We start from the raw sequence: 52,529 nt of genomic DNA, 5'->3' as shown, positions 1-52,529 counted from the left end.
CCGGATCGCGGATCACGATGACAACGGGCAAAGACCCCATCCTGAGACGATCACACGATCCGGTGCGGGGCCCCGGGTGGCCACCCGGGGCCCCGCAACCCGGCATCTCCACAATGCCACAAATCAAACAGACAATCCTGAGCCGCTGAAAGCCGCGAAGGATCTCGGGAGGTCGTCACCGCAGGCCCATCCCCGTCCCGGTCCGAGATCCTTCGCGCCCGCCGGGCGCTCAGGAAGACGTCTGGCCTTGGTGTCGTGACGCCAAGCCGGCCGGCCCGACGGGGCCGGCGCCGCGAAGCGGCGGAAGCGACGAACCGGACGAGTCCGGTTCATCGCCGATCCGTCTCAGGCCACCGCGCCCAGGTAGGCGGCGATCACGGCCGGGTCGTTGCGCACGGTCTCCGGCGTGCCCTCGGCCAGCTTGCGGCCGTGGTCCAGGACCAGGATATGGTCCGAGATGCCCATCACCAGCTTCATGTCGTGCTCGACCAGCACCACGGTCACGCCCGACTGGGCCACCCGCACGATGACCTCGTCGATCTCGCGCGTCTCGGCGGCGTTCAGGCCGGCGGCCGGCTCGTCCAGCAGCAACAGGCGCGGCTCGGCGGCCAGGGCGCGGGCGATCTCCAGCCGCTTCAGCGCGCCGTAGGGCAGGGCGTTGGCCTCGGCATCGCGGTAGGCGCTGAGGCCGACCAGATCCATCAGTTCGGTGCAGGTCTTGCGGGCCGCGCGGTCGCCCCGGGTGATGGACGGCCAGCGCACCAGACAGGCCAGCAGGTTGCGGTTCAGGTGCAGGTGCCGGCCGATCATCACGTTGTCCAGCGCGCTCATGTTCATCATGACGCGCAGGTTCTGGAAGGTCCGCGACAGCCCCATGCGGGCCAGATCGTGCGGTTTCTTACCGGCGATGGGCGTGTCGTCCAGGAAGATCGCGCCCTCGGTCGGGCGGTAGACGCCGGTGATGAGGTTGAACAGGGTGGTCTTGCCGGCCCCGTTCGGGCCGATGATCGAATGGATCGTGCCGGCCTCGATGGCGAAGTTCAGGTCCTGGATGGCCTGCACCCCGCCGAACCGGATGCCCAGGCCCTCGACGCGCAGCAGGCTCATGACCGCGCCTCCTGCCGTCGGCGGCGGCGGGCCAGGGCCCCCAGCGAGGGCACCAGACCCTTCGGCATGAAGATCATGACCACCATCATGATGAGGCCCAGGATCATGTGTTCATAGGACGCGAAGTCCGCCAGCAACTGCGGCAGCAGTGTCAGCGCCGCCGCCCCCACCACGGCCCCGAAGGTGGAGGCCATGCCGCCGAACACGACCATGGTGACGAACAGGATGGAGTGGAAGAAGCTCGCCTTGTCGGGGGTGACGAACTCGGAGAAGTGCGCCGACAGCGAGCCCGCGACCGAGGCCATCACGGCCGAGATCACGAACACCATGACCTTGTAGCGGGTGGTGTCCACGCCGCTGGTCTCGGCCGCCACCTCGGCCCCGTGCAGGCCGCGCAGGGCGCGCCCGATGGGGCTGTCGATCAGGTTCAGCGCCAGCCAGACGGCCAGGATCAGGAAGGCCGCGACGATCCAGTACCAGATCTGGCCGCCGTACAGCTCCACGCCCGCGACCTGCATGGCGGGCACGTACATGCCGTCCGGCCCGCCCGTCAGCCAGGCTTCGCGGCTGATGGCGATGTTGATGATGATGCCCACACCCAGGGTCGCCATGGCCAGATAGTGCCCGGACAGGCGCAGGATGGGCCGCGCGATGACATAGGCCATCAGGCCCACCCCGATCGCGCCCAGCGGCATGGCCAGGGCGCCGTGCAGGCCGTAGCGCGTGGTCAGGATGGCCGAGGCATAGGCCCCCAGGGCATAGAACCCGGCGTGTCCCAGGCTGATCTGCCCGGCGTAGCCGATCAGCAGGTTCAGGCCCACCACCACGATGGCGTTGATGCCCATCGAGATGGCGACGTCGTACTGGTAGTTGTTGGACAGCAGCAGCGGCAGCACCAGGATCACCAGGATCAGGGCGCCCATGCCGCCCACGCGCTCCGACATCAGGGTCTGGAGCGGGGTCGCGCGGGTGCCCAGGCGGCGGGAGTAGGTCTGCTTCTTGCGGTGCTTGCTGTAGCCCGAGGGTCGGATGTCGGCCATGTCACACTCGCTCGGTGCCGCGCTTGCCGAGCAGGCCGCTCGGCATGAAGAACAACACGCCCAGGATGACCACGAAGGCCATGGCGTCCTTGTACTCGGAGGAAATGTAGCCCGCGCCCAGGCTCTCGATGATGCCCAGCAGCAGGCCGCCCACGATGGCGCCGGGGCCGCTGCCCAACCCGCCCAGGATGGCGGCGGCGAAGCCCTTCAGGCCGAGCATGATGCCCACCTCGAAGTGTGTGGCGGTGATCGGCGCGATCAGGATGCCGGCGACCGCGCCCAGCAGCGCCGACAGGCCGAAGCTCAGCAGCAGCACGAAGTTCACGTTCACGCCCACCAGCCGCGCGGCCAGCGGATTGTGGCTGGTGGCCAGGATCGCCTTGCCCAGCAGGGTGTGGTTGAAGAACAGGTGCAGGGCCACCATCACCGCCGCCGTGACGCCCAGGATCCACAGGCTCTGCGGGATCAGGGTGGCCCCCAGGATGTCGATGGGATCGTTGCCGCTGAAGGCGGGCAGGGCGTGCAGGTCCTTGCCCAGGGTCACGCTGGTCAGGCCGCGCAGGAAGATGCCCGCGCCCACGGTGATGATGATGAGGGTCACCACGTCGGCGTTGCGCGCCCGCTCGATGGCCAGCTTCTCCAGCGCCAGCCCGATCAGCACGGTCAGGGCGACCGCGCCCAGGATGGCCAGCGGCAGGCCGACGCCCTGGCTGAGCAGCGCCCAGGTGACCATGCCGCCCAGCATGACGAACTCGCCCTGGGCGAAGTTTATGACGTGGCTGGCGTTGTAGATCAGGGCGAATCCCAGGGCGACGAGGGCGTAGATCGCGCCGCTGGTCAGGCCTGAGAACAGGAACTGGAGCAGTTCGACGAGGGCGGGCGGCATGGACGGGTCCAACTGGTTTCCGGTCTGGCGGGGAACGGCCGGGGCGGGGCCGCCCGTTTCGGCGCGACCCCGCCCCGGATCGGGTCAGTGCGGCGCGGCGCTCACTCCACCAGGACCCAGTCGCCCTCCCGGATTTCAAGCATCCGGAAGGCGGACAGGTCCAGGCCCAGGTGATCGTCGGCGCTCATGGTGACTTCGCCGGCGGTGCCCATGAAGCCCTGGATGGCTTCCAGCGCATCGCGCACGGCGGCGGGATCGGCGGTGCCGGCGGCCTCGACCGCCTGCTTGTACATCATCAGGCCGTCATAGGCGTGGCCGCCGAAGGTGGAGACGGAGCCCTCGCCGTGTTCGGCCTCGTAGGTGGTCTTGTAGCCCATCACCACGGGGCGCTGCGGATCGTCCATGGGCAGCTTTTCGGCCACCAGCAGGGCGGAGGCGGGCAGGCGGACACCCTCGGCGGCGTCGCCGGCCAGCTCGATGAACTTCTTCGAGGCCACGCCGTGCGACTGGTACAGCGGCACCTCGAAGCCGAGCTGGGCGAAGTTCTTGGTCACGATGGCCGGGCCCTGGCCGAAGCCCGGGTTGACGACGGCCTCGACGCCCTCGGTGTTCTTGATCTTGGTGAGCTGGGCGACCATGTCGGTGTCCGACGGGGCATAGGTCTCGTCGGCCACGATCTCGATGTCGTGCGCCGGGGCGACCTGGGTGCACTGCTCGCGCATGGACTTGCCGAAGCCGCCGGTGCCGGAGATCAGGGCGACGCGCGACAGGCCGCGGCTCCTGATGTCCTCGAAGATCTTGCCGCAGGCCATGCGGTCGGTGTGGGGCGTCTTGAACACCCAGGGCTTGACCGGCTCGATGATGACCACGCCGCCGGCGAACGAGACGAAGGGCACCTCGGCGCGCTCGACCAGCGGGATCACGGCCATCGTGGTGCCGGTGGTGGAACCGCCCAGGATGACGTCGACCTCGTCCTCTTCCAGCAGGCGCTTGGCGAAGGTGCGCGCCTTGTTGGCGTCGGCGCCGGTGTCGTAGTGGATCAGTTCCAGCGGACGGCCGATCAGGCCGCCGGCGCCGTTGATGCGGTGGATGTACATCTCCAGCGTCTTCAGTTCCGGGTCGCCCAGGAAGGACGCGGGGCCCGTCACCGCCAGGAACGAGCCGATGCGGATGGGGTCTTCCTGCGCGCGGGCCTGCGCGGTCACCCCCAGCGCGATGCAGGCCGCCCCGACCATCATCAGGGCCCGTGTAAACCGTTTCACCATGGAACGTCCTCCCCTGAGCGTCTCTTGCTTGGTTGTTTTCACGACGCGCGCACGTCTGCACGGCCGCGCGCGACCATAGCCCAAGGCGGGGCGGGATGAAACCGATTCGAGACGGAGACGGTGGGGGGCGGATCGTCGGGACCAGGGGGGCATGGGGACCGGCCGGACATAAAAAAAGGCTGGCTCTCCGCCAGCCGATGCACGGTCATGGTCGGTTCGCCAGCCTTCTACCTTCGATCCCGGTCTTTCATGGGGTCCATGTTCCTGTTTGGGGACAGGTCAGCCTAGGACGCCGGCCGCATCGGGGTCGGGATGGACAGCACGCGCTGCGCCACCACACGCTCGAACGCCCGCGCCTCCGACTCGACATGGTCGCCGATCCGGGGGCCATGGAACGACATGCCGTACCGGAAGTAGATGAGGAACCGCAACATGACCGCGTCCTCCTTCTTATCCTGAGGGTCAATGAACGGCGTGTCCCGCCGCTGATTTCAAGATAGCAACGAGGGCGGTCCGGTTCAATGAAAAAAGCGCACGTCGTGCGCAAAAATGCGGATCCGTCAATTCCGGCAATTGTCTGCTTTTTCGACGGATCGTATCGCCTCGCCAAGGGGTTGAGATCGTTGGAGTTTTCTCCGGCGCACCGTGTGCGCACCTACGGTCTCGGCGGCAGCGGGCGACGCCCCAGCAGCGGCGCGGGGATGAAGCCGGGGATTTTTCGGCGATAGTCCGCGTAGGAGTCCCCATACAGCCGGAGCAGGCGGCGTTCCTCCACGGCGGCCCCGATGACCAGATAGAGCGAGGCCCACACCGCCGTCGCCAGCCCGAACGGACTCTGCGCCAGCCCCCACACGATCAGCAGCCCGGTGGCATAGAACGGGTGGCGGACGAAGCGGTGCGGCCCGTCCAGCCGCAGGGTCTCGTCTTCCGGGGCGTCGGGCTCGCGCACCTGGCGGGTGCCGGCCAGGCGGGCCATGTCGTAGTACCGGGCCGACCACAGCATCAGGCCGGTGCCGACGGCGGCCGCGCCAAACATCGCCGCGCTGGCCCACAGGGGCAGGGGGAAGCGGGGCGCGTCGCCGAGCAGCAGGATGCCGGCGCCGAACACGACCGCGATGTGGACCGTGGCCACCGCGTTGTAGGCGAGGCGGTAGGTCCGCCCCAGCGCGGCCATGCGCCGCTTCATGCCGGCATTGGCGAGCACGCTGTGCCCCAGGCCGAAGCTGGCCCAGAGCAGGGCGTAGAGAATATGCGCGGTCCAGTCCACGGCGCGGGACTCCCTTGTCCGGTGGAGGGGCCGCCGGGCCCCGGGTTTGACGAGCCTCCCCCACCCCGCGGCCGCATGGCATTGCGGTTTGCGGGATCCGGTCCGGGTCAGTCCAGCGTCTTCAGCACGTCGCCCAGGGTGTCGAAGATGCGGTCGATCTGGTCGCGGTCGATGATGAGCGGCGGCGACAGGGCGATGATGTCGCCGGTGGTGCGGATCAAGAGGCCCGCCTCGTAGCACTTCAGGAAGGCGGTGAAGGCTCGCTCGGTGGGTTTGCCGGGTTTGGGCTCCAGCTCGATGCCGGCGATCAGGCCCATGTTGCGCAGGTCGATGACGTGCGGCAGGCCCTTCAGGCCGTGCACCCGCTCTTCCCAGTGCGGCGCCAGGTCGGCGCAGCGCGCGAACAGGCCGTCGTCCTGGTAGACGTCCAGGGTCGCCAGCGCGGCCGCGCAAGCCAGCGGGTGCGCCGAGTAGGTGTAGCCGTGGAACAGCTCGATGGCGTTTTCGGGCCCGCTCATGAAGGCGTCGTGGATGCCCTCGCGCACGATGGCCGCGCCCATGGGCACGGTGCCGCTGGTCAGGCCCTTGGCCGTGGTCACGATGTCCGGCAGCACGCCGAAGTGCTCGCAGGCGAAGGCCGAGCCCAGGCGGCCGAAGCCGGTGATGACCTCATCGAAGATCAGCAGGATGCCGTGACGGTCGCAGATGGCGCGCAGCCGCTCCAGATAGCCCTTCGGCGGCATCAGCACGCCGGTGGAGCCGGCCATGGGCTCGACGATGACGGCGGCGATGGTCTCGGCGCCGTGCAGGGCGACCAGCCGCTCCAGATCGTCGGCCAGCGCCGCGCCGTGCTCGGGCTGGCCGCGCGAGAAGGCGTTCCTGTCCGGCAGGTGGGTGTGGGGCAGGTGGTCCACGCCGCTCAGCAGAGTCCCGAAGAAGCGGCGGTTGTTGGTGATGCCGCCGACGGAAATGCCGCCGAAGTTGACTCCGTGATAGCCGCGCTCGCGCCCGATCAGGCGGGTGCGGCTGCCCTCTCCCTTCATGCGGTGATAGGCCAGCGCGATCTTCAGGGCCGTGTCCACGCTCTCCGACCCCGAATTGGTGAAGAAGACGTGGTTCAGGTCGCCCGGCAGCATGCCCGCCAGCCGGTTGGCGAGCGCGAACGCCGCCGGGTGGCCCATCTGAAAGGCGGGGGCGTAGTCCATCTCGCCCGCCTGATCCTGGATCGCCTTGACGATGCGCGGGTTGCCGTGCCCGGCGTTACAGCACCACAGGCCCGCCGTGCCGTCCAGCACCTGGCGGCCGTCGGCGGTGGTGTAGTGCATGCCCTGGGCCCCGACCAGCATGCGCGGCGCGTTCTTGAACTGCCTGTTGGCGGTGAACGGCATCCAGAACGACGACAGGTCGTTGACGGCGGGGGCGGACGCGGCGGGGCCTTGGGCGGTCATGAATGATGGTCTCCGGAATGAACGAACGGACGGACGGGTGCCCCCGCCTCAGGGCCGGTACATGCGGCCGCCCACCATGGGGAAGGGGGCGCCGGTGGTGCCGGGGAAGGTCACGGGCAACTGCCGCATATGGCGCGCCGCCAGGAAGGCGAAGGCCTGGGCCTCCAGCGCGTCGCCGTCCCAGCCCACGGCCTCGACCGGATCAACGGGCACCTCCAGCCAGCCGGCCAGGGTCTCCATCAGCACGGGATTGTGCCGGCCGCCGCCGGTGACCAGCCAGCGGCGCGGCGGCATGGGCATGAGCGCCGAGGCCTGCACCACCGCCGCCGCCGTCAGGGCGACCAGGGTGGTGGCCCCGTCCTCCACCGACAGACCCTCGACCGCGTCCAGCACGTGGTCGAACTCGCGCCGGTCCAGCGACTTGGGCGCCGGCCGCGCGAAATAGGGGATCTCCATCATCTTCAGCAGGCGGTCCTCGGCCAGCGCGCCGGCCGCCGCCAGCCGCCCGTCGGTGTCGCAGGACTGGCCGGTGTGGCGGAACACCCAGTCGTCCAGGGGCGCGTTGCCGGGGCCGATGTCGAAGGCCACCATGTCGTCGATGCCGCGCTTGCCGACCCAGGTGGCGTTGCAGACGCCGCCCACGTTCAGCACGGCCACCGGCCGGTCGAGCCGGGACGCCAGCGCGCCGTGATAGATCGGCGTCAGCGGCGCGCCCTCGCCGCCGGCCGCGATGTCGGCCTGACGCAGGTCGGCCACCACCGGCAGCCCGGTCTCGCGGGCGAGCAGGGTGGCGTCTCCCGCCTGCACGGTCAGGCGGGCGATGGGATCGTGCCACAGCGTATGGCCGTGAAAGCCGATCAGGTCGGGTGTGACCTCGACCCCCGCCAGCAGCGCCCGCACGACCTCGGCGTGGCGCAGGGCGATGTCCCGGTGCAGGCGCTGGCCCTCCTCGTCCTTCAGCGACGTGCGGCCCAGGTTGGCCCGCAGGCGGTCGCGGAAGGCGTCGTCATAGGGCACGGTCAGGTGCGGGCCGAAGCCGGCCACGGTCTCGCCGTCGGTCTCGATCAGGGCCGCGTCGATGCCGTCCATGGAGGTGCCGCTCATCAAGCCGACGACCAGCCACGTGGCGGCGGGATCGCGCATGGCCCGATGATGGGGCGGAACCCACGCCTGACGGACGGGCGGGGTTCGGGACAGTCCTTTCGGAAACGGAATCATGGCGGAGCACCTCGCTTTGCGGGACAGATGGAGTGTGCTAAACGACCACGCCCGCCGCAAGGCCCACCAATCGACCACCAGAGCGAGACCGGACGCGATGACCGCCTTTTCCTCCGACTTCATGCGCATCATCCACGAGCGGGGCTTCGTGGATGCCTGCACCCACGCCGAAGAGCTGGACGCGCTGCTGAAGGCGGAGACCGTGTCGGCCTATATCGGTTATGACTGCACCGCGCCCAGCCTGCACGTGGGCTCGCTGGTGTCCATCATGCTGTTGCGCTGGTTCCAGAAAACCGGCCACCGCCCGGTCGTGCTGATGGGCGGGGGCACCACCCGCGTGGGCGATCCGACCGGCCGCGACGATGCCCGCAAGATGCTGACCGACGACGAGATCGCCGCCAACATGGCCGGCATCAAGGGCGTGTTCGCCCGGTACCTGACCTTCGGCGACGGCGCCGGCGACGCTGTCATGGTCAACAACGCGGACTGGCTGGACGGGCTGGCCTACATTCCGTTCCTGCGCGACTACGGCCGGCATTTCTCGATCAATCGCATGCTCACGTTCGACTCGGTGCGCATGCGGCTGGAGCGCGAGACGCACATGTCGTTCCTGGAATTCAACTACATGATCCTCCAGGCCTACGACTTCCTGGAGCTGGCGCGGCGCGACGGCATCCGGCTGCAGATGGGCGGCGCCGACCAGTGGGGCAACATCCTCAACGGCGTCGAACTGGGCCGGCGCTGCGACGGGGTGTCGCTGTACGGCCTGACCGTGCCGCTCATCACCACGGCCTCGGGCGCCAAGATGGGCAAGAGCGCCCAGGGGGCCGTGTGGCTGAACGAGGATCAGTTGCCCGCCTACGACTTCTGGCAGTTCTGGCGCAACACCGAGGACGCCGACGTGGGCCGCTTCCTGCGCCTGTTCACCGAACTGCCGCTGGACGAGATCGCCCGCCTGGAAGCCCTGGGCGGGGCGGAGATCAACGAGGCCAAGAAGGTCCTGGCGCACGAGGCGAGCACGCTGGCTCGGGGCGAGGCGGCGGCGCTGGCGGCGGCGGAGACCGCGCGCGCCGTGTTCGAGCAGGGCGGCGTGGGCGAGGACCTGCCCAGCGTCACCGTGCCGGCCGATGAGCTGGCCGCCGGCGTCTCGGCCCCGGCGCTGTTCACGCGCGTCGGCCTGACCGCGTCCAACGGCGAGGCGAAGCGCCTCATCAAGGGCGGCGGGGCGCGCATCAACGATGTCACGGTGGAGGACATCGGGCGCATGGTGACGGACGGCGACCTGAAGGGCGGCGAGATCAAGCTGTCCGCCGGGCGCAAGTCCCATGCGCTGGTGCGGGTCGGATAGGCGGCGCGGGCCGGTCGTCGCCGGTCCGGATCATTCCGCCAATCGTCCGCGGCTGTAACCAAACTTTCATCGTGCTGTCACAAGGGAGTCGCTGTCCCTGAGTAGGGTCGCGCCAAATCCGCGACCCGGGGCGGTGGCCCCACCGGAGAGACCCGGGCGCGGTGCGTGTCCACCCTGTCATCCCGGCGGCTGATGAGCCGGGCGCCAGGGACGGGTCGGGAGCCCCCCGGCCCGGCACACCCACACAGACTTTGGAGGTCCTCGTGATCAAGAAGAGCATTCTGCTGGGCGCCGTGGCGGCCGTCGCCTTCGCCGGCGTGGCCCAGGCCCGCGACCAGATCCGCATCGTCGGCTCCTCGACCGTGTATCCGTTCACCACCGTCGTGGCGGAGACCTTCGGCAAGAAGACCGGCATGCCGACCCCGGTGGTCGAGTCCACGGGCTCCGGCGGCGGCCTGAAGCTGTTCTGCGCCGGCCTCGGCGTCGAGCACCCGGACTTCACCAACGCCTCGCGCGCCATCAAGGCCTCCGAGGTCGAGACCTGCGCCCAGAACGGCGTCACCGCCATCACCGAGATGAAGGTCGGCTACGACGGCATCGTGATGGCCAACGCCAAGTCGGCCCCGACCTTCGAGCTGTCCAAGGAGCAGATCTTCCTGGCGCTGGCCAAGGACGTGCCGGTTGACGGCGAGTGGGTCGCCAACCCGAACATGAAGTGGTCCGACATCGACTCGTCCCTGCCGGACGAGAACATCGAGGTGCTGGGTCCGCCCCCGACCTCCGGCACGCGCGACGCCTTCCTTGAGCTGGTCATGGAGCCGGGCTGCGAGGCGTTCGAGGCCTGCGAGGGTCTGTCCAAGGACGAGTTCAAGGCCCGCGCCTTCACCCTGCGTGAAGACGGCGCCTTCGTCGAGGCCGGCGAGAACGACAACCTGATCGTTCAGAAGCTGGAAGCCAACCCGGTGGCCCTGGGCATCTTCGGCTTCTCGTTCCTGGACCAGAACCAGGACAAGCTGCACGGCAGCATCATCTCGGGCGAGGCCCCGACCTTCGACAACATCGCCTCCGGCGCCTACCCGGTGTCCCGCCCGCTGTTCGTCTACATCAAGACGGCGCACATGGGCGTGATCCCCGGCATGGAAGAGTTCGTCGCCGAGTACACCTCGGAAGCCGCCTGGGGTCCGGAAGGCTACCTGTCCGACAAGGGCTTGATCCCGATGCCGGACGCCGAGCGGGCGAAGTACCGCGATGCGGCCATGAACAAGGTTGACAACGTCAACATGTAAGGGCTCAGCCTCCGCCCTGCCGCCATGGCGCGCGCCGTGGCGGACCCGACAGCCAGCGACCGGCCTTGCGCGCCGGTCGCTGGTCTCGTGAGGGGCGGACCCTTCAGAGTCATCCGGGCACCAAGGCCCGGCGGCAGGCGGACAGCCCGGGACGAGCCGGGGCCAAGACGGACACGGGACGCATTCCATGGACACCCTTCTTGTGATCGGCGCAATTGTCATTCTGGCGCTGATCGGTTTCGTCATGGGGCGCCAGCGGGCCATCGCCCGCAGCGGCGGCGATCCCCGGGCGCTGCACTCCCTGCCCAACTACCACGGTCATTTCGTCGCCCTCTGGGCCGCCGTGCCGGCCCTGGTTCTGGTGGTGCTGTGGCTGCCGCTGGAACCGATGCTGGCCATGAACGCGGCCCTGGACTACTTCCAGGCGAACATCGCCGATCCGGGCAACATGGACACCATCCGCCAGTCCAAGCTGGCGCTGCTGCTGAGCCTGGATCAGGACGCCACCACCATCGATCTGAGCGAACTGCGCGCCGACCAGTACGCGCTGCTGCAGACCGAGATCCGCAACATGGCGGCCGGCACCGCGTCGGCGGGCCATGCCGCGTTCATGCAGGAGGTCGCGGACTACTATGCGGGCTACCGGAACATCAGCTACATCCTGATGTTCGCGGCCGGCGTCGGGGTCGCCGGCGTGGGCGCGGGGCTGGCGTGGCGCCGCATCGCTCCGGACATGCGGGCGCGCAACCGGGTCGAATGGGCGGTCACCCTGTTCATGATCCTGTGCTCGACCGTGGCCATCCTGACCACACTGGGCATCGTGCTGTCCCTGCTGTTCGAGGCCCTGCGCTTCTTCAGCAAGATCCCGTTCACCGAATTCCTGTTCGGCCTGCACTGGAGCCCGCAGACGGCCATCCGTGAAGACCAGGTGGGCTCGACCGGCGCGTTCGGCGCCGTGCCGCTGTTCGCGGGCACGCTGCTGATCTCGTTCATCGCCATGTGCGTCGCGGTGCCCATCGGGCTGCTGTCGGCGATCTACATGGCCGAGTATGCGCACTCCAAGGTGCGCGCCGTGGTCAAGCCGCTGCTGGAGATCCTGGCCGGCATCCCGACCGTGGTCTACGGCTTCTTCGCCGCCCTGACGGTGGCGCCGTTCTTCCGCGACGTGGGCGAGAGCATCGGCCTCAGCGTGTCCTCGGAAAGCGCGCTTGCCGCCGGCATGGTCATGGGCATCATGATCATCCCGTTCGTCAGCTCGCTGTCGGATGACGTCATCACCGCCGTGCCGCAGTCCATGCGCGAGGGGTCGTACGGCCTGGGCGCCACCAAGTCCGAGACCGTGCGCCGCGTCATCCTGCCGGCCGCGCTGCCGGGCATCGTCGGCGGCGTGCTGCTGGCGGTCAGCCGCGCCATCGGCGAGACCATGATCGTGGTCATGGCCGCCGGCCTGGGGTCGAACCTGACGGCCAACCCGCTGGAGGCGGTGACCACGGTCACGGTGCAGATCGTCACCCTGCTGGTCGGCGACCAGGAGTTCGACAGCGCCAAGACGCTGGCCGCCTTCGCCCTCGGCCTGATGCTGTTCGTCATGACGCTGTGCCTGAACATCATCGCGCTGCACGTGGTCCGCAAGTACCGCGAGCAGTACGACTGACGGGCCGGTCCCGTGCCGCATCCGACCGAGTCCGCGCCCGAGCAAGCGAGAAGCCCCATGACCGACCAGACCGCGCCGCCCACCCAGACGAACCCCGCGATGGACCGCATGAAGGCCTCGCTGGCGCGTCGCTACGCCGCCGAGAAGCGGTTCCAGTCCTACGGCATCATCGCCATCATCCTGGCCCTGTCCATGCTGGTCACGCTGTTCGCGACCATCATCGGCACCGGCTACACGGCCTTCGTGCAGCATACGGTCCATCTGGACGTGACCCTGTTCCCGCAGGACATCGACCCCGAGGGCAACCGGGACCCGGAGGTGCTGGCCAGGGCCGATTACCAGTCCGCCGTCAACGACGCCCTGTACTCGCTGTTTCCCGAGGCCACCGGCCGGAGCGCGCGGCGCGATGTGCGCGCCCTGGTCAGTTCCGGGGCCAACTTCGTGATCCGGGACATGGTGCTGGACAACCCGGAGCTTGTGGGCCAGCGCGTTAGTGTGCGGGTGCCGCTGGCCACCGAGTTCGATCAGGTGCTGAAGGGCAACATCGATCCGGCGGTGGACCTGGGTGTCATCCGCGAGCGCAGCACCGACATCCCCTGGACGCTGCCGCCGGGTGAGCGGCTGATTTCGGAGGGCCAAGCCGACTACATGCAGCAACTGGTCCGTCAGGGTGAAATCGACGCCTCGTTCAATCGCTGGTTCTTCACCAACGGCGACAGCCGCCAGCCGGAGCTAGCCGGCATCTGGGGCGCGGCCGTGGGCTCGTTCTTCACTCTGCTGGTCACGCTGTCGCTGTCGTTCCCCATCGGGGTGGCGGCCGCCGTGTACCTGGAGGAGTTCGCGCCCAAGAACCGCTGGACGGACATCATCGAGGTCAACATCAACAACCTCGCCGCCGTGCCCTCGATCGTGTTCGGTCTGCTGGGTCTGGCCGTGTTCCTGCAGTTCTTCGGCATGCCGCGCTCGGCGCCGGTGGTCGGCGGTCTGGTGCTGACGCTGATGACCCTGCCCACCATCATCATCGCCAGCCGCGCCGCCCTGAAGTCGGTGCCGCCGTCGATCCGCGAAGCCGCGCTGGGCGTCGGCGCCTCCAAGCTGCAGTGCATCTTCCATCACGTGCTGCCGCTGGCCATGCCGGGCATGCTGACCGGCACCATCATCGGCATGGCCCAGGCCCTGGGCGAGACCGCGCCGCTCCTGATGATCGGCATGGTCGCCTTCGTGGTGGACATCCCGGGATCGCCGATGGACCCCTCGACCGTTCTGCCGGTGCAGATCTATCTATGGTCCGACAGTCCAGAACGCGGGTTCACCGAACGGACCTCGGCGGCCATCATGTGCCTGCTGGGCTTCCTCATCTTCATGAACGCGGCGGCCGTCCTGCTGCGCAAACGTTTCGAGAGAAAGTGGTGACAGCCATGAACGTTCAGACCAAAGACTCCGAGCAGGACCACGGCTATCCGGACACCACGGTCGGCAAGCCCATCCTGGAGTCGGACATCAAGGTCGCGGCCCGCGACGTCAGCGTGTTCTACGGCGAGAAGCAGGCCATCAAGTCCGTCAGCCTGGATGTCGCCGCCAACGAGGTGACGGCGTTCATCGGCCCGTCGGGCTGCGGCAAGTCCACGTTCCTGCGCGCCCTGAACCGCATGAACGACACCATCGACATCTGCCGCGTCACCGGCGACATCCGCCTGGACGGCGAGGACGTCTATGACCGCAAGGTGGACGTGGTGCAGCTTCGCGCCCGCGTCGGCATGGTGTTCCAGAAGCCGAACCCGTTCCCCAAGTCGATCTTCGAGAACGTGGCCTATGGCCCGCGCATTCACGGCCTAGTCTCGCACAAGAGCGAGCTGGAGGAGATCGTCCACTCCAGCCTGGAGCGCGCCGGCCTGCTGAACGAGGTCAAGGACCGCCTGGACACCCCGGGCACCGGCCTGTCCGGCGGCCAGCAGCAGCGCCTGTGCATTGCCCGCGCGATCGCGGTCAGCCCCGAGGTGATCCTGATGGACGAGCCCTGCTCGGCGCTCGACCCCATCGCCACCGCCAAGATCGAAGAGCTGATCGACGAACTGCGCGCCAACTACACCATCGTGATCGTGACGCACTCCATGCAGCAGGCGGCGCGGGTGTCGCAACGCACGGCCTTCTTCCATCTGGGCAATCTGGTCGAAATGGGCGATACCGAAACCATCTTCACCAATCCGGAACACAGGCTGACCCAGGGCTACATCACCGGCCGGTTCGGCTAGGGAGAGCGGCTCTGCAGGCCGCAGGGGACAGGATCATGGCATTGACGGTGGCGCCTGGGCCGAACGATCACACCGTTCGGTCCTTCGACGCGGAACTTGAGCGACTGTCCAATACGGTCGTGCGCACCGGCGGCGTGGTTGAAGCCCAGCTTGCGGGGGCCGCGCAGGCCCTCATCCGGCGCGACAGCGTGCTGGCGGCCGAGGTCGCCGCGCGCGACGTGGACGTGGACGTGCTGGAGCAGGACATCCAGGACCACGCCATCCGCCTGCTGGCCCTGCGCCAGCCGGTGGCCGAGGACCTGCGCCAGATCGTGGGCGCGCTGCGCATCGCCGGCGACCTGGAGCGGGTGGGCGACTACGCCGCCAACGTCGCCAAGCGCTCCATGGTGGTCAACCAGTCGCCGCCCGTGCGCGTGGTCGCGGCGCTGCCCCGGATGCTCGGGCTGGCCCAGGAGATCGTCAAGGAGGTGCTGGACGCCTATGTGGAGCGGGACGTGGACCGCGCCGTGGCCGTCTGGCACCGCGACGAGGACCTGGACGCGCTGCACACCAGCCTGTTCCGCGAGCTGGTCAGCTACATGTCGGAAGATCCGCGCAATATCACGGCCTGCTCGCATCTGATGTTCATCGCCAAGAACATCGAACGCATCGGCGACCACGCCACCAACATTGCCGAGATGGTGCATTACCTGGTGCTGGGCCGGCCTCTGCGCGAGACCCGGCCCCGGGGCGAGGACTTCCTGCCCGATCCCGGCAGCCTGCCGGACCCACAGGTTTGAGCCGCTGGAGGCATGAGGGACCATGGAGACGATGAAGCCCCTGGTGATGATCGTCGAGGATGAGGCCGCGCTGGTCACCATGCTGCGCTACAACCTCGAAAAGGAAGGCTACCGGGTGTGCGAGGCGCTCGACGGCGAGGAGGCCCTGACGGTCTTCGCCGAGAGCGAACCGGATCTGGTGCTGCTGGACTGGATGCTGCCCCAGCTTTCGGGCATCGAGGTCTGCCGCCAGTTGCGCCGCAAGGCCGATGACCGCACCGTGCCCATCATCATGCTGACCGCGCGCGGCGAGGAGTCGGACAAGGTGCGCGGCCTGAACACCGGGGCGGACGACTATATCACCAAGCCGTTCTCGGTCCCCGAACTGCTGGCCCGCGTCAAGGCGCAGTTGCGCCGGGTGCAGCCGTCCCAGCCGAAGGGGCTGCTGGAATACGAGGGCGTGGTCATGGACCTGGGCGCGCACCGGGTGACCCGCGCCGGTCGGCATGTCCACCTGGGGCCGACCGAATTCCGCCTGCTGCGCTTTCTGATGCACAACCCGGGCAGCGTGTTCTCGCGCGAGGCGCTGCTGAACGCGGTGTGGGGCCCGGACATCTATGTCGAGCCCCGCACCGTGGATGTGCACATCCGCCGCCTGCGCAAGGCCCTGAACGCGCCCGACGAGGTGGACCTGATCCGCACCGTGCGCGCCGCCGGCTACGCCCTGGACGCCAGCGTTCCGGTGGTCTGACCCTCCCCCCCCTCTCTCATTCGTGATGCTCCAAAGGGTGCCCGGCCGATGGCTTGGCACCCTTTTTGCTGTGCCCAGCGGCGGAGGCGAGGAGCCGGATGCGTCCGGTGCATCGCCGATCAGGATAACCGCGCGCCATCGTTTGAATATGACGGTTTTGTGAGAGGCGTCATGCCTTTCTGTCCTGGAAACGATATACTTCGCACGTGAAGAAATCCATCGCCGCTCAATTTTGACGCTTCATTGCCCGGCGTCAACACTCAGGGCGGGACAAAGGGGGCGTCCTAGTCATGAAAAACACGCGAATCACGATCAAGATCTGGTTTCCTACTCTCATCGCCTTTGTTGGTCTTCTGGTGACGATCGGGCTCGCCGTCGTCTTCAGCCGACAGGAGTTGATGGCGGAGCGCACCGCTCAGGTCCGGTCCATTGCAGAATCCGCCCGCGCGATTATCGCCAACTACCATGAGAAGGCGGAGCAGGGCGAACTGGATGTTGAAACCGCGCAGGCCCGGGCCCTGGAAGCCATTCGGGCCATCCGTTATGCCGGCGGCAACGAGTATGTCTTCGTGTACGACTATTCCGGCATCACGATGGCCATGCCACCGCGACCGGAGTGGGAGGGGACCAGCAAACTCGACCTGACGGACTCGGACGGCAAGCGCATGGTCGCGGACATGATCGCGGCCGCACAGGCCGGCGGCGGGTCGGTCTCTTACCGCTTCCCCCGCGCCGGCCAGACGACACCGGAACCGAAGGTGTCCTGGGCGACCCCGTTCGACCCCTGGCGGTGGTTCATCGCCACCGGGGTCTACGTCAGCGACGTGGACGCGACCGCCATCCGGAACGGCCTGAAACTCGTGGGGGTCGCGTCCATTGCGCTGGTCGTGGCCGTTCTGGCGGCGTTCTTCGTGATTCGCGGCATCACCGGACCGCTCAAGCACCTCACCAGCACCATGGCGACTCTTGCCGGGGGTCGCCTGGACGTGACGGTCCCGGACACCGAGCGGCGGGATGAACTGGGCGCGATGGCCACGGCCGTCCAGGTCTTCAAGGACAACGCGCTGGAGGTGGAGCGCCTGCGGGCCGAGCAGGCCGAGAAGGAACAGCGCGCCGAGGAGGAGCGCCGCCGCGTGGTGCTCCAGATGGCCGACGATTTCCAGGGCGCCGTCGGCCACGTGGTCAAAACGGTGTCCAGCGCCGCGACGGAGATGCAGGCGACGGCGGGCAGCATGGCCTCGATCGCCGAGGAGACGGGCAACCAGGCCACCACCGTGGCGGCCTCGGCCGAGGAGGCCAGCTCCGGCATCCAGACCGTCAGCGCGGCGACGGAGGAACTGTCGGCGTCGATCCAGGAGATCAGCCGTCAGGTGACCCAGGCCAGCGCGATCGCGATGGACGCCACCGACAAGGTGACCCAGACCAACCGGCAGATCGAAGGGCTGAGCGCGGCGGCGGACAAGATCGACGAGGTGGTCAAGCTGATTACGGACATCGCCGATCAGACCAATCTGCTTGCGCTGAACGCCACCATCGAGGCGGCCCGGGCGGGGGATGCCGGCAAGGGGTTCGCGGTGGTGGCCAACGAGGTCAAGACCCTGGCCACCCAGACGGCCCAGGCGACCGGCGACATCGCCGCGCGCATCCGCGGCGTGCAAACTGAGACGCAGTCCGCGGTCCAGGCCGTGCAGGGCATCGGCGACGTGGTGGCCCAGGTCGCCGAGATCAGCCAGTCCATCGCCTCGGCGGTGGAGGAGCAGTCGGCGGCCACGCGCGAGATCGCCCACAACGTCGAGCAGACCTCCGACGCCGCGCGCGAGGTGACCGCGAACATCCAGGGCGTCAGTCAGGCGGCGGGCGATGCCGGGCGGGCCTCGGCGGACGTGCGGGACGCCGCGGGCAACCTTGCGGAAAACGCCGACATCCTGGCGCGCGAGGTGGAACGGTTCCTGGCGCGCGTGCGGCAGGGGTAGGGCGGTGTTGCTGCGCCGGGCGCCCATGAGAAAGGGGCGTCACGGATGGGCGGGGACCGGCCGGCAGCACCTCCAAGGTTCGTGCCATGCCTGGCACGAAACGACCGCGGCCCGCGACCGTACAGGATCGCGGGCCGCCGGCCATGCAGGTCGGGGTCCGGAACCGCCGCTCCGAAGATGCGGCGGTGATCTGACCGACGCCTATTCCGGCGTGCTGCGCACCAGGCTCTTGAGCATCTCAAGAACGCGACCGCGCACCACGTCGCTGGGCAGGCGCCAGTAGGTCTGGACCAGTTCCAGCGATTCCGTCCGCTTCATCGGATCGTCGTCGTCACCCAGATCGACGTCGTCCGCCCCCGCGAACTGAACCTTGACCTCTTCGTCGCGCGCGGCGACGGCGTCGCGGGTCAGGTCCTCGAAGAAATAGCTCACCGGCACGTTCAGGAACCGCGACACGTCGAACAGACGGCTCGCGCTGATGCGGTTCGTCCCGCGTTCGTATTTCTGAACCTGCTGGAAGCTGACGCCAAGAGCACGGGCCATCTGGTCCTGGCTCTTGCCAAGCATGGTCCGGCGCAAACGCATACGCTGGCCAACGTGAATATCGATCGGGTCGGGACCATCAATCGATGCGGCCCGCCGACGGCGACCGTCGCGTACCTCTTCTGAAGCCATCATGGTATGGATGTCCCCTGTACAAATGTGTCAGGTCCCGGGTCGCGATGAGCGCGACCTTATGACCTGTGCACCATTTAAAGACCAATGCGACCCTCGGTCGCAAGGTGAAACTTCGCACAGATTAAAACAGTTGCCAACCTGCACGATTTGAGGGCGATTTGGTTCGTAGCCAAATACAACCCCTCGGTTCTTGGATTCGGTGTGTTGCGTCAGCACCTCCTCTTTACGCATGTATCGGAACGTCATCCACTGTGTATTCGGGCGGAGATCCGGACCGATCGGTCCTGTTCCACGGACGCGCCATCCCGGCGGGACGCGGCGCACCGTCCAGGAACCCCCACCGCTCGCGCGGCCATTCGACGCAAGCGCCGTCTGGCGATAGTATTCATAGCACACGCCATGCCAACACACCGGGCGCCGGATCACGGGACACGGGAAACACCCGATCCGCAGGGGTCCGCCCCGCCTGCTCGGCCCGGCACGCCCCGTGTCGCCGGGGTTGTATGTCATTGTACTGCAAGCGAATCAAGAAAGGCTGCAACCCGCTGCAGACGTTTTCGGTCGGCGGGACGGATGGCGCGGCCAAGGGCGCCGGTTCGCAGCACGGTGGCGGCCTGGGTCAGGGTGTCGGAGAAGCCGGCGGGCCCGTCTGCCCGGATCACGGGTTCCGTGGAACCATCGCGCGTGTCAATTTGATCCTCGTTTCGCACGGAGCTGTCCTCCCGTCCGGCCGGGGATCCCGGATCCAGGCCCAACCGCCCGTGATGGGGCGGCCCGGGCCAGACGGTGTCCTCGGCGGTATCCGTGCCCGCCTTGAGGGAATATCTCGGTTTGAGCCTCTTTTTTTTCTTGGGTCGACCCCACTCCGGTCGGCGCTTCACCATAATGGAACGCGCACTGCCAAGTATACACCCACCCCAACACGAGCACCAAAAGGTTTATCCGGCGACCCCGCCACGCCGTTTCTGTCACTCGGGAGATCTCGCTGATGTCCACCCCGCTCCGCCCCGGCGCCCGCAACCTGCTGACCGACGTGCCGGGCCTTCGCGTGGGGCAGGCCCACGACCCGTGCGCGCGCACCGGCGTCACCGTCATCCTGCCCGATGCCCCGGCGGTGGCGGCGGTGGACCAGCGGGGCGGCGGGCCGGGCACGCGCGAGACCGACCTGCTGGACCCGGTCAACACGGTCGAGGCCGTCCACGCCCTGGTGCTGTCCGGCGGCTCGGCCTTCGGACTGGAGGCGGCCGGCGGCGTGACCCGCTGGCTGGCGGCGCGCGGCATCGGCTTCCGCGTGGGCGAGGCGGTGGTGCCGATCGTGCCGTCGGCGATCCTGTTCGATCTGCTCAATGGCGGCGACAAGGCCTGGGGCGACCGCCCGCCCTATGCCGACCTGGGCCGCGCCGCCTGCGAGGCCGCCGGGGAGACCGTCGCCCTCGGCAATGCCGGCGCGGGTTACGGAGCGACGGCCGGCGACCTGAAGGGCGGCCTGGGGAGCGCGTCCCTGGTGCTGCCCGAGGCCGGCGCGGCGGGCGCCCCGGCCACGGTGGGTGCGCTCGCCGCCGTCAACAGCATGGGCCGGGCGACCATCGGCGAGAGCCCGGCGTTCTGGGCCTGGCCGTGGGCGGTGGACGGCGAACTGGGCCCGCGCGCCCGCCCCGCCCCGGACGATCCGACCCCCGGCCCCACGGATTTCGCCTTCACCCTGCCCGAGCGGGCCAATACGACGCTGGTGGTGGTCGCCACCGACCTCGCCCTGACCAAGGCCCAGGCCGGGCGGGTCGCCATCATGGCCCAGGACGGCCTCGCCCGCGCGCTGCGCCCGGTGCATTCCCCGCTGGACGGCGACACCGTGTTCGCGCTCGCCACCGGGCGGGTGCCGCTGGGTGACGATCCCCTGCGGACGCTCGCCCGGTGCGGCATGGCGGCGGCGGACTGCGTGGCCCGCGCCGTGGCGCGGGGGGTGTACGAGGCCGCCGCCCTGGACTCCTGCCCAGGGTACAAGACCCGCTTTGGCTTGCCGTAGGCGGGTCCGATCCCTAAAGTCCCCCGCACTTCGGCCCCGGGCCATCCGGCCCGCTCACCGTTCCGGGGGGGACTCCCGCATGCCGCTGTCACCTGTCCGTCGCCCGGCCCGCGCCGGTGCCGCCCTGACCGCCGCCGTCCTTGGCGCCCTGGCGCTGGTCGCCGCCCAGTCCGCCCCGACCCCGGCCCGCGCCGCGCCGCCGGATGCGCTGGTCATGGGCATGGTGCTGGAGCCGCCGCACCTGGACCCGACCGCCGGGGCCGCCGGGGCCATCGACGAGGTGGTCTACGCCAACGTGTTCGAGGGCCTGACCCGCATCGGCCCGGACGGCGCCGTGCGTCCCGCCCTGGCCGAGCGCTGGACGGTCAGCGACGACGGCCTGACCTACACCTTCCATCTGCGCCAGGGTGTGACGTTCCATGACGGCACCGCGTTCACCGCCGCGGACGCCGTGTTCAGCCTGGACCGCGCCCGCGCCGAGGACAGCGTGAACGCCCAGAAGGGCCTGTTCGAGGCCATCGCCGCCGTCGAGGCCAGGGACGACCACACCCTGATCGTGCGCCTGTCCCATCCGCAGGGCCGGTTCCTGTTCAACCTGGGCTGGGGCGACGCCGTCATGGTGGCCCCCGAAAGTGCGGGCACCAACACGGTCAACCCCATCGGCACCGGCCCCTTCCGCTTCGGTGCGTGGGTGCAGGGCGACCGCGTCGAGCTGGCCCGGTCCGACACCTATTGGGGCGAGGCCCCGGCGCTGGCCCGCGCCACCTTCCGCTTCATGCCGGACCCGCAGGCCTCGCTCGCCGGCATCCTGTCCGGCAACCCGGACGCCTACGCCAACTTCCCGGCCCCCGAAGGTCTGGTGACGCTGGAGTCCGACCCGCGCTTCAGCGTGGTCATCGGCAGCACCGAGGGCGAGACCATCCTGGCCATGAACCACCGCCGGCCGCCCCTGGACGATGTGCGGGTGCGCCGCGCCATCAGCCACGCCATCGACCGGCCGGCCCTGATCGACGGCGCCATGTTCGGCAACGGCACCCCCATCGGTAGCCACTTCGCGCCCCACCACCCGGCCCATGTGGACCTGACGGGGATGTATCCGCATGATCCCGACGCGGCGAAGGCCCTGCTGGCCGAGGCCGGCCTCGGCCCGGGCGACCTGTCGCTGACCCTGCACCTGCCGCCGCCCTCCTACGCCCGGCGCGGCGGCGAGATGATCGCGGCCCAGTTGAAGGCCGTCGGCATCGATGTGGAGATCATTCCGGTCGAGTGGGCGCAGTGGCTGGAGCAGGTGTTTCGGGGGCACGACTTCAACCTGAGCATCGTCGCCCATACCGAGCCGCTCGACATCGACATCTATGCCCGCGACGACTACTACTTCGGGTACGACAATCCGGACTTCGACGCCGTCATCGAGACCCTGGAAACCACGGTCGATCCCGATGCCCGCGCCGCGCTGTATCGCAAGGCCCAGACGATCCTGGCCGAGGACGCGGCCAACGGCTTCCTGTTCCAGTTGCCCAAGCAGGGGGTCTGGGATGCGCGGCTTGAGGGCCTGTGGCACGACAGCCCGGTGCAGGCCAACGACCTGACCGGCGTGCGCTGGACCGACTAGGGCGGCGGGCCCGGCCCGTCCGCCCAGAGGCACCCCATGGCCTGGTTCCTCGTCAAACGCGCCCTCGCCCTGGCGCTCACCCTGCTCGCCGCCTCGCTGCTGGTGTTCGGCGTGCTGGAGGTGTTGCCGGGCGACCCCGCGCTGTTGATCCTGGGGGTGAACGCGCGCGAGGACACCCTCGCCGCCCTGCGCGAGAGCATGGGCCTGGACCAGCCCGCCCTGTGGCGCTACCTGACCTGGATCGGGGACCTGCTGCGCGGACGGTTCGCCGACAGCCTGACCTATGACGTGCCGGTCAGCGAACTCTTGCTGCCCCGGCTGGCGGTGAGTGGCCCGCTCGCCCTGCTCTCCCTGACGCTGGCGGTGGCGCTGGCCCTGCCGCTGGGTGTGCTGGCCGCCGCCCGGCGCGGCCGGATCACGGATACCGCCATCATGGGCGCCAGCCAGATCGGCATCGCGGTGCCCAACTTCTGGCTCGGCATCCTGCTGGTGCTGCTGTTCGCCGTCTCGCTGCGCTGGCTGCCGGCGGGCGGCTTTCCGGGCTGGGACGCGGGGTTGGGCGCGGGCCTCGCCGCGCTGCTGATGCCGGCGGTCGCGCTCGCCCTGCCGCAGGCGGCCATCCTGACCCGGGTCACGCGCTCGGCCGTGCTGGAGGTGCTGGGCGAGGACTACATGCGCACCGCCCGCGCCAAGGGCCTGAGCCGGGGCGAGGCCCTGTGGCGCCACGGCCTGCGCAACGCCATGATCCCGGTGGTCACCATCATGGGGCTTCAGTTCTCGTTCCTGCTGGCCGGGACCATCATCATCGAGAACGTGTTCAACCTGCCGGGCGTGGGACGGCTGGTGTTCCAGGCCATCAGCCAGCGCGACCTTGTGGTGGTGCGGGACGTGGTGGTGCTGCTGGCGGCCACGGTGGGGGTGGTCAACTTCCTGGTGGACCTGTCCTATGCCCTGCTGGACCCGCGCCTGCGCCACGGCGCCGGGGCCGGGAGCGGCCGGCATGGCTAGCCCCCGCCGCCTCAGCGCCGCCGGCTGGATCGGCGCCGCCATCGCGGCCGTGGTCATCCTGACCGCGCTGGTCTCGCTGGTCTGGACGCCGCACGACCCGACGGTGATGGATGTCGCCAACAAGCTGAGCGGCCCCGGCGCGGCCCATCCCCTGGGCACGGACCACTTCGGCCGCGACACGCTGTCGCAATTGATGGTCGGCGCGCGCGTGTCCATCGCGGTGTCCGTGGTGGCGGTGGGGCTGGGAGTCGGTCTCGGCGTGCCGCTGGGCCTGCTGGCCGCCGCGCGCCGGGGCTGGATCGACGAGGCGGTGATGCGCTTCAACGACCTCGCCTTCGCCTTTCCCGCCCTGCTGACGGCCGTGCTCATCACCGCGCTGCTGGGGCCGGGCGCGATCAACGCCATCCTGGCCATCGGCCTGTTCAACATCCCGGTGTTCGCCCGGGTGGCGCGCGGCGCGGCCCTGCCGCTGTGGAAGCGGCCCTTCATCCAGGCCGCGCGACTGGCCGGGCGCGGCCGCACCCGCATTTCGCTGGATCACATCCTGCCCAACATCGCCGGCACCCTGATCGTGCAGGCGACCATTCAGTTCGCGCTCGCCATCCTGGCCGAGGCCGGGCTGAGCTATCTCGGCCTGGGCAGCCAGCCGCCCGAGGTGAGCTGGGGCCGCATGCTGAACGAGGCCCAGACCTTTCTGTTCCTTGAGCCGCGCCTTGCCGTGCTGCCCGGGCTGGCGATCGTGCTCACGGTCCTGGGGCTGAACCTGCTGGGCGACGGCCTGCGAGACCGCCTGGATCCCCGTCTTGAAACCGGCCTGGAAACCCGTCGGGAGGGGGGCTGAGCCATGGCGCTGCTGGACATCCGGGACCTGACCGTGACCCGCCCCGGCGCGGCCCCCGGCGCGCCGCCTGCGCCGCTGCTGGACGGCGTCTCGCTGACCCTGGACCGGGGCGGCGCGCTCGGTCTGGTGGGCGAGAGCGGCTGCGGCAAGTCGCTGACCGCGCTCGCCGTCATGGCGCTGCTGCCGGCCGGCCTGCGGGCGGGCGGTTCCGTCCTGCTGGACGGCGAGGACCTCTTGACCGCGTCCGAGCGCCGGCTGTGCGCCCTGCGCGGGCGGCGCATGGCGATGGTGTTCCAGGAGCCGATGACGGCGCTCAACCCGGTGCGCACCATCGGCGATCAGGTGGCCGAGGGGCCGCGCCATCACCTGGGCCTGTCGCGGCGGGCGGCGCGGGAGCACGCCCGCGCGGTGCTGGACCGCGTGGGCCTGGACCCGGCGCGGGTGTCGCCCGACAGCTATCCGCACGCCCTGTCCGGCGGCCAGCGCCAGCGCGCCGTGATCGCCATCGCGGTCGCCTGTGGACCGGCGCTGTTGATCGCCGACGAGCCCACCACGGCGCTGGACGTGGCCACGCAGGCGCGGATCCTGGACCTGATCCTGGATCTGGTGACCGACGAGGGGCTGGCGCTGCTGATGATCTCCCACGATCTGGGCGTGGTCGCCGAAACCGCCCGCGACATGGCCGTGATGTACGCCGGTCGCATCGTGGAGACGGGGCCGACCGCCCGCGTGCTGGCCGCGCCTCGCCACCCCTACACCGCCGGGCTGATGGCGGCCCGGCCGCAGCACGACCGGGGCCGGCCGGGCCAGCCGCTCGCCGCCATCCCGGGCGTGGTGCCGCCGCCGGGGGCGCGGCCGCCCGGCTGCGCCTTCGCCGACCGCTGCGCGCGGGCCGATGCGGTCTGCCGGACGCGCCCCGTTCTGGCGGGCGAGCCCGGCGGCCGCCATCGGGCCGCCTGTCACCACCCGGTGGAGCCGCCGGCATGACGGAACCGGCCCTGCTGGCGGTGCGGGACGTGGTGCGCGCCTATCCCTTGCCCCGACGCCACCCGCTGGCCCCGGCGGGCACGGTGCGGGCGGTCGCGGGGGTCTCGCTGGACCTCGCGCGCGGGGAGAGCCTGGGCATCGTGGGTGAGAGCGGCTGCGGCAAGTCCACCCTGTCGCGCCTCGTCACCGCCCTGGAACCGCCCGACGCCGGCCGGGTGCACATCGCCGGCCATGACCCCAACACCCTGCCCAGGATGGCGCTGCGGCGGCTGCGGCGGCGCGTGCAGATGGTGTTCCAGGACCCCATGGGCTCGCTGGACCCGCGCTGGACCGTGGCCCGCATCGTGGCCGAGCCGCTGGCGGGACTGGCGCCCGATGTACCGCGCGCCGACCGCCGCGCCCGCGTGGCCGAGGCGCTGGCGGCGGTGGGCCTGGGGGCGGAGGCCCTGGACCTCTACCCGCACCAGGTCTCCGGCGGGCAGCGCCAGCGCATCGCCATCGCCCGGGCGCTGGTCACCGATCCGGATCTCGTGGTGGCGGACGAGCCGGTCTCGGCGCTGGATGTCTCGGTGCAGGCGCAGGTCCTCAACCTGTTCCTGGATCTGCGGGCGCGGCGGGGTCTGGCGCTGCTGTTCGTGAGCCACGACCTGGACGTTGTGCGCCACGTCACCGAGCGGGTGCTGGTCATGGTCCACGGCCATGCGGTCGAGACCGGCCCGACCGAGGCGGTGCTCAGCCGCCCCGCGCACCCGCACACGGCGGCGCTGCGGGCGGCCGTGCCCCGGATCGAGGCGGCGTGGGAGGGCCGCGCCCGCGCGCGCCATGCCGGCGCGCCGCCACCGCCCGAGGATGTCCGCCCGGGCGATGGCTGCGTCTACCGGGCGCGCTGCCCGTGGGCGGTGGACCATTGCGCCCGCGCCGTGCCCACCCTGGAGCCGGTGGGGCCGGGCCGATCCGCCGCCTGTTTCCGGGCGCGGGAGGTCATGGGGGGTTGATCCCGTCCCCCGTGTTGCCTAGGGGAAGGGGAGGAGTTCCTCTCACGGTGCGAAGGATGGCGGCCATGCCCTCGAACGACTCCGACGATGCGGGCGCGTCCGCCAAGACGGTTGCGGCCCGCCTGACGGCGGCGGCCTGCCCCGTCTGCGGCAAGGCGACGACGGCGCGCTACCGGCCGTTCTGCTCCAAGCGCTGCGCCGACGTGGATCTGTCGCGCTGGCTGGGGGGCGGCTACGTGGTGCCCGGGCACGAGCCCGCCGACCCCGACGCCATGGCCGACGCGCTGAGGGATGCCGACACGACGCGGGAGGACTGAACCCGGCCGGTCTCATACCCCGCGATGATGAGGATCACTCCTGCGACGCGGGGTCGCCCCGGCGACCTGTCAGGATGAGTCTTTATTTTTATCGCCGCAGCGCCCCCTTGGGGCGCGCGGCTCCGCCGCCCCGGCCGCCCAAGTGCGGCCATCTGTAGAACGGCGCCGCGGTGCGGCGCCGAGGGCGCCGGCCCAGTCGGGCCGGTCGGCCGACGAAAAGGATGAACCTTTCCGTCGGCCGATCTCACGCCCCCGCCCGCGACAGGTCGAGCGTGACCATCAGGGGCGCATGGTCCGAGGGCGGCAGCCAGTCCCGGGCCTCGTGCAGCACCTCCCATCCCGCCAGCGCCGGGCCGAGCGGCGGCGTCACCCACACGTGATCCAGGCGGCGGCCCTTGTTGGCCGCGCGCCAGTCGCCGGCGCGGTAGCTCCACCACGTGAACACCGGCTGATCGTCGGGCACCTGGGCGCGCACCGCATCCACCCACAACAGGCTGGAGCGCAGCCGGCCCAGCCGCTCGATCTCCACCGGAGTATGGGTCACCACGCGGGACAGCCGCTTGTGGTCCCAGACGTCGCGCTCCAGCGGGGCCACATTGAAGTCGCCGCACAGCACGATGCGGTCCAGACGGCCGAACCAGCCCGCGTACCACTCCGCCAGATCGTCCAGGAACGCCAGCTTGTCGGCGAAGCGCGGGTTGGCCTCGGGGTCCGGCACGTCGCCGCCCGCCGGCACGTACAGGCAGTGGATGTCCAGATCCAGCGCCGGTACCTGGGCCAGGATCAGCCGGGCGTCCGGCTGGCCCCGGACGTCCTGGCGGCGGATGCCGTCCAACGGGTGCCGCGACAGGATGGCGACGCCGTTGTATCCGGGCCGCCCATAGACCGCCTGATGGGGATAGCCCATGGCCGCGATTTCCTCGGCCGGGAACAGGGCGTCGCGAACCTTGATCTCCTGCAGGCACAGCACGTCGGGCGCCGTCTCCTCCAGCAGGCGCAAGAGCTGGGGCAGACGGCGGCGAACCGAATTGACGTTCCAGGTGGCGAGGCGGACGAGGGTCACACGGCGGGCCGGGTCAGAGGGAGCGGACGCGGGCGCGGATCATGACGCGCCCGGGCGTGGATTTCCACCGGGAGGCTTGGTCGGAGGGGCCAGCGCCCGCGCCGTTTGCGCATCGGCGGCCCGCCGCACCCATAAGAGATGAGACCGCAACATCTATCGGGGCGATCAATGCGGCGCCTGTAGATATCCTGGCGTCATTCTGATCGGCGATGAACCGGACGCGTCCGCTTCATCGCCTCCGCCGCTTCGCGGCGCCGGCCCAGTCGGGCCGGCCGGCCGACGCAAAGGATGAACCTTTCCGTCGGCCGGTTTCATGGGCACCCGCGTGCCCATGTCGGGGCGATGCTGGCGGGGGCCGGGATCGGTGGGCAGCGGGCCGCGCGGGAAGACCGGCGGTCCATGAACGGGGGGGGTCCGTATGGGGCAGGATGTTTTCGAGGTGCGGCTGGACCTGTCGCGTCTGGCCAATGGGCAGATTGTGGGCGCGCGGCCGATGCCGCCGGCCCGGCTCGACAAGCCGGGGTTCATGACCACAAAGGCCATCGAGGCGTACGTCAACAGGCCGGGCGCCAAGGAATACGAAAAGGCCGTGCTGGCCTACGCTCAGACCGGCGGGCCGGCCAAGGTGACCGTGGTGAACCCGCCGCAATATCTGGCGCCCATGGTGCCGATGTCCCAGGGCCATACCTTCACGCTGGGCCTGGGCGGATCGGGCGGGATCGGAATCGGGGCGCAGGCGGCGGCCGGGTTCTTCGGCGCCAGCGTCTCGCCCTACTTCGGGGTGTTCTACTCTGTCGGCGGTGGCGCCGTTGCCGGGGCCGGGATTGGCGGCGGGGTGGATTTCGCCTGCTACTGGCGCCCACCCACGGTGCTCGGGGGCAACTGCTACGAGATCACCGTCGGCGGCGGGCCCGGAGTCTATGGTCAGGTCTCGTTTTTTTGGGAAGGCCAGTGGCCGAAGGTCGGCCAATGGGTCGGCTGGGGCTTCGGCTTCGGCAAGGGTGGGGGGCTGATCGTGGCCGCCACCTACAACTACGGCAACTACAAGGGCATCATCAAGTAGCGGTCCCTTGACGCAGGGCTCCGAACCCGGATGACCGTGCTGTGACACTGATGGGGTCAAACCCGCCTCACGAGGACCTTCGGTCGCTTCACTCCTTCAGGATGACACACTTTTAATAGACAGTGTCATCCTGAGCGCCCTAAGGGCGCGAGGAATCTCGTGATGGGGCACGAACCATGACACCCCTGTCATCTGGATTCCGAGCCCTGTCCCTTGACGCGATCGGGGGGCAGGCCAGGCCTGCCCCCCGGGTCGTCGGGGTCGACGGGATGAGGTCCCTACTCGCCACCGCCCAGCGAGTGGACGTAGACCGCAAGCTGCTTGATCTCCTCGTCGGACAGGCGGTTCTCCCACGGCGGCATGACGCCGTGCGTCGGGTTGCGCACCTGGGCCGCGATGTCGTCCTGTTCGCCACCGTACAGGAAGATGCGGTTGTTCAGAGGCGGGCCGCCCAGCATCGGCACGCCGCCGCCATCCGGCCCATGACACGCCACGCACTGCTGCGAGAACAGCGTCTGGCCCGGACCTTCCGCCGGCGCCTCGCCATGCGACAGGGCGTAGACGTAGCCGGCGACGGCCTCGATCTCCTCGTCCGTGAACCAGTCGTCGCCGAAGGCCGGCATGTAGTTGACCCGGGTGTCGTCGTTGTCCTGGTCGCGAATGCCGTAGCGGATGGTGGTCAGGATGGCGTCGGGCGTGCCGCCCCAGATCCACTCGTCATCCGCCAGGGTGGGATAGCCGTGAGCCCCGGCCCCGCCGGTCTGGTGGCAGGGCGCGCAGTTTTCCTTGAACAGCACCTCGCCGCCGCGCATGGCGTAGCTGCGCAGGGTGTTGTCCTCCAGGATGGCCGGCACCTCCTTGGCCGCGATCTGGGTCAGCCACTCCGAGCGGGACTCGCGGGCCTCTGCGAGGTTCTCTTCCAGCGCGGAGCGGGCGTTCCAGCCCAGCGCCCCGTTGAAGAACCCGGCCATGGCCGGCCAGGACGGATAGGCGATGGTGTACAGCACCGACCACCCGATCGTGATGTAGAACACCCAGACCCACCATTTGGGCAGCGGGGTGTTGAGTTCCTTGATGCCGTCCCACTCGTGGCCGGTGGTGTAGCGTCCGGTGATCTCGTCGCGTTCAGGATGATCGGCCATTGTCATTCTCCTCCACCGTCTCGTCATCCCGAAGCGGGATCATGGCGTCGTCCTTGAACCGATCCTTGTTCTTGGGCCGGTAGGCCCACCAGACGATGCCGAGAAACAGCAGCATCAACCACAGGCCCCAGAACTGCCGGAGAAAGTCCGAAAGCTGGTCCAGGGAGTCCATCGGTACCTCCAGACGGGGCGGGCGCCCCTAGCGAATCCAGTCTGCCTTGCGGGTCTCGTCCACGTCGGTGAAGTCCACCATCGTGCCCAGGACCTGCAGATAGGCCACCATCGCGTCCATCTCCGTGATGACGTCGGGATTTCCGTCCAGGTCGCCCAGCGCCATGGTCGTGACCTGATCCTCGGCCCGGTCGGGGCCGTAGGCGAAGTCCGAGTAGCGGGCCACCAGGGCTTCGGTGTCGGCATCCGGGGTGGCCTGGGCCTCCAGGTCGGCGACGGCGTTTTCGATGGCGCCGTCGATCGGGGTGTAGGTCTCGCCCCGGCCGACCAGATCCAGCGTCTTCATGTGCGCGTCGATGGTGGCGTAGTCCAGCGGCCGCGCGGCCAGATGGGGATAGCCCGGCATGATCGATTCCGGCACCACGGAGCGCGGGTCGATCAGGTGGCGCACATGCCATTCATTGGAGTACTTGCCGCCGACCCGCGCCAGATCGGGCCCAGTGCGCTTCGAGCCCCACTGGAACGGGTGGTCGAACTTGCTTTCGGCCGCCAGCGAGTAGTGCCCGTAGCGCTCGATCTCGTCGCGGAAGGGCCGCACCATCTGGCTGTGGCAGTTGTAGCAGCCCTCGCGCACATAGATGTCGCGGCCCGCCAGCTCCAGCGGGGTGTAGGGCCGCACCCCCTGCACGTTCTCGATCGTGGACTTGATCGAGAACAGGGGCACGATCTCCACCAGACCGCCGACCGCGACCGTCACGAAGATGCCGAGCACCAGCAGGAAGACGTTGGTTTCGAGCAGTTTGTGATGCTTGATGAGGCTCACCGATCCGTCCTCCCCTAGCCCTGCGCGCCGACGGCGGCGCCGGTCGCCGGCACGCTGTCCTGCGCGCCCTCGGCCACGTCACCCTTGATGGTGCGGTAGAAGTTGTAGGCCATGATGAGCGCCCCGATGATGAACAGCACGCCGCCGGTGGCGCGGATGATGTAGTAGGGGTGCATGGCCTCGACGGACTCGATGAACGAGTACTGCAGGAAGCCCAGGTCGTCGTACGCCCGCCACATCAGGCCCTGCATGATGCCCGAGACCCACATCGCGGTGATGTACAGCACGATGCCCAGGGTCGCGATCCAGAAGTGCAGCGACACCAGCTTCAGCGAGTACAGCGACTTGCGCTTCCACAGGGCCGGAACCATGAAGTACAGCGCGCCGAACGAGATGAAGGCGACCCAGCCCAAAGCGCCCGAATGCACGTGGCCCACGGTCCAGTCGGTGTAGTGCGACAGCGAGTTGACCGCCTTCAGGGACATCATCGGGCCCTCGAAGGTGGACATGCCGTAGAAGCCCACCGAGACCACCAGGAAGCGGAGCACCGGGTCGGTGCGCAGCTTGTCCCACGCCCCCGAGAGCGTCATCAGGCCGTTGATCATGCCGCCCCACGAGGGCATCCAGAGCATGACCGAGAACACCATGCCCAGCGTCTGCGCCCAATCGGGCAGCGCGGTGTAATGCAGGTGGTGCGGACCGGCCCAGATGTAGAGGAAGATCAGCGCCCAGAAGTGCACGATCGACAGCCGGTAGGAGTAGACCGGCCGGTTTGCCTGCTTGGGCACGAAGTAGTACATGATGGCCAGGAAGCCGGCCGTCAGGAAGAAGCCGACCGCGTTGTGCCCGTACCACCACTGGGTCATCGCGTCCTGCACGCCCGAGAGCAGCCCGTAGGACTTGGTCCACGAGTCGCCGCCCATCAGCGCCACCGGCACCGCCATGTTGTTGCCCAGGTGCAGCAGCGCGATGGTCACCATGAACGCCAGGAAGAACCAGTTGGCGACGTAGATGTGCGGCTCGCGGCGCTTCAGGATGGTGCCGATGAAGGCGGCCATGTACAGCACCCAGACCACCGTCAGGAACAGGTCGGCGTACCACTCGGGCTCGGCGTACTCCTTGCCCTGGGTGGCGCCGGTCACGTAGCCCAGCGCGGCGATCACGATGAAGATCTGGTAGCCCCAGAACACGATGTAGCCGAGCCCGTCGCCGCCGTAGAGCCGCGCCCGGCAGGTCCGCTGCACCACGTACAGCGAGGTGGCGAACAGCACGTTGCCGCCGAACGCGAAGATCACCGCCGAGGTGTGCAGCGGGCGCAGACGGCCGAATGTGGTCCACGGAAGATCCAGGTTCAGCGCCGGGAAGGCCAACTGCCAGGCGATGACGTCGCCCACCGTGAATCCGATGATGCCCCAGAATACGGACGCCAGGACGAACAGACGGACGGGACCCTCGACATAGAAGGTGCCGTCCGCCCGCGCGCCCTGCGCAGCGCCGTGTGCCATGGTCGCCTGCGTCAATGCCGCCTCCCGATCTCCGTTGCCTGGCTCGTTCCGGAGCCAGAGTACCGTGCATGCCGCGCGTTCGTGAAGACCACACCGTGCGCCGAGCCATTTTGTCGGCGCGGTGGGTCGCACGGCCCCACCCGAAAGAGTGGGATCCGGCGCGGAAAAGGGCGGACCCGGGGGAAGGCGTGCCGGGGCGAGAGTCCTCGCGGCGGGCGCGTCAATCCGAAACCCGTGCCGATCCGAACGATCATGGCCGGCCGCGGGCGCAAGGCCCCGCGCGGCCTGACCCTGCCGCCCCGTCCGGGTGGGTCGCCCCCCTGGACTCGGACCGGGCCGAGAGGATTTTCCGACCAAATCCCTCTGGTGACCGGCTCCCGATACCCTGGGCAACCGACCTGCCCATTCGAACGGGCCAAACTATTCCGCCCCGGGCCGGGCCGGCCATTGATCTGAATCAATTTTCCGCCAAAAATCGGCCTTTCTCTCGTCCCCCCTGGTGAACACCACAGGCCCGGCGGGCGGTCCGACCCTTGAGCGGGAGGGGGCCCCGGCAGTATACCAGCGTCACGCGACGGCACAGGCCGTCGGTGGGCTCCTGAACCGGGCGAAGGACGAGGCAGTCATGGCGAAAAGCGCGGACCTGATCGGCGACATGCCGGTGGGAACCTGGGTGGACCGGCTGGTGCCGGCGCCGATGCTGCCCTATGCCAAGCTGATCCGGCTGGACCGCCCCATCGGCTGGTGGTTGCTGCTGTGGCCCTGCTGGTGGAGCACCGCCATGGCCGCCGATGCCTCCACCGCCTATCTTCCGGACCCGGTGCTGCTGGTGCTGTTCCTGATCGGCTCGGTGGTCATGCGGGGGGCCGGCTGCACCTACAACGACATCGTGGACAAGGATTTCGACGCCAAGGTGGCGCGCACGGCGGCGCGGCCCATCGCCTCGGGCGCGGTCAGCCGCGCGCAGGCGCTGGCGTTCCTGATCGGGCTCGGCCTCATCGGGCTGGCCGTTCTCGTCTCGCTGAACCCGTTCGCGATCATGGTCGGGCTGGCCTCGCTGCCCCTGGTGTTCACCTATCCGTTCATGAAGCGCATCACCTACTGGCCGCAGGCGTGGCTGGGCATCACCTTCACCTACGGCGCCCTGATGGGCTGGGCCGGGGTGCGGGGCGAGCTGGACCCGGCCGCCTTCGCGCTCTACGCCGGGTGCTTCTTCTGGACGCTGCATTACGACACCGTCTACGCCCACCAGGACAAGGAAGACGACCTGATCGTGGGCGTGAAGTCCGCCGCGCTGGCCCTGGGCGAGAAGACGAAACCCGCGCTGCTGGTGTTCATCGCGGGCTTCATGGGCCTTGTCGCCCTGGCCGGCTGGCTGGCCGATCTGCACTGGGCGTTCTTCGCCCTGCTGGCGCTGCCGCTGGGCCACCTGCTGTGGCAGGCGCTGACGGTGAACATCCACGACACCCGTGACTGTCTGGCCAAGTTCAAGTCCAACCGGCACATGGGCTGGCTGCTGTTCGCCGCCATCATCGTCGGCCGCGTGCTGGCCGGGGACGGGGCCGCCTAGGCGGCCCGCTCCTCATGGCCAAAGCCCCCGCCCGCACCTTCGTCTGTCAGTCCTGCGGCGCCGTCACGGCCAAGTGGGCCGGCCGCTGCGAGTCGTGCGGCGAGTGGAACACCATCGTCGAGGAGGCCCCGCGCGAGGCCGCGCCCAAGGGGATCACCGCCGGCCAGGGCGGCCGGCGGCTGGGCTTCGTCGGCCTGAAGGGCGAGGGCAGGCCGCCGCCCCGCCGCCTCACGGGCATCGGCGAGCTGGACCGGGTCTGCGGCGGCGGGCTGGTGCCCGGCTCGGCCCTGCTGGTGGGCGGGGACCCGGGCATCGGCAAGTCCACCCTGCTGCTGCAGGCCGCCGCCGCGCTGGCCGGATCGGCGCCCGTGGCCTACATCTCGGGTGAAGAGGCGGTGGAGCAGGTCCGCCTGCGCGCCGCCCGCCTGGGGCTCGACGAGGCCCCGGTCTCGCTCGCCGCCGCCACCAGTGTGCGCGACATCGTCGCCAGCCTGGACGCGCCCGCCGGCCCGGACGGTCCGGGCGTGGTGGTGATCGACTCGATCCAGACCATGTACTCCGACACCCTCGACTCGGCCCCGGGCACGGTCGGGCAGGTGCGCACCTGCGCGCACGAACTGATCCGGCTGGCCAAGCGGCGCGGCTTCACCCTGTTCCTGGTCGGCCACGTGACCAAGGAGGGCACCCTGGCCGGCCCCCGCGTCATGGAACACATGGTCGATACCGTGCTGTACTTCGAGGGCGAGCGCGGCCACCCCTATCGCATCCTGCGCGCGGTCAAGAACCGCTTCGGCGCCACCGACGAGATCGGCGTCTTCGAGATGACCGACGCCGGCCTGATGGAGGTGGACAACCCCTCCGCCCTGTTCCTCGCGGAGCGGCGCGGCAACGTCTCCGGCGCGTGCGTGTTCGCGGGCATCGAGGGCAGCCGGCCCATGCTGGTGGAGATCCAGGCCCTGGTCGCCGCCGCCTCGGGCGGCTCACCCCGGCGCGCCGTGGTGGGCTGGGATTCGGGCCGGCTGGCCATGGTGCTGGCCGTGCTGGAGGCCCGCTGCGGCCTTGCCTTGGCGGGCCATGACGTATATCTCAACGTGGCCGGGGGCCTGAGGATCGGCGAGCCGGCGGCGGACCTGGCCGTGGCCGCCGCGCTGGTCTCGGCCGCCAGCGACACCGCCTTGCCGGCCGACCGGGTCGTGTTCGGCGAGATCGGCCTGTCCGGCGAGTTGCGCCCGGTCAGTCAGACCGATGCCCGCCTGAAGGAGGCCGCCAAGCTGGGCTTCTCGTCCGCCCTGGTGCCGGTCACCGCCGAGCGCCCGCGCGCGCGGCGGCGCGCGGCATCGCCCGAGACGGCCCGAAACGAGGCCGGTGGCCCGCCACTGGCCCGGCACGCCATCGGGCACGTGCAGGACCTGCTGGCGGCGCTGGGCGTGGACACCGCCGCGCAGGGCATCCCCGCGAAGGGCGCGGGCGAGACGGCCGGCCGGCCGACGAGGGATCAGGGGAGATAGCGGGATGGAGAACTGGCCGGTCAATCCGGTGGACATCGTCGTGCTGGTCGTGCTGCTGATGTCGGGCGCGCTGGCCTTCTTCCGCGGCTTCGTGCACGAGGTGCTGGGCGTGGGCGCGTGGATCGGCGCCATCCTGGCCGCCATCTACGGCCTGCCGGAGGCGCAGCCTTACGTCCGCCAGTACATCCCCATCGACTGGGTTGCCGATCTGGTGGCTGCCGTCGGCATCTTCCTGGTGGTGCTGGTGGCGCTGTCGATCATCACGGCGCTGATCGCGCGGCGGGTGCATGACAGCGCCCTGAATGCGCTGGACCGCACCCTGGGCTTTCTGTTCGGGCTGGCGCGCGGCGGGGTGATCGTGATCGTGCTGTACGTGGCCGGCTCGTGGCTGGTGCCGCGCGCGGAGCAGCCCGAATGGGTGCTGGAGGCGCGCAGCATGCCCTTCATCGACCAGGGCACGGCGACGCTGGTGGCGCTGCTGCCGCCCGACCTGATCGCGCCGCCCGAGGACGAAGAGGACCGGCAGACCGCCGGCGGCGCGGGCGAGGGCGGCGCGGCCGCGTCCAGCCCCGCCCTGGACGCCCAGCGCGCGTTCGAGGCCCTGCGCCGTCCCGAACCCGATGCCCAGGACCCGGCCGGCGCCGGCGAGGCCGGCGGCTACGACCCGGACCAGCGCCAGGGCATGGACCGTTTGATGGAGAGCACGCAATGACACTGACAGCGGCGTCCCAATCGGGGGGGCATGCGCCTCTCCTCGTTCCTCCGCCGCTGGCGTTCGACTCCCTCGCCGACCGGGCGCGTGACGAATGCGCCGTGTTCGGCGTGTTCGGCACCCCCGACGCCGCCGCCCATACGGCGCTCGGCCTGCATGCCCTGCAGCACCGCGGCCAGGAGGCCACCGGCATCGTCGCCCACGACGGCGAGCGCTTCAACGCGCACCGGGGGCTCGGCCATGTGGGCAAGGTGTTCTCGTCCAAGTCCCGCGACGTGATGGAGAGCCTGTCCGGGCACGCGGCCATCGGGCACAACCGCTACTCCACCACCGGCGCGCCCAATCCCCGCAACGTGCAGCCGCTGTTCGCCGAACTGGACCTGGGCGGCGTCGCCCTGGCCCACAACGGCAACCTGACCAACGCGCTGGCGCTGCGTCACGAGCTGATCGGACAGGGCTGCATCTTCCAGTCCACCACCGACACCGAGGTGATCCTCCACCTGATGGCCCGCACGTCCGGCCGGGTGGTGGAGCGCCTGACCGCCGCCCTGAAGCAGGTGGTCGGGGCCTACTCGCTGGTGGTGCTGACCAAACAGAAGCTGATCGGCGTGCGCGACCCCTACGGTGTGCGCCCCCTGGTCCTTGGCCGGCGCGGGGACGCCTATCTGCTGGCGTCCGAGACCGTGGCGCTCGACATCATCGGCGCCGATCTGGTGCGCGAGATCGAACCCGGCGAGATGGTCATCATCACCGAGGACGGCCTGGAAAGCCGCAAGCCGTTCTTCCCGGTCGCCCCCCGCCCCTGCCTGTTCGAGTACATCTACTTCGCCCGCCCCGACAGCATCATGGCCGGGCGCAGCGTCTACGAGGTGCGCAAGGCCATCGGTCGCGAACTGGCCGTCGAATGCCCGGCCGACGCCGACGTGGTCATTCCCGTGCCCGACTCCGGCGTGCCCGCCGCCATGGGCTTCGCCGAGGGCGCCGGGCTGCCCTTCGAACTGGGCATCATCCGCAACCACTATGTGGGCCGCACCTTCATCGAGCCGACGCAGGAGATCCGCCGTCTGGGCGTGCGCCTGAAGCACAACGCCAACAGCGCGGTCATCAAGGGCAAGCGGGTGGTGCTGATCGACGACTCCATCGTGCGCGGCACGACCTCGGTGAAGATCATCGAGATGGTGCGCGAGGCCGGGGCCGCCGAGGTGCACGTGCGCGTGGCCAGCCCGCCCATCCGCCATCCGTGCTTTTACGGCATCGACACGCCCGATCGGTCGGATCTGCTGGCCGCCCGCATGAGCGAGGAGGGCATGGCGAACTTCATCGACGCCGACAGCCTGGGCTTCGTCTCGCTGGACGGGCTGTATCGCGCCCTGGGCGAGCCGGAGGGCCGCGACCCGGCCCACCCCAAGTTCCTCGACCACTACTTCACGGGGGAATACCCCATCCGCCTGGTGGACGAGGAGGCCGGCAGCCGCGCCCGCCAGCAGCTCACCCTGTTGCGCGAGGCGGGGTAGAGGGGGCACAAACCAGCAATTCTCAGGGTGGAGGGAGAACATCGGTTGCGGCCGGTGCCGGCCTGTTCGCCTCCCCCCTTCGGGGGAGGTTGGGAGGGGGGCGCGTTCATTTCCGCACGGATCTCGCGAGCCGCGTCAATCCCACGGAATTTTTTCAACCCCACCCCAGCCCTCCCCTATCCAGGGGAGGGAGTCCGGTTCGCGCCTGAGGCTCACGGCCGTTCATTTCGGAGGCCGCGCGGCCAAAACGAGAACTGCTGGTCACGAACACCAGAACCCTGAAGCCGCTCTTGAACCGCCCCGGGATTCTCCTGCCTGACGCAGCCGGCCCCGCCGGGGCGGCGGTACGACCCCCGATCCCGGGTGCGTCTACTCGGCGGCGGCGACCGCGCCGGCCGCGTCCCGGGCCGGAACCTCGGCGGTGAACAGCTTGTACGTGATCGAGTCGTGCAACGCATTGTACGAGGCGTCGATCACGTTCGACGACACCCCCACCGTGGTCCAGCGCGCGCCGGTCGAGTCGGCGCTTTCGATCAGCACGCGGGTGATGGCGGCCGTGGCGGCGTCCGGCGTCAGGATGCGCACCTTGTAGTCCACCAGCCGCAGGTCGGAAAGCTGCGGATAGACCGGCATGAGCACCTTGCGCAGCGCCGCATCCAGCGCGTTCACCGGGCCGTTGCCCTCGGCGACGGTCATCAGGTGCTGATCGCCGATGACGGCCTTGATGGTGGCCTCGGACAGGGTGATGAGCTCGCCCTTGGCGTTCCAGCGGCGTTCGTCGATGACGCGGAAGCTGGACAGGCGGAAGTACTCCGGCACCCGGTGCAGCAGCCGCCGGGCCAGCAGCTCGAACGAGGCGCCGGCGCCGTCGTAGGCGTAGCCCTTGAACTCGCGCAGTTTCACCTCGTCCACCACGCGGGCCACCTTGGGCTCGTCCGGGTCCACCTCCAGGCCCACCTCGCGCAGCCGCGACAGCACGTTGGAGCGCCCGGCCTGATCGGACACCAGGATCTGGCGGCGGTTGCCCACCAATGCGGGGTCGATGTGCTCGTAGCAGCGCGGGTCCTTCTCGACGGCCGAGACGTGCAGCCCGCCCTTGTGCGCGAACGCCGAGACGCCGACGTAGGGCGCGTGGGTGTTGGGCGCGCGGTTCAGGCGCTCGTCCAGGGCGCGGGAGATCTCCGTCAGACGCGCCAGCCCGTCCGGGTTCAGGCCCACGTCGTAGCCCATCTTGAGCGTCAGGCTGGGAATGACGGAAATCAGGTTGGCGTTGCCGCAGCGCTCGCCCAGGCCGTTGATGGTGCCCTGGACCTGCCGGGCGCCCGCGCGGACGGCGGCCAGCGAGTTGGCCACGGCGTTGTCGGTGTCGTTGTGGCAGTGGATGGCCACCTGATCGCCCGGCACGCCGGCCGCGATCACGGCGGCGGTGATGGCCTCCACCTCGTGGGGCAGGGTGCCGCCGTTGGTGTCGCACAGCACGGCCCAGCGCGCGCCCGCGTCCAGGGCCGCCTTGAGGCACGAGACGGCGTAGTCCGGGTTCGCCTTGTAGCCGTCGAAGAAGTGCTCGGCGTCGTACATGGCCTCGCCCTTCTCGCGCACCATCAGCGCGATGCTGTCGGCGATCATGCGCACGTTCTCGTCCGGCTCGACGCCGAGGGCGACCTTGCACTGGAAGTCCCAGCTCTTGCCCACCAGCACGGCGACGGGGGCCTGGGCCTCCAGCAGGGCGCGAAGACCGGGATCGTTGTCGGCGCTGCGGCCGGCGCGCCGCGTCATGCCGAAGGCGCACAGGCGCGCCCGGGACAGCGTGGGCGGATTGGCGAAGAAGGTGTCGTCCGTGGGGTTGGCGCCGGGCCAGCCGCCCTCGATGTAGTCGATGCCCAGGCTGTCCAGCGAGCGGGCGACGGCCGCCTTGTCGGCGGCGGAGAAATCGACGCCGTGGGTCTGCGCGCCGTCGCGCAGGGTGCTGTCGAACAGATGGACGCGGGGGCTGCTCATCGCCGGGATGTCCTGCCGTGGGAAGACCGCAGGCGCGCCCCGGTCGCCGGCGGTCCGGCGGGCCGGGCGCTCGCCCGTGGCGCGGACAATGCAACAGGCCCGGGACCCGCGCAATGGGGAACCCGAGAGAGCGAAACCGGGAGGCGATGAAACGGACCCGTCCGCCTCATCGCCCCGGGCATTACCCCTCGATCTCGACCACGACGCGGCCGCGCACCTGACCCTTCATCAGGCGCCCGGCGGCGGGAATGGCGTCCGACAGGCCGATGGTCTCGGTCATGGCGTCCAGTTTGGCCGGGTCCAGGTGCTGCGCCATCAGGTCGTAGGCCGCGAGCCGCGCAGGCTTGGGCATGTAGACGCTCTCGATGCCGCACAGCTTGACGCCGCGCAGAATGAACGGCGCGACCGAGGACGGCAGGTCCATGCCGCCGGCCAGACCGCAGGCCGCCACCGGCGAGAAATACTTCATCTGCGACAGCACGTTGGCCAGGGTCACGCTGCCCACCGCGTCCACCGCGCCGGCCCAGCGCTCCTTGCCGAGCGGCTTGGCCGGGTTGGCGTACTCGGCCCGGTCCATCACGTCGGCCGCGCCCAGGCCCTTCAGGTAGTCCGCCTCGGCGGTGTTGCCGGTCATGGCGACCACCTCGAAGCCCTTGTTGGCCAGCAGGATGATCGCGACCCCGCCGACGCCGCCGGTGGCGCCGGTCACCAGCACCGGGCCCGTGTCGGGGGTCAGGCCCTGGCGCTCCAGCTCCAGCACGGACAGGGCGGCGGTGTAGCCGGCGGTGCCGATGGCCATGGCCTGGGCCGCGCTGAAGGCCGACGGCAGCGGCACCAGCCAATCGCCGGACACCCGCGCCCGCGCCCCAAGGCCGCCCCAGCGGGTCTCGCCCAGGCCCCAGCCGTTCAGCACCACCGCATCGCCGGCCTTGAAGTCGGCGTGGCGACTCTCGGTCACCGTGCCGGCGAAGTCGATCCCCGGGATCATCGGCCAGGACCGCACCACCGGCCCCTTGCCGGTGATGGCCAAACCGTCCTTGTAGTTCAGGGTCGAGTGGCTGACCGCGACGGTGACGTCGCCTTCGGGCAGGTCGGCCTCGTCGGCCTCGGTCACGGCGGCCTGGGTGGATTTATCCTCGGCACGGTTCAGGACAAGAGCCTTGAACATGGAGCACTCCCTTGTGTGGGTCGGATCGAGGGGGTCCGTAACCTTTTCGGCAGAATGGCGCCGGGTCAAGGCGCAAGCCCGCGAGTCGAGGCGGGACCGTTCGGCAGGCCGACGGGTTCAGTCGGCTGACGGACCGATCTCCACCCAGGTCACATGCCCCATCTTGCGGCCCGGCCGGGCCGCCCGCTTGCCGTACAGATGGAGCTTCGCGGCCGGGTCCGCCAGCAGGGTGTCCCAGGTGAACGCATCATCCCCCAGCAGGTTCCTCATGCGCACGGTCTCGCCCAGGCGCGCCGTGGACCCTAGCGGCAGGCCGCAGACGGCGCGGATGAACTGCTCGAACTGGTCGGTCACCGCGCCGTCCAGACTCCAGTGCCCGGAGTTGTGCGGCCGGGGCGCCATCTCGTTGGCCAGCAGCCGGCCGTCCCGCGTGACGAACAGCTCGACCGCCAGCAGACCGACCAGATCCAGCGCGTCGGCGGCGCGGACGGCCAGAGCGCGCGCGGCCGCGCGGGTCTCGTCGGGCAGCGGCGCCGGGGCGATGGTCGTGTCCAGGATATGGTGGATGTGGACGGTCTGCACGGGCTCGAAGGTGGCGGTGGTTCCGCCCGGCCCGCGCGCCACGATGACCGCCGCTTCCATCGCGAAATCGACGACCCCTTCCAGGACCGCCGCATCGGTGTCCAGCGCCGCCCAGGCCGCGGCCGGGTCCGCATCGGCGTCCAGGCGCATCTGACCCTTTCCGTCATAGCCCATGCGGGCGGTCTTCAGGATGGCCGGCCCGCCCAGCGCGGCCAGGGCCGCCCGCAGGTCGTCCGGCCCGTGGACCGACCGCCAGGGTGCGGTGTCGATGCCGGCATCATTGAGGAAGGTCTTTTCCCGGATGCGGTCCTGCGCCCTCTCCAGCACGGTCCACGACGGCCGCACCGGCCGGCGCGCGGCCAGCCAGGCCACGGCGGGGGCGGGCACGTTCTCGAACTCGAAGGTGACCACATCCACCGCCGCCGCGAACGTGGCCAGGGCCTCCGGATCGTCATAGGGGGCAACGATGGTCTCGCGCGCGACACGGGACGCCGGGCTGTCCGCCTCGGGCGTCAGGACCACGCAATCGTAGCCCAGGCGCGCGGCCGCCATGGCCGCCATGCGGCCGAGCTGGCCGCCGCCGATGATGCCGACCGTGCCACCGGGCGGGATGACGGTCATTGCGCACCTTCGGGCGGGTCCACGGGCTCCAGGGCGACCGCGTCCGTCTGGCGGGCGCGCCACGCATCCAGCGCCTCGGCCACGGCCGGATCCCGCAGCGCCACCACCGCCGCCGCCAGCAGGGCGGCATTCACGGCCCCGGCGCGGCCGATGGCCAGCGTGCCCACGGGCACGCCCGCCGGCATCTGCACGATGGACAACAGGCTGTCCAGGCCCTTCAGGGTGCGGCTTTCCACGGGCACGCCGAACACCGGCAGCGGCGTCATGGCGGCGCACATGCCGGGCAGATGCGCGGCCCCGCCGGCCCCCGCGATCACCACCTGAAGGCCGCGCGCCCTGGCCGTCTCGGCATACTCGTACAGCCGCCGGGGCGTGCGGTGGGCGGAGACGATGCGGACCTCGGCCGGCACGCCCAGCGCCGCCAGGGTGTCGGCGGCGTGGCGCATGGTCTCCCAGTCGGACTGGCTGCCCATGATGATCCCGACCCGGGGCGGCGCGGTCTCGGGCGTCGAAGCGGTGTGGTCGGTCATGCCGGCTCGCCGTACGGTGAAAGGGCGCGTGGAAGCCGCGCACCCTAGTGCAGATCGGGGGCCAAGGGAATCATTCCTTGTCCGCCCCCCGTGCGGGTCCGCGCCCGAGCGGGCGCCAACCCGAGCGGGCGCCAAAAGGGCCGCGCGTCTGCGCCATGGTGCGGCGCGGCAACAGGCGGGCCACGCGCCCGCCGACGCGGGTTGCCAAGCCCCGCGCGAAGGACTAAGAAGGCGCCCGCGTTCGCCCCAGCGCAGCCGGGGCGTTTTTTTGTCGTGTCCGCGCAGTCCCGACAGACTCACCAGAGACAACAGGAATCCCCCCCGATGGCCATCGAACGCACGCTTTCGATCATCAAGCCCGACGCCACCCGCCGCAACCTGACCGGCGCCATCAACGCCCGGTTCGAGGAGCGCGGCCTGCGCATCGTCGCGCAGCGCCGTCTCCGGATGACCAAGGCCGTCGCCGAGGGCTTCTACGCGGTCCACAAGGAGCGCTCGTTCTTCAACTCGCTGGTCGAGTTCATGTGCTCCGGGCCGGTGGTCGTGCAGGTGCTGGAAGGCGAGAACGCCGTGGCCCTGAACCGCGAGATCATGGGCGCCACCAACCCGGCCAACGCCGATGCCGGCACGATCCGCAAGGACTTCGCCGAATCCATCGAGGCGAACTCGGTCCACGGCTCCGATTCGCCGGAAAACGCGGCCAAGGAGATCGCCTACTTCTTCGCCGAGGTGGAGATCGTCGGCTAAGGCCGCCGCATCGTCCTGGCATATCGTCTAGAGACGCGGTCCCCGGCGGGGGCCGCGTCTTTTTTTGGGGGGGGCTCCGTCCGGACATGTTTGGTTTTTGTGATCGGCGTGGCACCCGGTGCGGTGCGCCGGGGCACAGATCGGAGGCGGGCCGAGCTATTTCCGTGCCCGCCATGCGTGTTTGTGCTAACCCTTATTGCGGGCGCATATCGACCAACGCGCGCTTGACATGCGAATCGGACGGCTCAGGCATGCCATGCGGCCATCTTGCGCACCCGGGGCGCGACTTGCTTTAATCACTTGGCCCATCCTTGATCCCTAGGAAGGGGGTGCGCTCCTGCGAACGGCGCAGCAGAGACATCGCGATCCATCCGAATGAATGACCCTCCGGCTGACGTCCAGGCCCGGCGGGGCCAGTGCATCGGGCGATCCGCGCCGTGGCGGGGTCGAGTTCGATCGGAGACGCCCTGGAATGCTCCTTGACCTGCGTGAAGTGGTTTTCAACCTGTCGGGCGTGCTGGATTTCGTGGGCGTCACGGACATCAACCACGGCAAGCGCGTCGCCTTCCTCAGCCACGCGATCGGGCAGACCCTCGGATTGAACCGCCACCACCAGGCCCGCCTGTTCGAGGCCGCGCTGCTGCACGACGCCGGCGTCTCCTCGACCCGCGAGCATCGCGTGCTCGTCTCCGCCTATGACATCCCCGACGCCTACGGGCACTGCGAACGCGGCCACGACCTGCTGTCCGGCTGCGCGCCCCTGGCCCACCTGGCGCCGCTCGTCGCCGGCCACCACTCGGCCTGGTTCGAACTGGCGGACGGCGCTCACGCGCTCGATCCGGACCAGCGGCTGAGCGCCAATATCATCTATCTGGCCGACCGTGTGGATGCGATGCTGACCGGAGACGACCTGACCGACCCGCTCATGCGGCGCGACGAGATCCTGGGCGTGCTGGACCGGGAGTCCGGGGACCGCTTCGCCCCCGATGTGGTCGAGGCCTTCCGCGCCGCCGCGTCCCGGGATGCGCTGTGGTTCGGTCTGGATGCCGACGCGCTGCCCATCGAACTGGCGCCGATGGCCCGCGACGGCCGCTACACCCTGGTGTCGTTTCCGGTGCTGACCGAACTGGCGTCCATCTTCGCCCACATCGTGGACGCCAAGTGCCGCTTCACCGCCACCCACTCGGTGGCCGTGGGCGCCATCTGTGCGCGGCTGGCCGCGCTGGCCGGGCTGAACGAGGACCAGCAGCGCAAGGTCCAGATCGCAGGCCTGCTGCACGACATCGGCAAGCTGCGCATTCCGGACACGATCCTGGAGAAGTCCGGCCCGCTGGACGCGGCCGAGCGGGCCACGATGAACCGGCACGCCTATTACACCCATCAGATCCTGCGCCAGATCCAGGGCTTCGAGGACATCGCCGAGTGGGCCGGCAGCCATCACGAGGCGCTGGACGGCAGCGGCTACCCCTTCGGCAAGAGCGCGCCGGACCTGCCCACGGAAAGCCGCATCGTGGCGGTCGCCGACGTGTTCCAGGCCCTGGCCCAGACCCGCCCCTACCGCGAGGCGATGCCCATGGCCCGCATCCGGGAGATCCTGGGCGACATGGCGCGCGCCCGCAAGCTGGACAGCGATCTGGTGGGCCTGGCCATCGACCACGCCGACACCCTCACGGCCTGCGGACGGGGCGGCGTGTGCCTCGATCAGGTGGCCATGTCGAGAAGGGCGTCCAGGTCCAGGTTGGCCTCCACGTGGGCCGCCAGATCGTCGAGGGCCTGTTCCACCCGCGCGTCGTAGTTCATCCGGGCCGCCTCGCCGCCCATGCGGGCGATCCAGTGCGCGCGGAAGGCGTCGCCGCCGAACAGGCCGTGGACATAGGCCCCCATCACCCGCCCGTCGGCGGAGATGGCGCCCTCCGCCCGGGCCGGGCCGTCGTCCGGGGTCTCCGACAGCCGCAGCCACGGCCGGTCCAGGCCGGCGCCGGCGGTGCGCCCCATGTGCATCTCATAGCCGGTCACCGGACAGCCGCTCTCGGCGTCATGAAGCGCCAGATCGATCAGGCGCTTGTCGCCGCCGATTTCGGTCTCGATGTCCAGCAGGCCCAGACCGTCCGTCTCGCCGGGCGGTCCCTCGATGCCCTGGGGATCGCGCACCACCCGGCCCAGCATCTGGAAGCCCGCGCACAGCCCCACCACGTGGCCGCCCTGGCGCACGTGGGCGCGGATGTCGATATCCCAGCCCTCGCGGCGCAGCACGTCCAGGTCCGCCCGGGTCGCCTTGGAGCCCGGCAGGATGATGACGTGGGTGTCGCGCGGGATCGGCATGCCCGGCTGGACCCAGGAGACCGAGACCCCCGGCTCCGCCGCCAGCGGGTCGATGTCGTCGAAGTTGGCGATGCGCGACAGGCGCGGCACGGCGATGCGCAGGTCGCCCGCGCCGGGCTCCGCCGGGCGCTCCAGCGCCAGCGAGTCCTCGGCCGGCAGCCGCGCGCCGCCCTCGAACCACCGCACCACCCCAAGGAACGGCCAGCCGGTGCGCTGGGTGATGGTGTCGCACGCGGGCTCGAAGATGGTGAAGTCGCCCCGGAACTTGTTGATGAGGTAGCCGCGCACGCGCGCGTTGTCCTCCGGGCGCAGCAGGGCATGGGTGCCCACCAGCGCCCCCATGGTGCCGCCGCGGTCGATGTCGGACAGGAACACCACCGGCAGGTCGGCCCTCTCGGCGAGGCGCATGTTGGTGATGTCCGAATCCCGCAGATAGACCTCGGCGCCCGAGCCCGCGCCCTCGACAATCACCAGATCGGCATCGGCGCGCAGCTTCTCCAGGCTGCCCAGCACCGACGGCATCAGGGCATGGCGCATGCGGTGATAGACCCGGGCCGGGCAGTTGCCGAGCACGCGCCCTCGCAGAACGACTTGCGCGCCAATCTCGGTCTGCGGCTTGAGCAGCACCGGGTTCATGTCGATGGACGGCGCCTGCCGGCAGGCCCGCGCCTGCAGGGCCTGGGCGCGGCCGATCTCGCCGTGGGGCCAGGTGCCATCCGGGTTGGGCAGCGCATCGCTGTCCACCGCCACGGCGGCGTTGTTGCTCATGTTCTGCGCCTTGAACGGGCGCACGTCGAGGCCGCGCCGGGTGAAGGCGCGGCACAGGCCGGCCACCAGCAGGCTCTTGCCCACGTCGGAACTGGTGCCCTGGATCATCAGCGCCCGCGCCCGTTTCTTGGCGCCCGGCGGCGGTTTGGGGATCGGCAGGTCCTCGGGAATCGCGGGAACGGGGGGCAGGGGCTTGGACGACACGACGTTCATGATGACCGGCAATCACGGGGAGAGGGAGCGGCGGACAATGCCCCATCACCCGCCCCGGATCAACGCCCCAGGCGGGCCTCAACAGGGCGATCGGGTGACGGCACGCGTGGCGCAACGCGAGACGCCGTGGAGCCGGGTCGCGCCGAAGGCGCAACCCGCCGCATCGCCGCCGCGCGCCGTCCCTCGGCCCGCTCGGAGTCCCTAGAACCCCATCATCGGGGCCATCATGCGCGGCACCCAGCCCGAGAACCGCAACGGCGCATCGGTGCCGATGATGCAGATGCAGTCCTCGCCCGAATCGGCGATCGGCTGGTGGCTGCCGTCGCGGTCGATCTCGGCCAGGTCGCCGGCGGTGAACCGGCCCTGCTCGTCGGTGAACGAGCCCTGCAGGACCACGGTCAGTTCCAGACCCTCGTGCCCGTGATGGGGCAGCACGCGCCCCGGCGCGATCCGCAGCATGCGGGCGGTGTCCCGGCCGCGCGGGCGCTGCATCAGGTCGAGCTGACGCACCCCCGGGCCGACCCACTGCCAGCGGGCGCCGGCCAGATCGCTGACGTAGGACTTCAACGGCGCGGGCAGCGCGATGCCGCCCTGAACCGCGCGGGCCGGCGACGAGGCGGGACGGCGGCGCGTCACCGACGGCGGCGCCGGGCGCCGGGCCTCCGGCGCGGGCGCGTCCAGGCGACCCAGCAGCGCATCCAGCGCGCCGTCGCGCATCACGACGGGCGCGCTCTCCTCCATCACGGCGCCGCCCACGGCCTCGGCCTCCGCCACCGCCGCGCGGCAGTCCGGGCAGTAGGTCAGGTGCGTGGCCATGAGCAGCGACAAGCCCTCGCCCAGATGCCCGGCGGCATAGGCGAGGAGCAGTGCCTCGCTGGGGTGATGCTTGACGGTCATGCGAATTCATCTCCAACAAGCGCCTTGACCTTGCGGAAGGCCAGACGCAGACGCGATTTCACGGTGCCCAGCGGAATGCCGAGACGGTCGGCGATGTCCGAATGGGAAATGTCCTCGAAGAATGACAGCGTCAGCACTTCCACCTGTTCCGGCGGCAGCGTGGCCATGGCCTCGCGAATCCGGACCTGGATCTGGGCCGTGGACATTTGCGTCTCGGCGCAGGGTTCGGGCTCGCCCACCAGCAGCGGATCGTTGGCGTCCGGCTCCGGCCGCCGCTCCCGGCGCAGCACATCGATGCGGCGGTTCCGGGCGATGGTGAAGATCCAGGTGCTCGCGGCCGCCTTGACCGGGTCGAACTGACCCGCCTTGCGCCACACCGTCAGCATGACATCCTGGGCCAGATCGTCCGCCTCGCTGTCGCTGGCCCCCTGTCGCATCAAAAAGCCCTTGATGCGCGGGCCGAAGTGCTCGAACAGGCGCACGAAGGCGGTCTGATCGCGGTGTTCGGCGATCGACCGCACCATGCCGGCCAACGCCTCGCCATCCATCGCGACACTGGTCATGGCCGCACCGCGCGCGGCATCCGGTTGGCCGGCGCGGCCTCGCGGTGTCTGACGGGCGGCAGGTCCCGACGGGGGACGAGAGAGCGTGTCATTCATCATGACCCTTATACGCTGCATGTGAGCCGTGGATCAGACCGCGCGGCCGCTTTTTCCGCCGTCCTGTCCTTTTGCGTCGAACCCCTCCGTCCGCAGGAGATGATTGGACCGAACGCGTCGGGTTTCAAGCCCGGAAGCGATGTCGCGTTTCCCCGCGCCGCATGGTGATCCGGCGGCGATGTCCTACCGTAGCCTGTGGGTTATCGCCGGGACACCGGGGCCGGGTTGGCGCGGACAGAACGCCTGCACCCCGCTCAGACCCTCCACTTCCAGCGCGATGGGCCAGACCGATGGGGATCTTTCCGAATATGACCGCACAGCCTGCAGACCACGACCGCGGCGCCTCCGCCCCGAGCGGACCGCGCCGCCGCATCGCCGTGGTGGGGACCGGCATCGCCGGCATGAGCGCCGCGTGGCTGCTGTCCAAGGCCCACGACGTGACCGTGTTCGAGCGCGGCGATTACATCGGCGGCCATTCCAACACCGTCGAGGCGCCGGGGCCGAACGGCCAGCCGATCGCCGTGGACACGGGCTTCATCGTCTACAACACGGTGAACTATCCCAACCTGGTGGCCCTGTTCGAGCATCTGGGCGTGCCCACGCACGAAAGTGACATGAGCTTCGCCGCGTCGCTGGACAGCGGCCGCCTGGAATACGCCGGCACCGGCCTGGGCGGGCTGCTGGCCCAGCCGGGCAACGCCCTGCGGCCGCGCTTCTGGTCCATGATCCGCGATCTGATGCGCTTCTACCGCGAAGCCCCCGCCTTCCTGGAGGACCCGCGCGCCCGCCGGGTGACCCTGGGCGAATACCTGACGGCCCACGGCTACGGACAGGCCTTCGTCGAGGACCACCTGCTGCCCATGGGCGCCGCCATCTGGTCCACGCCGGTCGCGGACATGCGCGCCTATCCCGCCGCCGCCTTCATCCAGTTCTTCGTGAACCACGGCCTGCTGAAGCTGCGCGACCGGCCCGCGTGGCGCACCGTCACCGGCGGCAGCCGCGAATACGTCAAGCGGCTGACGGCCTCGTACGTGGACCGCATCCACCTGAACGCCAAGATCACCCGCATCCGGCGCGTGCAGGGCGGCGTGATGCTGGAGGACCTGCGCGGCGAGACGCACGTGTTCGACGATGTGGTCCTGGCCTGCCACGCCGACGAGGCGCTGTCGCTGCTGTCCGACGCCGACGACCGCGAGCGCACGGTTCTGGAGGGGTTCACCTACACCCGCAACCGGGCGATCCTGCATTCCGACCCCAGCCTGATGCCCAAGGCCCGCCGGGCGTGGTCGAGCTGGAACTTCATCGGCACCCGCGACGCCCAGGGGCGCGATCAGGTCTGTGTGACCTACTGGATGAACCGCCTGCAGGGCCTGGACGACAAGGCCCCCCTGTTCGTCACCCTCAACCCGCCGCGTGAGCCGGCGGACGGCACGGTGATCCGGGGCTTCCTGTACGATCATCCGCTGTACGACCGCGCCGCCCTGGCCGCGCAGGAGCAGGTCTGGCGTCTGCAGGGCCGCCGCCGGACCTGGTTCTGCGGGGCCTACATGGGGGCGGGCTTCCACGAGGACGGCCTGCAGGCGGGCCTCGCGGTGGCCGAGGCCCTGGGCGGCGTGCGCCGGCCCTGGACCGTGCCGAACGAGAGCGGCCGCATCCGCCTGGGCGAGGCGCTGGCGGGCGCCGACGCCGACGAGGCGGACCCGCGCCTGCGGCGCGGCGACCGGGGCGCCCGGGGCGACGAGGCGGCGGCATGACGGTCACGCCACCCGCGTCCGCAGCGCCCGACTCCGGGTTCGCGTCCGCCCTGTACCGGGGCGTCGTGCTGCACCGACGCCTGAAGCCCCGCCAGCACCGCCTGCGCTATCGCGTGTTCTCGCTGCTGCTGGACCTGGACGAACTGCCGGCCCTGGACCGCGCGGTCCGGGGCTTCGGCTACAACCGATTCGCGCCGCTCGGCTTCCACGACCGCGACCACGGCCCGGGCGACGGCCAGCCGCTGCGCCCCTGGGTCGAGGCCACCCTGGCCGCCGAGGGCATCGACCTGGACGGCGGCGCGATCCGGATCCTGTGCTATCCGCGCCTGTGGGGCTACGTCTTCAATCCGCTGACGGAATACTTCTGCTACCACCGGGACGGACGCCTCGCCGCCGTGCTGCACGAGGTGAACAACACCATGGGCGAGCGGCACTGCTACCTGATCCCGGTCGCGCCGGACGAAGCGGCGGGCGGCGTGGTGCGCCAGACCTGCGCCAAGCGCTTCTACGTCTCGCCGTTCATCGCCATGGAGACGACCTATCACTTCAAGATCCGGCCGCCGGGCGAGCGCATCGCGGTGGCCATCCAGCAGACCGACTCCGAGGGCCCGCTCCTGCACGCCTCGTTCACCGGGCGCCGCGCGCCCCTGACGAGCCGGGTGCTGGCGGGGGCCATAGCCCGCCACCCCCTGATGACCCTGAAGGTGATCGTCGGCATCCATTGGGAGGCCCTGCGGCTGTGGCTGAAGGGCGTGCGCCTGGCTCGTCGCGATCCGGCCCCGTCCCATCTGGTCACCGCGGTCAACCCCGACGGGACGGCGCTTTCCGCCGCGCCGACCGCCTCCACCCCGGGCGCGCCGCGCCTCGCCGGCTCCTGACGAAGAAAAGAGAACCGCCGCCATGTCCGACCGTTCCGCTTCCGCCAGTGCCACCGCCGCGACGGCGTCCCTGTCCCTGCCCCGCCTGCCCCGGGTGCTGCCCGGCGAGGGCGCCCTGTGGCTGTTCGCCCTGGACCGCCTGGGCCGCCGCCTGCGCCGGGGCCGCCTGACCCTGATCCGGCCCGACGGACGCCGCCGGGTCTATGGCGGCCGCGAGCCCGGTCCCGACGCCACGGTGCTGATGCGCTCGCCGGTGACCGCCCGCCGGCTGCTGCTGGGCGGCGCCGTCGGCTTCGGCCAATCCTTCGTGGACGGCCTGTGGGATACCCCGGACCTGGAAAGCGTGCTCAAGCTGGCCCTGGTCAACAACGACCACCTGTCGATCGCCCGCCTGGGCTCCAAGGGCGGCCGGCTGGTTCATGCCCTGCGCCACCGCCGCAACGCCAACACCCGCGCCGGCAGCCGGCGCAACATCGCCTATCACTATGACCTGGGGAACACGTTCTACGGGGCGTGGCTGGACCCCTCCATGACCTACTCGGCGGCCCTGTGGGCGCGCCCCGACGACTCGCTGACCGAGGCCCAGGCGAACAAGTACCGCCGCATGTGCCGCGACCTGGACCTGAAGCCCGGCCAGCACGTGCTGGAGATCGGCTGCGGCTGGGGCGGCTTCGCCGAGGTGGCCGCCGGCGAGTTCGGCGCCCGCGTCACCGGCATCACCCTGTCGCGCGAGCAGCTCGCCTATGCCCGGGCGCGGATGCAGAAGGCCGGCCTGGCCGACCGGGTGGCCTTCGAGTTCATCGACTACCGCGACGTCCAGGGCCGGTTCGACGCCATTGCCTCCATCGAGATGTTCGAGGCGGTGGGCGAGGCGCACTGGCCGGTCTACTTCGACACCCTGCGCGAGCGCCTGAAGCCGGGTGGGCGGGCCGCGCTGCAGGTCATCACCATCGACGAAAGCCGGTTCGAGGATTACCGCCGGGGCGCGGACTTCATCCAGACCTACGTGTTCCCGGGCGGCATGCTGCCCACGAAGACCCACCTGCGCGCGGGCCTGACGGACGCCGGGCTGACCGTGGCCGACGAGCGGGCCTTCGGCCCGGACTACGGCCGCACGCTGGGCCTGTGGCGGGGCGCGTTCGAGGCCGCGTGGCCGGACATTCTGGCGTCGGACACCGGCTTCGACGAACGCTTCCGGCGGCTGTGGCTGTACTACCTGGGCTACTGCAAGGCCGGGTTCGAGCACGGCAGCATCGACGTCGTCCAGGTCCGGGCGGACCGGCCGGCATGACGGCCAGGTCTCCGAACTCGGATTGCCGGTTTGTGACACGGAGGACGGGGGACTCCACCTCACGAGATCCTTCGGTCGTTTCACTCCCTCAGGATGACTCTCTCAAATTGAACGTCGTCATCAACTCAGTTTGTGGCGGGTTCGGGCTGAGGCCGGAGGACCGCGTTTGCGATGGTGACGAGCTTTCTGGCAACGGCGAGGAGTGCGCCTTTTGGTGTCTTTTTGTTTCCGATAAGCCGTTCGTAGAAGGCCTTGAGGTCGGGGTTGTATCGCACGGCGGAGAGCGCGGCCATGAAGAGCTTGGATCGCAAGGCGC

47 protein-coding genes and 1 pseudogene are annotated in these 52,529 nt (G+C 69.9%); 25 read left to right on the top strand and 23 right to left on the bottom strand.

Annotation, left to right across the window (positions count from 1 at the left end; translation table 11 throughout):
- Window positions 1-345 precede the first annotated feature (345 nt).
- From GHC57_RS10565 to GHC57_RS10530, 8 genes are all read right to left on the bottom strand, one after another.
- Entirely contained in the window at window positions 346-1,107 is a 762-nt protein-coding gene (locus tag GHC57_RS10565; RefSeq protein ID WP_153343959.1) for an ABC transporter ATP-binding protein, read from the bottom strand.
- Window positions 1,104-2,147, bottom strand: a complete 1,044-nt coding sequence (locus GHC57_RS10560) for an ABC transporter permease subunit (protein WP_153343957.1) — start codon at window positions 2,145-2,147, stop codon at window positions 1,104-1,106. Before GHC57_RS10560 ends, GHC57_RS10565 begins: the two co-directional genes overlap by 4 nt.
- Window position 2,148: 1 nt before the next feature.
- The gene (locus GHC57_RS10555) at window positions 2,149-3,033 is read right to left on the bottom strand and encodes a branched-chain amino acid ABC transporter permease (protein WP_153343955.1); all 885 of its coding nucleotides are present in this window, start codon (window positions 3,031-3,033) and stop codon (window positions 2,149-2,151) included.
- Window positions 3,034-3,134: 101 nt separating this feature from the next.
- Complete coding sequence (locus tag GHC57_RS10550) at window positions 3,135-4,298, bottom strand: ABC transporter substrate-binding protein (protein ID WP_153343953.1); 1,164 nt, start codon at window positions 4,296-4,298, stop codon at window positions 3,135-3,137.
- Between the two features lie 284 nt (window positions 4,299-4,582).
- A complete protein-coding gene (locus GHC57_RS10545; RefSeq protein WP_153343951.1) occupies window positions 4,583-4,732 on the bottom strand; it encodes a hypothetical protein in 150 nt (49 codons plus the stop codon).
- Between the two features lie 221 nt (window positions 4,733-4,953).
- The gene (locus tag GHC57_RS10540) at window positions 4,954-5,565 is read right to left on the bottom strand and encodes a methyltransferase family protein (protein WP_343031155.1); all 612 of its coding nucleotides are present in this window, start codon (window positions 5,563-5,565) and stop codon (window positions 4,954-4,956) included.
- 107 nt (window positions 5,566-5,672) lie between these two features.
- Window positions 5,673-7,013, bottom strand: coding sequence for an omega-aminotransferase AptA (gene aptA / locus GHC57_RS10535; RefSeq protein WP_153343949.1), 1,341 nt, complete (start codon window positions 7,011-7,013; stop codon window positions 5,673-5,675).
- Window positions 7,014-7,061: 48 nt separating this feature from the next.
- A complete protein-coding gene (locus tag GHC57_RS10530; protein ID WP_153343947.1) occupies window positions 7,062-8,156 on the bottom strand; it encodes an anhydro-N-acetylmuramic acid kinase in 1,095 nt (364 codons plus the stop codon).
- 172 nt (window positions 8,157-8,328) lie between these two features.
- On the opposite strand from GHC57_RS10530, the gene tyrS reads away from it, so the two are divergent.
- From tyrS to GHC57_RS10490, 8 genes are all read left to right on the top strand, one after another.
- Window positions 8,329-9,579 carry a tyrosine--tRNA ligase gene (gene tyrS, locus GHC57_RS10525; RefSeq protein WP_153343945.1) on the top strand — a complete coding sequence of 417 codons (1,251 nt, stop codon included), beginning with the start codon at window positions 8,329-8,331 and terminating at the stop codon, window positions 9,577-9,579.
- 263 nt (window positions 9,580-9,842) lie between these two features.
- A complete protein-coding gene (locus GHC57_RS10520) occupies window positions 9,843-10,865 on the top strand; it encodes a substrate-binding domain-containing protein (RefSeq protein ID WP_170294824.1) in 1,023 nt (340 codons plus the stop codon).
- Between the two features lie 187 nt (window positions 10,866-11,052).
- Complete coding sequence (pstC, locus tag GHC57_RS10515; RefSeq protein ID WP_153343941.1) at window positions 11,053-12,519, top strand: phosphate ABC transporter permease subunit PstC; 1,467 nt, start codon at window positions 11,053-11,055, stop codon at window positions 12,517-12,519.
- A 57-nt stretch (window positions 12,520-12,576) separates the two neighbouring features.
- Window positions 12,577-13,932 (top strand): phosphate ABC transporter permease PstA, encoded by a 1,356-nt coding sequence (gene pstA, locus GHC57_RS10510; RefSeq protein ID WP_153343939.1) that lies wholly within the window; start codon window positions 12,577-12,579, stop codon window positions 13,930-13,932.
- Between the two features lie 5 nt (window positions 13,933-13,937).
- Window positions 13,938-14,771, top strand: coding sequence for a phosphate ABC transporter ATP-binding protein PstB (gene pstB / locus GHC57_RS10505; RefSeq protein WP_153343937.1), 834 nt, complete (start codon window positions 13,938-13,940; stop codon window positions 14,769-14,771).
- A gap of 35 nt (window positions 14,772-14,806) precedes the next feature.
- On the top strand, window positions 14,807-15,550 hold the full coding sequence (gene phoU, locus GHC57_RS10500; RefSeq protein ID WP_153343935.1) for a phosphate signaling complex protein PhoU: 744 nt from the start codon (window positions 14,807-14,809) through the stop codon (window positions 15,548-15,550).
- A 31-nt stretch (window positions 15,551-15,581) separates the two neighbouring features.
- On the top strand, window positions 15,582-16,280 hold the full coding sequence (gene phoB / locus GHC57_RS10495; RefSeq protein WP_153343969.1) for a phosphate regulon transcriptional regulator PhoB: 699 nt from the start codon (window positions 15,582-15,584) through the stop codon (window positions 16,278-16,280).
- A gap of 290 nt (window positions 16,281-16,570) precedes the next feature.
- A complete protein-coding gene (locus GHC57_RS10490; RefSeq protein ID WP_153343933.1) occupies window positions 16,571-18,253 on the top strand; it encodes a methyl-accepting chemotaxis protein in 1,683 nt (560 codons plus the stop codon).
- Between the two features lie 201 nt (window positions 18,254-18,454).
- On the opposite strand, the gene GHC57_RS10485 is transcribed toward GHC57_RS10490, so the two are convergent.
- Window positions 18,455-18,796 (bottom strand): helix-turn-helix domain-containing protein, encoded by a 342-nt coding sequence (locus tag GHC57_RS10485; RefSeq protein WP_246152253.1) that lies wholly within the window; start codon window positions 18,794-18,796, stop codon window positions 18,455-18,457.
- 641 nt (window positions 18,797-19,437) lie between these two features.
- Complete coding sequence (locus GHC57_RS10480; protein ID WP_153343931.1) at window positions 19,438-19,641, bottom strand: hypothetical protein; 204 nt, start codon at window positions 19,639-19,641, stop codon at window positions 19,438-19,440.
- 278 nt (window positions 19,642-19,919) lie between these two features.
- Between GHC57_RS10480 and GHC57_RS10475 the strand changes: the two genes are divergently transcribed.
- The 7 genes from GHC57_RS10475 (at window position 19,920) to GHC57_RS10445 (ending at window position 26,714) form a co-directional block, all read left to right on the top strand.
- Complete coding sequence (locus GHC57_RS10475) at window positions 19,920-20,954, top strand: P1 family peptidase (RefSeq protein ID WP_153343928.1); 1,035 nt, start codon at window positions 19,920-19,922, stop codon at window positions 20,952-20,954.
- 79 nt (window positions 20,955-21,033) lie between these two features.
- Entirely contained in the window at window positions 21,034-22,566 is a 1,533-nt protein-coding gene (locus GHC57_RS10470) for an ABC transporter substrate-binding protein (protein ID WP_153343926.1), read from the top strand.
- A 36-nt stretch (window positions 22,567-22,602) separates the two neighbouring features.
- A complete protein-coding gene (locus GHC57_RS10465) occupies window positions 22,603-23,574 on the top strand; it encodes an ABC transporter permease (protein WP_153343924.1) in 972 nt (323 codons plus the stop codon).
- Window positions 23,567-24,415, top strand: coding sequence for an ABC transporter permease (locus GHC57_RS10460; protein WP_153343923.1), 849 nt, complete (start codon window positions 23,567-23,569; stop codon window positions 24,413-24,415). The genes GHC57_RS10465 and GHC57_RS10460 overlap by 8 nt, the downstream gene beginning before the upstream one ends.
- Window positions 24,416-24,418: 3 nt before the next feature.
- Entirely contained in the window at window positions 24,419-25,402 is a 984-nt protein-coding gene (locus GHC57_RS10455; RefSeq protein ID WP_153343921.1) for an ABC transporter ATP-binding protein, read from the top strand.
- Window positions 25,399-26,397: an oligopeptide/dipeptide ABC transporter ATP-binding protein gene (locus tag GHC57_RS10450; RefSeq protein WP_153343919.1), complete on the top strand. Its 999-nt coding sequence runs from the start codon at window positions 25,399-25,401 to the stop codon at window positions 26,395-26,397. The genes GHC57_RS10455 and GHC57_RS10450 overlap by 4 nt, the downstream gene beginning before the upstream one ends.
- A 65-nt stretch (window positions 26,398-26,462) precedes the next feature.
- Window positions 26,463-26,714 carry a DNA gyrase inhibitor YacG gene (locus tag GHC57_RS10445; RefSeq protein WP_153343917.1) on the top strand — a complete coding sequence of 84 codons (252 nt, stop codon included), beginning with the start codon at window positions 26,463-26,465 and terminating at the stop codon, window positions 26,712-26,714.
- 244 nt (window positions 26,715-26,958) lie between these two features.
- On the opposite strand, the gene GHC57_RS10440 is transcribed toward GHC57_RS10445, so the two are convergent.
- A complete protein-coding gene (locus GHC57_RS10440) occupies window positions 26,959-27,777 on the bottom strand; it encodes an exodeoxyribonuclease III (protein WP_170294823.1) in 819 nt (272 codons plus the stop codon).
- Between the two features lie 418 nt (window positions 27,778-28,195).
- Between GHC57_RS10440 and GHC57_RS10435 the strand changes: the two genes are divergently transcribed.
- Complete coding sequence (locus GHC57_RS10435; protein WP_153343915.1) at window positions 28,196-28,840, top strand: hypothetical protein; 645 nt, start codon at window positions 28,196-28,198, stop codon at window positions 28,838-28,840.
- 278 nt (window positions 28,841-29,118) lie between these two features.
- Here GHC57_RS10435 and ccoP read toward each other — a convergent pair whose 3' ends face one another.
- Genes ccoP through ccoN form a run of 4 tightly spaced genes read right to left on the bottom strand, consistent with a single transcriptional unit; the run spans window position 29,119 to window position 32,481 of the window.
- Window positions 29,119-29,982 (bottom strand): cytochrome-c oxidase, cbb3-type subunit III, encoded by an 864-nt coding sequence (ccoP, locus tag GHC57_RS10430; RefSeq protein WP_153343913.1) that lies wholly within the window; start codon window positions 29,980-29,982, stop codon window positions 29,119-29,121.
- Window positions 29,966-30,154: a cbb3-type cytochrome oxidase subunit 3 gene (locus GHC57_RS10425; protein ID WP_153343911.1), complete on the bottom strand. Its 189-nt coding sequence runs from the start codon at window positions 30,152-30,154 to the stop codon at window positions 29,966-29,968. The genes ccoP and GHC57_RS10425 overlap by 17 nt, the downstream gene beginning before the upstream one ends.
- Before the next feature lie 27 nt (window positions 30,155-30,181).
- Complete coding sequence (gene ccoO, locus GHC57_RS10420) at window positions 30,182-30,976, bottom strand: cytochrome-c oxidase, cbb3-type subunit II (RefSeq protein ID WP_170294822.1); 795 nt, start codon at window positions 30,974-30,976, stop codon at window positions 30,182-30,184.
- Window positions 30,977-30,990: 14 nt separating this feature from the next.
- Window positions 30,991-32,481: a cytochrome-c oxidase, cbb3-type subunit I gene (gene ccoN / locus GHC57_RS10415; protein WP_246152252.1), complete on the bottom strand. Its 1,491-nt coding sequence runs from the start codon at window positions 32,479-32,481 to the stop codon at window positions 30,991-30,993.
- A gap of 625 nt (window positions 32,482-33,106) precedes the next feature.
- Here ccoN and ubiA point away from each other — a divergent pair.
- Genes ubiA through purF form a run of 4 tightly spaced genes read left to right on the top strand, consistent with a single transcriptional unit; the run spans window position 33,107 to window position 37,785 of the window.
- On the top strand, window positions 33,107-34,051 hold the full coding sequence (gene ubiA, locus GHC57_RS10410; RefSeq protein ID WP_153343907.1) for a 4-hydroxybenzoate octaprenyltransferase: 945 nt from the start codon (window positions 33,107-33,109) through the stop codon (window positions 34,049-34,051).
- A gap of 14 nt (window positions 34,052-34,065) precedes the next feature.
- Entirely contained in the window at window positions 34,066-35,559 is a 1,494-nt protein-coding gene (gene radA / locus GHC57_RS10405; RefSeq protein ID WP_153343904.1) for a DNA repair protein RadA, read from the top strand.
- A 4-nt stretch (window positions 35,560-35,563) separates the two neighbouring features.
- Entirely contained in the window at window positions 35,564-36,271 is a 708-nt protein-coding gene (locus tag GHC57_RS10400) for a CvpA family protein (protein ID WP_153343902.1), read from the top strand.
- Window positions 36,268-37,785, top strand: coding sequence for an amidophosphoribosyltransferase (gene purF / locus GHC57_RS10395; RefSeq protein WP_153343900.1), 1,518 nt, complete (start codon window positions 36,268-36,270; stop codon window positions 37,783-37,785). The genes GHC57_RS10400 and purF overlap by 4 nt, the downstream gene beginning before the upstream one ends.
- A gap of 369 nt (window positions 37,786-38,154) precedes the next feature.
- On the opposite strand, the gene cimA is transcribed toward purF, so the two are convergent.
- The 4 genes from cimA to purE form a co-directional block, all read right to left on the bottom strand.
- Window positions 38,155-39,783, bottom strand: coding sequence for a citramalate synthase (cimA, locus tag GHC57_RS10390; RefSeq protein WP_153343898.1), 1,629 nt, complete (start codon window positions 39,781-39,783; stop codon window positions 38,155-38,157).
- 181 nt (window positions 39,784-39,964) lie between these two features.
- Window positions 39,965-40,951: an acrylyl-CoA reductase (NADPH) gene (gene acuI / locus GHC57_RS10385; protein WP_153343896.1), complete on the bottom strand. Its 987-nt coding sequence runs from the start codon at window positions 40,949-40,951 to the stop codon at window positions 39,965-39,967.
- 117 nt (window positions 40,952-41,068) lie between these two features.
- Entirely contained in the window at window positions 41,069-42,154 is a 1,086-nt protein-coding gene (locus GHC57_RS10380) for a 5-(carboxyamino)imidazole ribonucleotide synthase (protein WP_153343894.1), read from the bottom strand.
- On the bottom strand, window positions 42,151-42,684 hold the full coding sequence (purE, locus tag GHC57_RS10375; protein WP_153343892.1) for a 5-(carboxyamino)imidazole ribonucleotide mutase: 534 nt from the start codon (window positions 42,682-42,684) through the stop codon (window positions 42,151-42,153). The genes GHC57_RS10380 and purE overlap by 4 nt, the downstream gene beginning before the upstream one ends.
- Window positions 42,685-43,008: 324 nt before the next feature.
- Here purE and ndk point away from each other — a divergent pair, with 324 nt between their 5' ends.
- The gene (ndk, locus tag GHC57_RS10370) at window positions 43,009-43,431 is read left to right on the top strand and encodes a nucleoside-diphosphate kinase (RefSeq protein ID WP_153343890.1); all 423 of its coding nucleotides are present in this window, start codon (window positions 43,009-43,011) and stop codon (window positions 43,429-43,431) included.
- A 472-nt stretch (window positions 43,432-43,903) separates the two neighbouring features.
- Window positions 43,904-45,226 (top strand): HD domain-containing phosphohydrolase, encoded by a 1,323-nt coding sequence (locus GHC57_RS10365; protein ID WP_170294821.1) that lies wholly within the window; start codon window positions 43,904-43,906, stop codon window positions 45,224-45,226.
- Here GHC57_RS10365 and GHC57_RS10360 read toward each other — a convergent pair.
- The 3 genes from GHC57_RS10360 to GHC57_RS10350 all read right to left on the bottom strand — a co-directional run bounded on the left by GHC57_RS10360 (window position 45,133) and on the right by GHC57_RS10350 (window position 48,194).
- Complete coding sequence (locus GHC57_RS10360; RefSeq protein WP_153343886.1) at window positions 45,133-46,734, bottom strand: cobyric acid synthase; 1,602 nt, start codon at window positions 46,732-46,734, stop codon at window positions 45,133-45,135. The two genes, GHC57_RS10365 and GHC57_RS10360, sit on opposite strands and share 94 nt — an antisense overlap.
- A gap of 201 nt (window positions 46,735-46,935) precedes the next feature.
- Entirely contained in the window at window positions 46,936-47,631 is a 696-nt protein-coding gene (locus GHC57_RS10355; RefSeq protein ID WP_153343884.1) for a ChrR family anti-sigma-E factor, read from the bottom strand.
- Complete coding sequence (locus tag GHC57_RS10350; protein WP_246152251.1) at window positions 47,628-48,194, bottom strand: sigma-70 family RNA polymerase sigma factor; 567 nt, start codon at window positions 48,192-48,194, stop codon at window positions 47,628-47,630. Before GHC57_RS10350 ends, GHC57_RS10355 begins: the two co-directional genes overlap by 4 nt.
- A 404-nt stretch (window positions 48,195-48,598) precedes the next feature.
- On the opposite strand from GHC57_RS10350, the gene GHC57_RS10345 reads away from it, so the two are divergent.
- The 3 genes from GHC57_RS10345 to GHC57_RS10335 are packed head-to-tail and all read left to right on the top strand — an operon-like array spanning window position 48,599 to window position 52,213.
- Window positions 48,599-50,044, top strand: coding sequence for an NAD(P)/FAD-dependent oxidoreductase (locus tag GHC57_RS10345; protein ID WP_153343882.1), 1,446 nt, complete (start codon window positions 48,599-48,601; stop codon window positions 50,042-50,044).
- Entirely contained in the window at window positions 50,041-50,922 is an 882-nt protein-coding gene (locus GHC57_RS10340; RefSeq protein WP_153343880.1) for a DUF1365 domain-containing protein, read from the top strand. The genes GHC57_RS10345 and GHC57_RS10340 overlap by 4 nt, the downstream gene beginning before the upstream one ends.
- Before the next feature lie 22 nt (window positions 50,923-50,944).
- Window positions 50,945-52,213, top strand: a complete 1,269-nt coding sequence (locus GHC57_RS10335) for a class I SAM-dependent methyltransferase (protein WP_153343878.1) — start codon at window positions 50,945-50,947, stop codon at window positions 52,211-52,213.
- A 125-nt stretch (window positions 52,214-52,338) separates the two neighbouring features.
- Here the strand turns inward: GHC57_RS10335 and GHC57_RS19550 are convergent.
- Window positions 52,339-52,529: pseudogene (locus tag GHC57_RS19550) on the bottom strand (IS110-like element ISEc32 family transposase); the annotation flags it as partial.

Source organism: Roseospira navarrensis (genome assembly GCF_009601025.1).
Classification (GTDB): Bacteria; Pseudomonadota; Alphaproteobacteria; order Rhodospirillales; family Rhodospirillaceae; genus Rhodospira; species Rhodospira navarrensis.
The sequence above is the reverse complement of the archived record's forward strand: the minus strand, read 5'-3'. Positions and strand labels throughout refer to the sequence as shown.

Coding starts and splice junctions, on each gene's coding strand:
- GHC57_RS10455 (WP_153343921.1), top strand. CDS start 24,419: ATGGCGCTGCTGGACATCCGGGACCTGACCGTGACCCGCCCCGGCGCG.
- GHC57_RS10565 (WP_153343959.1), bottom strand. CDS start 1,107: ATGAGCCTGCTGCGCGTCGAGGGCCTGGGCATCCGGTTCGGCGGGGTG.
- GHC57_RS10465 (WP_153343924.1), top strand. CDS start 22,603: ATGGCCTGGTTCCTCGTCAAACGCGCCCTCGCCCTGGCGCTCACCCTG.
- GHC57_RS10445 (WP_153343917.1), top strand. CDS start 26,463: ATGCCCTCGAACGACTCCGACGATGCGGGCGCGTCCGCCAAGACGGTT.
- GHC57_RS10555 (WP_153343955.1), bottom strand. CDS start 3,033: ATGCCGCCCGCCCTCGTCGAACTGCTCCAGTTCCTGTTCTCAGGCCTG.
- pstB (WP_153343937.1), top strand. CDS start 13,938: ATGAACGTTCAGACCAAAGACTCCGAGCAGGACCACGGCTATCCGGAC.
- GHC57_RS10475 (WP_153343928.1), top strand. CDS start 19,920: ATGTCCACCCCGCTCCGCCCCGGCGCCCGCAACCTGCTGACCGACGTG.
- GHC57_RS10490 (WP_153343933.1), top strand. CDS start 16,571: ATGAAAAACACGCGAATCACGATCAAGATCTGGTTTCCTACTCTCATC.
- radA (WP_153343904.1), top strand. CDS start 34,066: ATGGCCAAAGCCCCCGCCCGCACCTTCGTCTGTCAGTCCTGCGGCGCC.
- GHC57_RS10340 (WP_153343880.1), top strand. CDS start 50,041: ATGACGGTCACGCCACCCGCGTCCGCAGCGCCCGACTCCGGGTTCGCG.
- GHC57_RS10485 (WP_246152253.1), bottom strand. CDS start 18,796: ATGGCCCGTGCTCTTGGCGTCAGCTTCCAGCAGGTTCAGAAATACGAA.
- GHC57_RS10335 (WP_153343878.1), top strand. CDS start 50,945: ATGTCCGACCGTTCCGCTTCCGCCAGTGCCACCGCCGCGACGGCGTCC.
- aptA (WP_153343949.1), bottom strand. CDS start 7,013: ATGACCGCCCAAGGCCCCGCCGCGTCCGCCCCCGCCGTCAACGACCTG.
- GHC57_RS10560 (WP_153343957.1), bottom strand. CDS start 2,147: ATGGCCGACATCCGACCCTCGGGCTACAGCAAGCACCGCAAGAAGCAG.
- phoU (WP_153343935.1), top strand. CDS start 14,807: ATGGCATTGACGGTGGCGCCTGGGCCGAACGATCACACCGTTCGGTCC.
- GHC57_RS10460 (WP_153343923.1), top strand. CDS start 23,567: ATGGCTAGCCCCCGCCGCCTCAGCGCCGCCGGCTGGATCGGCGCCGCC.
- acuI (WP_153343896.1), bottom strand. CDS start 40,951: ATGTTCAAGGCTCTTGTCCTGAACCGTGCCGAGGATAAATCCACCCAG.
- GHC57_RS10425 (WP_153343911.1), bottom strand. CDS start 30,154: ATGGACTCCCTGGACCAGCTTTCGGACTTTCTCCGGCAGTTCTGGGGC.
- tyrS (WP_153343945.1), top strand. CDS start 8,329: ATGACCGCCTTTTCCTCCGACTTCATGCGCATCATCCACGAGCGGGGC.
- GHC57_RS10545 (WP_153343951.1), bottom strand. CDS start 4,732: ATGTTGCGGTTCCTCATCTACTTCCGGTACGGCATGTCGTTCCATGGC.
- pstC (WP_153343941.1), top strand. CDS start 11,053: ATGGACACCCTTCTTGTGATCGGCGCAATTGTCATTCTGGCGCTGATC.
- GHC57_RS10530 (WP_153343947.1), bottom strand. CDS start 8,156: ATGCGCGATCCCGCCGCCACGTGGCTGGTCGTCGGCTTGATGAGCGGC.
- ccoN (WP_246152252.1), bottom strand. CDS start 32,481: ATGGCACACGGCGCTGCGCAGGGCGCGCGGGCGGACGGCACCTTCTAT.
- GHC57_RS10435 (WP_153343915.1), top strand. CDS start 28,196: ATGGGGCAGGATGTTTTCGAGGTGCGGCTGGACCTGTCGCGTCTGGCC.
- GHC57_RS10380 (WP_153343894.1), bottom strand. CDS start 42,154: ATGACCGTCATCCCGCCCGGTGGCACGGTCGGCATCATCGGCGGCGGC.
- purE (WP_153343892.1), bottom strand. CDS start 42,684: ATGACCGACCACACCGCTTCGACGCCCGAGACCGCGCCGCCCCGGGTC.
- GHC57_RS10350 (WP_246152251.1), bottom strand. CDS start 48,194: ATGACCAGTGTCGCGATGGATGGCGAGGCGTTGGCCGGCATGGTGCGG.
- GHC57_RS10360 (WP_153343886.1), bottom strand. CDS start 46,734: ATGAACGTCGTGTCGTCCAAGCCCCTGCCCCCCGTTCCCGCGATTCCC.
- GHC57_RS10365 (WP_170294821.1), top strand. CDS start 43,904: ATGCTCCTTGACCTGCGTGAAGTGGTTTTCAACCTGTCGGGCGTGCTG.
- GHC57_RS10400 (WP_153343902.1), top strand. CDS start 35,564: ATGGAGAACTGGCCGGTCAATCCGGTGGACATCGTCGTGCTGGTCGTG.
- GHC57_RS10470 (WP_153343926.1), top strand. CDS start 21,034: ATGCCGCTGTCACCTGTCCGTCGCCCGGCCCGCGCCGGTGCCGCCCTG.
- GHC57_RS10345 (WP_153343882.1), top strand. CDS start 48,599: ATGACCGCACAGCCTGCAGACCACGACCGCGGCGCCTCCGCCCCGAGC.
- purF (WP_153343900.1), top strand. CDS start 36,268: ATGACACTGACAGCGGCGTCCCAATCGGGGGGGCATGCGCCTCTCCTC.
- pstA (WP_153343939.1), top strand. CDS start 12,577: ATGACCGACCAGACCGCGCCGCCCACCCAGACGAACCCCGCGATGGAC.
- ccoP (WP_153343913.1), bottom strand. CDS start 29,982: ATGGCCGATCATCCTGAACGCGACGAGATCACCGGACGCTACACCACC.
- cimA (WP_153343898.1), bottom strand. CDS start 39,783: ATGAGCAGCCCCCGCGTCCATCTGTTCGACAGCACCCTGCGCGACGGC.
- ubiA (WP_153343907.1), top strand. CDS start 33,107: ATGGCGAAAAGCGCGGACCTGATCGGCGACATGCCGGTGGGAACCTGG.
- GHC57_RS10355 (WP_153343884.1), bottom strand. CDS start 47,631: ATGACCGTCAAGCATCACCCCAGCGAGGCACTGCTCCTCGCCTATGCC.
- GHC57_RS10450 (WP_153343919.1), top strand. CDS start 25,399: ATGACGGAACCGGCCCTGCTGGCGGTGCGGGACGTGGTGCGCGCCTAT.
- phoB (WP_153343969.1), top strand. CDS start 15,582: ATGAAGCCCCTGGTGATGATCGTCGAGGATGAGGCCGCGCTGGTCACC.
- GHC57_RS10550 (WP_153343953.1), bottom strand. CDS start 4,298: ATGGTGAAACGGTTTACACGGGCCCTGATGATGGTCGGGGCGGCCTGC.
- ndk (WP_153343890.1), top strand. CDS start 43,009: ATGGCCATCGAACGCACGCTTTCGATCATCAAGCCCGACGCCACCCGC.